This window comes from Rhodococcus sp. ACPA1, assembly GCF_002300195.1.
Lineage (GTDB): Bacteria > Actinomycetota > Actinomycetes > Mycobacteriales > Mycobacteriaceae > Rhodococcus_F > Rhodococcus_F opacus.
Map to the genome: position 1 here is coordinate 460,259 of NZ_NSDX01000008.1, position 57,310 is coordinate 517,568.

Annotated in this window: 52 protein-coding genes and 1 pseudogene (2 of these 53 cut by a window edge); 15 read left to right on the plus strand and 38 right to left on the minus strand. The window is 66.3% G+C overall.

What is annotated here, in order from left to right:
* The 5 genes and pseudogenes from CJ177_RS35150 to CJ177_RS35170 all read right to left on the minus strand — a co-directional run.
* Nucleotides 1-138: pseudogene (locus tag CJ177_RS35150) on the minus strand (MBL fold metallo-hydrolase) (it extends 494 nt beyond the left edge of the window).
* Nucleotides 135-1,415 (minus strand): NAD(P)/FAD-dependent oxidoreductase, encoded by a 1,281-nt coding sequence (locus CJ177_RS35155; protein WP_095869869.1) that lies wholly within the window; start codon nt 1,413-1,415, stop codon nt 135-137. Before CJ177_RS35155 ends, CJ177_RS35150 begins: the two are co-directional and overlap by 4 nt.
* Entirely contained in the window at nt 1,412-1,735 is a 324-nt protein-coding gene (locus CJ177_RS35160; RefSeq protein WP_095869870.1) for a 2Fe-2S iron-sulfur cluster-binding protein, read from the minus strand. The genes CJ177_RS35155 and CJ177_RS35160 overlap by 4 nt, the downstream gene beginning before the upstream one ends.
* 82 nt (nt 1,736-1,817) lie before the next feature.
* Complete coding sequence (locus CJ177_RS35165) at nt 1,818-2,129, minus strand: EthD family reductase (protein ID WP_095869871.1); 312 nt, start codon at nt 2,127-2,129, stop codon at nt 1,818-1,820.
* Nucleotides 2,130-2,153: 24 nt separating this feature from the next.
* The gene (locus CJ177_RS35170; RefSeq protein ID WP_095869872.1) at nt 2,154-3,467 is read right to left on the minus strand and encodes a cytochrome P450; all 1,314 of its coding nucleotides are present in this window, start codon (nt 3,465-3,467) and stop codon (nt 2,154-2,156) included.
* 162 nt (nt 3,468-3,629) lie between these two features.
* Between CJ177_RS35170 and CJ177_RS35175 the strand changes: the two genes are divergently transcribed.
* A complete protein-coding gene (locus tag CJ177_RS35175; RefSeq protein ID WP_206016346.1) occupies nt 3,630-4,628 on the plus strand; it encodes an AraC family transcriptional regulator in 999 nt (332 codons plus the stop codon).
* A gap of 112 nt (nt 4,629-4,740) precedes the next feature.
* On the opposite strand, the gene CJ177_RS35180 is transcribed toward CJ177_RS35175, so the two are convergent.
* The 4 genes from CJ177_RS35180 to CJ177_RS35195 form a co-directional block, all read right to left on the minus strand.
* The gene (locus tag CJ177_RS35180; RefSeq protein ID WP_095869873.1) at nt 4,741-5,778 is read right to left on the minus strand and encodes an NADH:ubiquinone reductase (Na(+)-transporting) subunit F; all 1,038 of its coding nucleotides are present in this window, start codon (nt 5,776-5,778) and stop codon (nt 4,741-4,743) included.
* A gap of 96 nt (nt 5,779-5,874) precedes the next feature.
* Nucleotides 5,875-7,089: a cytochrome P450 gene (locus CJ177_RS35185; RefSeq protein WP_095869874.1), complete on the minus strand. Its 1,215-nt coding sequence runs from the start codon at nt 7,087-7,089 to the stop codon at nt 5,875-5,877.
* Nucleotides 7,090-7,343: 254 nt separating this feature from the next.
* Nucleotides 7,344-8,429 carry a VOC family protein gene (locus CJ177_RS35190; RefSeq protein ID WP_095869875.1) on the minus strand — a complete coding sequence of 362 codons (1,086 nt, stop codon included), beginning with the start codon at nt 8,427-8,429 and terminating at the stop codon, nt 7,344-7,346.
* 524 nt (nt 8,430-8,953) lie between these two features.
* Complete coding sequence (locus tag CJ177_RS35195) at nt 8,954-10,135, minus strand: thiolase family protein (protein ID WP_095869876.1); 1,182 nt, start codon at nt 10,133-10,135, stop codon at nt 8,954-8,956.
* A gap of 731 nt (nt 10,136-10,866) precedes the next feature.
* Between CJ177_RS35195 and CJ177_RS35205 the strand changes: the two genes are divergently transcribed.
* A complete protein-coding gene (locus CJ177_RS35205; protein ID WP_241031734.1) occupies nt 10,867-11,901 on the plus strand; it encodes a porin PorA family protein in 1,035 nt (344 codons plus the stop codon).
* A 225-nt stretch (nt 11,902-12,126) separates the two neighbouring features.
* On the opposite strand, the gene CJ177_RS35210 is transcribed toward CJ177_RS35205, so the two are convergent.
* The 5 genes from CJ177_RS35210 to CJ177_RS35230 form a co-directional block, all read right to left on the minus strand.
* Nucleotides 12,127-12,555 (minus strand): tautomerase family protein, encoded by a 429-nt coding sequence (locus CJ177_RS35210; RefSeq protein ID WP_095869879.1) that lies wholly within the window; start codon nt 12,553-12,555, stop codon nt 12,127-12,129.
* Nucleotides 12,556-12,584: 29 nt separating this feature from the next.
* Entirely contained in the window at nt 12,585-13,337 is a 753-nt protein-coding gene (locus CJ177_RS35215; protein ID WP_095869880.1) for an SDR family NAD(P)-dependent oxidoreductase, read from the minus strand.
* A 77-nt stretch (nt 13,338-13,414) separates the two neighbouring features.
* A complete protein-coding gene (locus tag CJ177_RS35220; RefSeq protein ID WP_095869881.1) occupies nt 13,415-14,884 on the minus strand; it encodes an aldehyde dehydrogenase in 1,470 nt (489 codons plus the stop codon).
* A gap of 129 nt (nt 14,885-15,013) precedes the next feature.
* Entirely contained in the window at nt 15,014-16,045 is a 1,032-nt protein-coding gene (gene dmpG / locus CJ177_RS35225; RefSeq protein WP_095869882.1) for a 4-hydroxy-2-oxovalerate aldolase, read from the minus strand.
* Nucleotides 16,042-16,920, minus strand: a complete 879-nt coding sequence (locus CJ177_RS35230; RefSeq protein ID WP_095869883.1) for an acetaldehyde dehydrogenase (acetylating) — start codon at nt 16,918-16,920, stop codon at nt 16,042-16,044. Before CJ177_RS35230 ends, dmpG begins: the two co-directional genes overlap by 4 nt.
* 341 nt (nt 16,921-17,261) lie before the next feature.
* On the opposite strand from CJ177_RS35230, the gene CJ177_RS35235 reads away from it, so the two are divergent.
* Nucleotides 17,262-18,065, plus strand: a complete 804-nt coding sequence (locus CJ177_RS35235; RefSeq protein ID WP_241031733.1) for an alpha/beta hydrolase — start codon at nt 17,262-17,264, stop codon at nt 18,063-18,065.
* 218 nt (nt 18,066-18,283) lie between these two features.
* On the opposite strand, the gene CJ177_RS35240 is transcribed toward CJ177_RS35235, so the two are convergent.
* The 4 genes from CJ177_RS35240 to CJ177_RS35255 form a co-directional block, all read right to left on the minus strand.
* Nucleotides 18,284-19,546, minus strand: a complete 1,263-nt coding sequence (locus CJ177_RS35240; RefSeq protein WP_095869885.1) for an acyl-CoA dehydrogenase family protein — start codon at nt 19,544-19,546, stop codon at nt 18,284-18,286.
* Between the two features lie 126 nt (nt 19,547-19,672).
* Entirely contained in the window at nt 19,673-19,870 is a 198-nt protein-coding gene (locus CJ177_RS35245; RefSeq protein ID WP_095869886.1) for a tautomerase family protein, read from the minus strand.
* A gap of 4 nt (nt 19,871-19,874) precedes the next feature.
* Nucleotides 19,875-20,681, minus strand: a complete 807-nt coding sequence (locus CJ177_RS35250) for a 2-keto-4-pentenoate hydratase (RefSeq protein WP_095869887.1) — start codon at nt 20,679-20,681, stop codon at nt 19,875-19,877.
* On the minus strand, nt 20,678-21,475 hold the full coding sequence (locus CJ177_RS35255; RefSeq protein WP_095869888.1) for a 2-keto-4-pentenoate hydratase: 798 nt from the start codon (nt 21,473-21,475) through the stop codon (nt 20,678-20,680). Before CJ177_RS35255 ends, CJ177_RS35250 begins: the two co-directional genes overlap by 4 nt.
* Nucleotides 21,476-21,581: 106 nt before the next feature.
* On the opposite strand from CJ177_RS35255, the gene CJ177_RS35260 reads away from it, so the two are divergent.
* Nucleotides 21,582-22,376, plus strand: a complete 795-nt coding sequence (locus CJ177_RS35260; RefSeq protein WP_095869889.1) for an IclR family transcriptional regulator — start codon at nt 21,582-21,584, stop codon at nt 22,374-22,376.
* Nucleotides 22,377-22,382: 6 nt separating this feature from the next.
* Here the strand turns inward: CJ177_RS35260 and CJ177_RS35265 are convergent, their stop codons facing one another.
* Complete coding sequence (locus tag CJ177_RS35265; protein ID WP_095869890.1) at nt 22,383-23,189, minus strand: IclR family transcriptional regulator; 807 nt, start codon at nt 23,187-23,189, stop codon at nt 22,383-22,385.
* A 154-nt stretch (nt 23,190-23,343) separates the two neighbouring features.
* Nucleotides 23,344-24,336 carry a hypothetical protein gene (locus CJ177_RS35270; RefSeq protein ID WP_143548765.1) on the minus strand — a complete coding sequence of 331 codons (993 nt, stop codon included), beginning with the start codon at nt 24,334-24,336 and terminating at the stop codon, nt 23,344-23,346.
* 175 nt (nt 24,337-24,511) lie between these two features.
* Between CJ177_RS35270 and CJ177_RS35275 the strand changes: the two genes are divergently transcribed.
* Together CJ177_RS35275 and CJ177_RS35280 are read left to right on the plus strand one after the other, a co-directional pair.
* Complete coding sequence (locus tag CJ177_RS35275) at nt 24,512-24,940, plus strand: hypothetical protein (RefSeq protein ID WP_143548766.1); 429 nt, start codon at nt 24,512-24,514, stop codon at nt 24,938-24,940.
* Nucleotides 24,941-25,039: 99 nt separating this feature from the next.
* On the plus strand, nt 25,040-28,513 hold the full coding sequence (locus CJ177_RS35280; protein ID WP_095869893.1) for a serine/threonine-protein kinase: 3,474 nt from the start codon (nt 25,040-25,042) through the stop codon (nt 28,511-28,513).
* A gap of 12 nt (nt 28,514-28,525) precedes the next feature.
* Here the strand turns inward: CJ177_RS35280 and CJ177_RS35285 are convergent, their stop codons facing one another.
* The 5 genes from CJ177_RS35285 to gnd form a co-directional block, all read right to left on the minus strand.
* Nucleotides 28,526-29,140, minus strand: coding sequence for an ATP/GTP-binding protein (locus tag CJ177_RS35285; protein WP_095869894.1), 615 nt, complete (start codon nt 29,138-29,140; stop codon nt 28,526-28,528).
* The gene (locus CJ177_RS35290; protein WP_095869895.1) at nt 29,137-29,556 is read right to left on the minus strand and encodes a roadblock/LC7 domain-containing protein; all 420 of its coding nucleotides are present in this window, start codon (nt 29,554-29,556) and stop codon (nt 29,137-29,139) included. Before CJ177_RS35290 ends, CJ177_RS35285 begins: the two co-directional genes overlap by 4 nt.
* Nucleotides 29,553-32,183 (minus strand): ATP-binding protein, encoded by a 2,631-nt coding sequence (locus CJ177_RS35295; protein WP_095869896.1) that lies wholly within the window; start codon nt 32,181-32,183, stop codon nt 29,553-29,555. The genes CJ177_RS35290 and CJ177_RS35295 overlap by 4 nt, the downstream gene beginning before the upstream one ends.
* Before the next feature lie 330 nt (nt 32,184-32,513).
* A complete protein-coding gene (gene pgi / locus CJ177_RS35300; protein ID WP_095869897.1) occupies nt 32,514-34,181 on the minus strand; it encodes a glucose-6-phosphate isomerase in 1,668 nt (555 codons plus the stop codon).
* A gap of 3 nt (nt 34,182-34,184) precedes the next feature.
* Entirely contained in the window at nt 34,185-35,084 is a 900-nt protein-coding gene (gene gnd / locus CJ177_RS35305) for a phosphogluconate dehydrogenase (NAD(+)-dependent, decarboxylating) (RefSeq protein WP_095869898.1), read from the minus strand.
* A 162-nt stretch (nt 35,085-35,246) separates the two neighbouring features.
* On the opposite strand from gnd, the gene zwf reads away from it, so the two are divergent.
* Complete coding sequence (gene zwf / locus CJ177_RS35310; RefSeq protein WP_095869899.1) at nt 35,247-36,827, plus strand: glucose-6-phosphate dehydrogenase; 1,581 nt, start codon at nt 35,247-35,249, stop codon at nt 36,825-36,827.
* 301 nt (nt 36,828-37,128) lie between these two features.
* Here the strand turns inward: zwf and hxlA are convergent, their stop codons facing one another.
* Nucleotides 37,129-37,758: a 3-hexulose-6-phosphate synthase gene (gene hxlA, locus CJ177_RS35315; protein WP_095869900.1), complete on the minus strand. Its 630-nt coding sequence runs from the start codon at nt 37,756-37,758 to the stop codon at nt 37,129-37,131.
* A 47-nt stretch (nt 37,759-37,805) separates the two neighbouring features.
* Entirely contained in the window at nt 37,806-38,387 is a 582-nt protein-coding gene (gene hxlB, locus CJ177_RS35320; RefSeq protein ID WP_095869901.1) for a 6-phospho-3-hexuloisomerase, read from the minus strand.
* A gap of 148 nt (nt 38,388-38,535) precedes the next feature.
* Between hxlB and CJ177_RS35325 the strand changes: the two genes are divergently transcribed.
* Complete coding sequence (locus tag CJ177_RS35325; protein ID WP_095869902.1) at nt 38,536-39,828, plus strand: LuxR C-terminal-related transcriptional regulator; 1,293 nt, start codon at nt 38,536-38,538, stop codon at nt 39,826-39,828.
* 796 nt (nt 39,829-40,624) lie between these two features.
* Nucleotides 40,625-40,972 (plus strand): hypothetical protein, encoded by a 348-nt coding sequence (locus CJ177_RS35330; protein WP_095870006.1) that lies wholly within the window; start codon nt 40,625-40,627, stop codon nt 40,970-40,972.
* Nucleotides 40,973-41,672: 700 nt separating this feature from the next.
* Here CJ177_RS35330 and CJ177_RS47645 read toward each other — a convergent pair.
* On the minus strand, nt 41,673-41,963 hold the full coding sequence (locus CJ177_RS47645) for a hypothetical protein (RefSeq protein WP_218835160.1): 291 nt from the start codon (nt 41,961-41,963) through the stop codon (nt 41,673-41,675).
* A gap of 461 nt (nt 41,964-42,424) precedes the next feature.
* Between CJ177_RS47645 and CJ177_RS35345 the strand changes: the two genes are divergently transcribed.
* The 4 genes from CJ177_RS35345 (at nt 42,425) to CJ177_RS35360 (ending at nt 46,885) form a co-directional block, all read left to right on the plus strand.
* On the plus strand, nt 42,425-43,036 hold the full coding sequence (locus CJ177_RS35345; protein WP_095870007.1) for a dihydrofolate reductase family protein: 612 nt from the start codon (nt 42,425-42,427) through the stop codon (nt 43,034-43,036).
* A 104-nt stretch (nt 43,037-43,140) separates the two neighbouring features.
* Nucleotides 43,141-44,073, plus strand: coding sequence for a barstar family protein (locus tag CJ177_RS35350; protein ID WP_257014832.1), 933 nt, complete (start codon nt 43,141-43,143; stop codon nt 44,071-44,073).
* 407 nt (nt 44,074-44,480) lie between these two features.
* A complete protein-coding gene (locus tag CJ177_RS35355; RefSeq protein WP_257014833.1) occupies nt 44,481-45,776 on the plus strand; it encodes a histone-like nucleoid-structuring protein Lsr2 in 1,296 nt (431 codons plus the stop codon).
* Between the two features lie 407 nt (nt 45,777-46,183).
* The gene (locus CJ177_RS35360; RefSeq protein WP_095869905.1) at nt 46,184-46,885 is read left to right on the plus strand and encodes a hypothetical protein; all 702 of its coding nucleotides are present in this window, start codon (nt 46,184-46,186) and stop codon (nt 46,883-46,885) included.
* Between the two features lie 115 nt (nt 46,886-47,000).
* Here the strand turns inward: CJ177_RS35360 and CJ177_RS35365 are convergent, their stop codons facing one another.
* From CJ177_RS35365 to CJ177_RS35375, 3 genes are all read right to left on the minus strand, one after another.
* The gene (locus CJ177_RS35365) at nt 47,001-47,408 is read right to left on the minus strand and encodes a YciI family protein (RefSeq protein ID WP_095869906.1); all 408 of its coding nucleotides are present in this window, start codon (nt 47,406-47,408) and stop codon (nt 47,001-47,003) included.
* 317 nt (nt 47,409-47,725) lie between these two features.
* Complete coding sequence (locus tag CJ177_RS35370) at nt 47,726-48,430, minus strand: RES family NAD+ phosphorylase (RefSeq protein ID WP_095869907.1); 705 nt, start codon at nt 48,428-48,430, stop codon at nt 47,726-47,728.
* Nucleotides 48,424-49,167, minus strand: coding sequence for a helix-turn-helix domain-containing protein (locus CJ177_RS35375; protein ID WP_095869908.1), 744 nt, complete (start codon nt 49,165-49,167; stop codon nt 48,424-48,426). Before CJ177_RS35375 ends, CJ177_RS35370 begins: the two co-directional genes overlap by 7 nt.
* Nucleotides 49,168-49,472: 305 nt before the next feature.
* Here CJ177_RS35375 and CJ177_RS47650 point away from each other — a divergent pair, with 305 nt between their 5' ends.
* The gene (locus CJ177_RS47650) at nt 49,473-49,637 is read left to right on the plus strand and encodes a hypothetical protein (protein WP_166680744.1); all 165 of its coding nucleotides are present in this window, start codon (nt 49,473-49,475) and stop codon (nt 49,635-49,637) included.
* Between the two features lie 66 nt (nt 49,638-49,703).
* Nucleotides 49,704-49,862 carry a hypothetical protein gene (locus CJ177_RS47655; protein ID WP_166680743.1) on the plus strand — a complete coding sequence of 53 codons (159 nt, stop codon included), beginning with the start codon at nt 49,704-49,706 and terminating at the stop codon, nt 49,860-49,862.
* 1,130 nt (nt 49,863-50,992) lie between these two features.
* On the opposite strand, the gene CJ177_RS35380 is transcribed toward CJ177_RS47655, so the two are convergent.
* From CJ177_RS35380 to CJ177_RS35410, 7 genes are all read right to left on the minus strand, one after another.
* Complete coding sequence (locus CJ177_RS35380; RefSeq protein ID WP_005568784.1) at nt 50,993-51,250, minus strand: hypothetical protein; 258 nt, start codon at nt 51,248-51,250, stop codon at nt 50,993-50,995.
* Nucleotides 51,251-51,402: 152 nt separating this feature from the next.
* A complete protein-coding gene (locus CJ177_RS35385) occupies nt 51,403-51,591 on the minus strand; it encodes a hypothetical protein (protein WP_005263719.1) in 189 nt (62 codons plus the stop codon).
* A gap of 257 nt (nt 51,592-51,848) precedes the next feature.
* Nucleotides 51,849-52,271 (minus strand): DUF5313 family protein, encoded by a 423-nt coding sequence (locus CJ177_RS35390; protein WP_095869909.1) that lies wholly within the window; start codon nt 52,269-52,271, stop codon nt 51,849-51,851.
* Entirely contained in the window at nt 52,268-54,004 is a 1,737-nt protein-coding gene (locus tag CJ177_RS35395) for a SulP family inorganic anion transporter (RefSeq protein WP_095869910.1), read from the minus strand. The genes CJ177_RS35390 and CJ177_RS35395 overlap by 4 nt, the downstream gene beginning before the upstream one ends.
* 261 nt (nt 54,005-54,265) lie before the next feature.
* A complete protein-coding gene (locus CJ177_RS35400; RefSeq protein ID WP_095869911.1) occupies nt 54,266-56,161 on the minus strand; it encodes a phosphoenolpyruvate carboxykinase (GTP) in 1,896 nt (631 codons plus the stop codon).
* A 59-nt stretch (nt 56,162-56,220) separates the two neighbouring features.
* Nucleotides 56,221-57,102 (minus strand): hypothetical protein, encoded by an 882-nt coding sequence (locus CJ177_RS35405; RefSeq protein WP_095869912.1) that lies wholly within the window; start codon nt 57,100-57,102, stop codon nt 56,221-56,223.
* A 120-nt stretch (nt 57,103-57,222) separates the two neighbouring features.
* Nucleotides 57,223-57,310: the 3' end of a helix-turn-helix transcriptional regulator gene (locus CJ177_RS35410; RefSeq protein ID WP_005263702.1), read on the minus strand. Its footprint extends 278 nt past the window's final position; only the last 88 of its 366 coding nucleotides appear in the window; its start codon lies beyond the right edge, outside the window; it ends in the stop codon at nt 57,223-57,225.

The window sequence follows — 57,310 nt, forward strand, 5'->3', positions numbered from 1 at the left end:
GGCGTGGGCGGCGTCGACGATCACGACGTCGGGGTCGTCACCGATCAGCCAGATGTTGTTGTCGACGTTCCACTCTCCGCCGTCGAGGGCGAATGTTCCCTCGGTGACGACCCGCTGTATCCGAAACCTTCCGCTCATGAGGCCACCACCTGACGCTCGCCGACTTCGGCCGAAGCAACCTCGTCCTTGTGTCGGGCGATCGCCAGTTTGAGATCGAAGTCCGTGTCGGCTGCCTGTTCCAGGGTGAGCGGCATACCGCTGGAAAGGATCTTTCGTGCCGTCATGTGGTCGCGGGGCTTGTTGACCGACTCGACTCCGAGCAACCGGGTGCCGAGGAAGCAGAAGATGGAAAACGCCCCGCTGTCGACGGAACCGCGAACCACGTGGGTGTCCGCGCCCGCGGTCAGCCCAGCCATCTGCAGTTTCGATTCGTACTGCTCGGACCAGAACCACGGCACACTCCGGTAGTTGATGCTGGTTCCGGTGAGCTGAGCGGCGAGGCAGCGGGCCTGATCGACCGCATTCTGTACGGATTCGAGTCGCACCAAACGGGCTGTTCCCGGAATCGGGTAGGCGGCGCAGTCACCGATCGCAGAGATGTTCTCGTCGGGTGTGCGAAGGTACTCGTCGACGACGATGCCGTTGTTGACGGGCAGGCCCGCCAGGACGGCGAGCTCGATGTTGGGTACGACACCGATACCCACGACGACTGCGTCGGCGGGTATGACGTCGCCGGACGTAGTGGTGACCCCCGCTGCTCGGGCGTCGGCTTCGACGACCGTCTTCGCGCCTGTCGACAGCCGCATGTGCACACCGTGTTCGGTGTGCGCCGCGGAGAAGTAGTCCGACATCACCGGCGACAGTGCGCGGGCCATCGGCCGATCCATCGCCTCGACGACGGTCACGTCGAGGCCCTTCTTACGGGCCGCTGCGGCAACCTCGAGACCGATGAAGCCGGCCCCGATCACGACCAGCGACGAGCACGAGGCCATGCTCGAGGTGAGGGACTCTGCTTCGCCGGCGGTACGCAGGTAGTGCACACCGGGAAGGTCGGCACCGGGGACCGGCAGGAGCCGGTTGCGGGCACCGGTCGCCAGGATCAGATGGTCGTACTCGATGACGGTGGCATCGATCAGCTCCACCAGTTGCGCATCCCGATCGACGCGGACGACGGGCTTACCGCACGCGAGCGTGATCCGGTGGTCCTCGAAGTACTGGGCCGGACGCAGCGCAAGGGAATCCCGATCAGGGTCACAGTGCAGGTACGCCTTCGACAACGGTGGCCTCTGATAGGGCACACCCGGCTCGTCACCGACCAGGGTGATCGATCCGGCAAATCCGTGACTGCGCAGACTGACGGCTGCCTCGAATCCGGCCTGCCCGGAACCGATGATGACGATGCGGTCGACACTCATACCTGCTCCTCCGGAAGCCGGACGATCAGGCCGTCGACGTCGTCGCCGACCACGAGCTGGCAGGACAGGCGACTGGCATCGGTGCGGGGGCTGACGGTGTCGTCGAGCATCTCGTCTTCTTCCTCGGAGATCGAGGGAAACTTGTCCGCCCAGGGGCTCTCCACGTAGACGTGACACGTCGCGCACATGGCCTGGCCGCCGCATTCGGCGACGATGCCGTCGATTCCGGCGCCGATGGCGCCGTGCATGACCCTTTTGCCGGTAGCAACCTCGACCTCATGCTTGGTTCCATCAGGGTGAACGTAGGTGACGGTAGGCACGTCTATCTCTCTTTCACGGATAGTGCAGTAATGACGAACTCAGGTGGGGTGCCGGCAGTCGAGCCGGCACCCCACCGCCGACTCACGGCAGAACAGTCTCTTCGTCGCTGAACAGCATCGTCACTCCGCCGGAGGCGAAGTTCGCGACGTCGGCGGCGGCATTCTGTCCCTCAGGGGAGGCGAATGCCTGCCCGGCCTCTTCTTTGCTCTCGAAGTACAGCTGCGCGAGCGCATACGCCGAGGGGGGATTGCCGTCGAGAGATTCACACTTGCCTGCGGCGAACCGCTTGACGCTCGGGATCTGCTGCACCAGAGGCAAATGCTTGGAGCTGTAGTGCTCGTCGAAGGCGGCCGGGTCGGCGGGCTGGTTGTAGACGATGGTGACGCGGTACATGGAGTCTCGTTTCGTTGGGGTCGGTCAGGGCCGGTCGACGGGCACAGGATTCTGCTGGGGATCCCACTCGACCAACACGTGCTCGGGCCCCCGGAACGAGGTGTTGGGAAGATAGGAGAACTCCTGTCCAGCAACGAGTGACATGTGCGGCAGGCGTCGCGAGACCTCTTCGAGGAAGACCTTCATCTCCAACCGAGCCAGCGTCGCGCCCAGGCAGGTGTGGCTGCCGATGCCGAACGTCAAGTGGCGCCGTGCGTTTCCTCGATGGATGTCGAAGTCGTCGGGCTCGGGGAACATCGAGTCGTCGCGGTTCGCCGACGCCATGACGATCAGCAGTCGACCGCCGGCCGGGATATCGACTCCGCCGACAGTGGTGTCCACCACGGCCTTGCGGCGCCAGGCAACGACGGATCCGCTGTAGCGGAGGCATTCCTCGATAGCCTTGGGGATCAGCGTGGGGTCGGCGCAGATTTCTTCCCAGGAGCTGCGGTTCTCGAGCAGGGTGCGGAACGCGTTACCGGTGGCGTTGGTGGTGGTTTCGTGCGCGGCCACCACACCACTCATCATGATGTTCTGCAGGTAGTTGTCGTCGAAGAGGTCGGGGTGCTGCCGCTGCATCTCGATCGCATGGGGGATCCACCCCTTCGCATTCGGGTCGGCCTTGAGTTTGTCGACCAGGCCGCCGGCGAATTCCCAGAACTTCCCCATCCCGGTAGCGACTCGAGTTTGTTCGTCTCCGGTGGGGTGTCCCCAGGTGAACAGGGTCTGCTGCATCCCGAAGTGGCGGCAGGTCTCGATGTCCTCGTCGGGCACGCCGAGGAAGATGAGCGCGACGATGCAGGGAACTTCGTAGAGCAGATCGCCGATCAGGTCGGCCCGGCCATCCTTGATGACCCGGTCCAGGTAGGTGTTGACGACCTCGCGGATCTTCGGTTCGAGGGTGGCGACGTTTTCGGCTTCGAACGGCTGCAGCAGCAGTCGGCGACGTTCGGTGTGGATCGGCTCGTCCTCGTTCACGATGGTCGGGCCGGGAGCGAACTGATAGCTGCCGAGGATCTGCAGCGCCTCGTCACTGATCGGGGTGATCTGGTCGAGAGTGATCGACGGGGAGAACACCGACGGTGTCTTGAAGATCTGCTTGATGTCCTCATAGCGCGTGACCACCCAGTAGTCGAGCAGTGGACTGTAGAACACCGGCTCTTCTTTGCGGGCGTCCCGCAGCGACGAGGATGGATCGACCTGGTAGGCGCCCTGGAACGGATCGAAGCCTGCCGCCATACCTGAAACGGGGCATCCGGTCGGGCTTTTCACGCCTTCCGGCGCGTGATCGACGGTCATTCGTCTCCTCCAAATTTGGATATAGGAGCTGTTGAGTGATTCCTCATGAGCGTATGATTCAGGTCACATGACGCGCTATCCTGTGAGCGCAACAATATAGCCAATTGGCGCAATAACTGAATCGTTCTCGATTTAGTCAGACCAGAGAGACCGACAAAGTAGATGAGCGAAGACCCGGATCGCGGAAACGGCACAAAGACGTTTCTTTCCGACGATATCGACGAGGCGCGGGCCATCGGCAGCGATCTCTACTATCCCCATGAGGTTCGCGTCCTCGGGGACGAGCATATTTTTCAGATGCGAATGACTGCAGCCTCGTTCGGTCCCGTCACGCTCGGCCGGCTGGATTATTCGACCGAGGTGGAAATCTTCACCAACGAGTTGCGCGACTCCTATCAGGTGAACATCCCGATGCGGGGGGAGTTGGTCACCGGGTCGGGTCGTGCCCGGACCGTGGCGACCCCCCACCGCGCCGCGGTCTACCGGTGCGACCAACGGACCCTGCTGCGTGGGTGGGCCTCGCCCTATCCGACCCCGGTGCTGGCCCTGAAGATCGATCGCCGGGCACTCGAGGATCAACTCGCGGCACGGTTGGGGACGGAGATCGTCGACCCGATCGTCTTCGGCATGGACCTCGATCTGGACACCGTCGTCGGCCGTCAATGGCTCTCACTGGTCGAAGGTCTGTCTCATCAACTCGACAGTCCCGAGGCGTTGGCGCTGCATCCCATCGTCTCGACGCCGATGGCCGAGTGCTTGATGAGCGGGCTTCTCGTCGCGGCCGAACACGACTACAGGGCAAGGCTGTACGAACCCAAGCCCGCCCTGCCAGGAATTGTCCGGCTCGCCGTCGACTACCTCGAGGCGCACGCGCAGCAGCCCCTAACGGTGGCGCAGGTCGCCAAGAACGTCGGGGTGAGTGTGCGGTCCCTGCAGGTCGGGTTCCAGAACTCGTTGGGTACGACGCCGATGCGGCAGCTGAAGATCATCCGCATGCAGAAGGCGCGCAAAGACCTGCTCAAGGCGGACCCGGCGAACGAAGGTGTCACCGAGATCGCACAGCGGTGGGGGTTCCTGCACGTCGGCCGATTCGCCGGAGAGTATAAGGAGACCTTCGGAGTGAGTCCGTCGGAGGACCTGCGCACGGTGCCGTTCCGGTAGCAGAGACGACGATCCCGCGGAAGTGATCGTGTCCATTCACTTCCGCGGGATCGGTGCCGTCCGGATCCGTCAGCGCCAACGTCTTGATCCGGAGGGGTAGGGCGCGTCGTGGCTACTGCCCCACGGCGGCCAGGTTCGGTGCGGCGATCGTGAACTCTTCACGGAAGATCAGCCGGGGCGCCATCCGACGTCGCTTGAGGGCCTTGACCGCAGCCTCGACCATTGCCGGCGGTCCGCACAGGTAGGCGCTCATGCCCTTGCACGACGAGAAGTCGTCAAGCACCACATCGGTCACCATGCCCATGGCCCCGTCCCACTGTTCCTCGCTCAGCGCGGGGCGGTAGTGAAAGTGCTCATGCTCCTGTGCGAGGCCACGGAAGAAGTCGACGTCGTACAGATCCTCCTGGCGGCGTCCGCCGTGGTAGAGATACAACTCCGGAACCAGGCGCTCGGCCAGCGCATGCTGGACGATCGACTTCAACGGCGCCAATCCGGTCCCACCGCCGATCAAGATCGCGGCCTCGTCCTGCTGTTTGACCAGGTTGAACTGGCCCAACGGCCCACGCAGAGAGATGCGGTCACCGACCTGCATCGGCCCGAAAATCCACCCATCCGTGGCCAGACCCCCGGTCGTGAGTTTGACGTGGAATTCCAGGTTCCGCGTCTCCGTCGGCGGATTGGCCAGCGAGTACTGCCGGCCGACGTTGTGCCCGGGGACGATCAACTCGACGTACTGACCGGCATTGAACAGCATCGGCGTATCCACCTCGACCACCAGCCGCCGGGTATTCGCAGCGATGTCCTCGAGTACCGACACCGTCCCCTCGTAATCACGCAGTGGGAAGTGCGGGATTCCGTCGTCCCCGGCTCCGCCGATCGGTTCGACCGTCAGATCGGAGCAGGGGGTCGCCATACAGCCGAGAGCCAAACCTTCGGCGCGCTCGTCCTTGGTCAGGGTGTACTCGGGGGATTCGTTGTGGCGTACCTCCCCGCACAGCACCTTGAGCTTGCAGGTGCCGCAGGTGCCCTGGGTGCACGAGTGCGGAAGCCATTCGTTCGCCCGCAGCGCCGCATCGAGGATGGATTGGTCTTCGGCAACGGTGATGTCCGAATTCTTACCCTGGATACGGACCGTGTAGTTATTAGCCATTTCCGACAGTGCTCCAATCCAATAAAAATGCTCCCGAAGTGCCCGATCCATTAATCTCCGGACCGGACACTTCGGACCTCGGGAAATATGATTCCGTTACACTTCCCATTTAACGAACAACTGCTTCGGTCCACGGAAACCCCAACCCCAGAAATCGACCTCGTGAGCCTCGTCGCGTTCCAGGTTCGGAATGGACTCGAGCAGTTCCTCCAGGCCGATCCGGATAACCGAGTTAGCGAAATAGGTACCCGCGCAGGCGTGCTTTCCGCCACCGAATGTCATGTTCGGAAGCAGGGCCCGATCGATATCGAATTCAGTCGGGGCGTTGTAGGCGTTCTCGTCCTGGTTGGCCGAGCCATAGGAGAGCATCACGATCGACCCCTCCGGCAGTGTCACGCCACCGACCTCGACCTCGTGCGCGGCGCGCTTGACCACGGCAGACCAGATCGGCGCCACCCAGCGCATGCCTTCCGAGACCGCCCGGGGGATCAACGCCGGGTCGTCGACGACACGTTCGAGCTGTTCGGGCTTGGTGAACAGTCCTGCCAGCGTGGTCGCCATCGCGTGCCCCGGCTCCTGCATCGCTCCGAGGAGGAAGACGTACAGGTTGGGGTAGATGACATCGCGGCTGCGGGTCTGCCCTTCGGGCATACCGTCGTGCAGCCAGTGGGAGATCGCGGTGTGATCGGGTTCCTTGATCCACTTGTCGATCTTCGGATCGACGTGGGCGATGATCTCGGCCTTGGCCTCGTCGCCGGGGATGAACCCGTCCGGGTTGGCGAATTCGCCGTTCTCGTCGACCGCGGCGTTGGTGAAGGACACGCTCAGCTTGTGGAACCATTCGCGAAGCTTGTCGGTGCTGACGTCATCGAGTCCGAGGAGATCGCCGAGAGCACGAACACTGACCGGCTCACAGTACGCAGCCACGATGTCGGCGCTTCCGTCGTTCTCGATCTCGGCGAGTCGCTGACGTGCGAAGGGGCGCACCAGATTATCGATGTACTTGTCGACCGCTGAGGGCTGCAGGTGCGGTTCGACCATGTCCCGCAGCTTGCGGTGTTCGTCGCCGTTCGTGTTGAGCAGTGCGCCGGGTCCGAAGGTGCGGCCTCCGGCCGCAGAGATGACGGCCGGCCAGTTCTCGGCGTCCTTGGCGATGTCGGCGCACAGTTCCTTCGTCGACACGATGTACATGCCCAGCGCCGGGACGAAGGCTACAGGGGCCTCTTTCCTCAGACGCTCGTAGAACGGATAGGGGTCGGTCTCGAGCTCTTCGATCGTGATCTCGTCGATAAAACTCTGGGTGGAAGTCATGGTGCTCCTTCTGCTTCGGGCCCGCGTGCAGTGGGGACTCGCGCTGATTCACTCGTGTGAACCGACGACCGAGCGAAAGTGGATGGGTTCAGGTGTGAGGTGCGGTGGCGTCGATCGACGATCCCGACCTGCACAGCCCCGCCGAACAGTGTGTGATCCAGCCCTCGCGAGTCCAAAGAAGTTGTGCCGCTTATCGGCACACCGAGGTGGATCACGTGGGTGTGACCAGAACTCCGGTCACACCCACGTGCGTATCAGGACGCCGGAGCGCCGGCGACGGCGCGGGACTGGTCGATCTCGTCCGGGACCGCCTGCTCAGCTGCCGCCGCGTCGGGGCCGGGGCCGCCGGGGCCGAAGTGCGCATACTTCTCGATGTGCTGATCGAGCGAGAGCGGGCTCGGGGTGCCGTAGGTGAAGTAGGTCTCCCACGGAAGCTTCGTCCCGCCGATCGCCAGCCCGGTGCCGATGTCGGACATCTGCCAGGTCTTGGTCTCACCGTCGGGATCGAGATGCAGGTACCCGACCTCACCGAACAGCTCGATGCGGTTGCCGCCGGGTTCGAAGACGTAGAGGAACTGCGCCTGGGTGATGCCATGCTTGTCGGGGCCGGCTTCGATCCGAATGTCGTAGTCGCGGAACATCTCCACCGCATCGATGTTGTGCTGGCCGGTGCCGTAATAGAACGCGAGGTGGTGCATCTTGCCCCGTTCACCCTGCGCGTCCCGCAAACATGCCACCTCATGGCCGAGGATGTTCGAACTCATCCACGCACCGATTTCGGTGTCACCGTCGACGACGCGTTCGGTGGTCCGGAACCCGAGGTGGCGCTCGAAGGAGTTCTTCACCGCGCTGACGTCGCTGGCGAGCAAGTTCAGGTGGTCGATGCGCTTGACGGGGATGCCCTGCAGCGGTCTCTTCGACGGGCGGGTAAGGATCTTGGACTGCAGCTCCGGCGGGGCCTGGTACTTCTCGACCTCCCACAGCAATTCCAGGTTGTGCCCGTCCGGGGACTGGTAGGTGAAGGTCTTGCCGTACCCGAAGTCGCTCTCGCGCCACGCTCCGTCGACGTTGGCGTCCTTGAGCGAGGCTGCCCGGCGTTCGAGCGCTTCCGGGGAGCTGGTGCGCAGCGCGGCGTGGCCGAGTCCGGCCTGGGTGGATTCGGTGACCTTCAGGCTCCACTGATAGGGGTCTTCATAGGCGCGCAGGTAGACCGACTGCCCCTCGGTGTGGGTGATGTACATCCCGAGGAACTTGGTGAAGAAGTCCACCGTCTCCTGCGGCTTGGGGCTCAGCAGTTCGGCACGGGCGAGATGGGAAATCTCGAACCGAGGGTCACTCATAGGTCGTCTCCTTTGTTGCCTGCCTGAGATCGGCAGTGTCCGCTGACCGCCCGCGCCGTGAGGTGGGGTGCCCCACCGGCGACCGGGACCAGTGCGGAGTGGCGTTGTCTGGCGCTTCGGGTGCTTGCCGATTAGGTATCAGCTTGTGTCCGATGTCACGAGCATGATCCGAATCACCCGCTGTCCGCTACACAATCCAGAATTGCCGAACAAGCGACGAAAATCACCCCGTCATAGTTCGGAGATTGGGCAACTCTGCGTAGCGCGGATGTCCGCGGCGCTAGATTGCGTTTTCTGGCCTCCCGGGCCCGGTAGCACAGATGACCCCACTCGCAACAGCAGTCCGCGCGTACAGCCGAGCCTGGTTCCGGTTGTCCACCGAGTTCGCTACGCGGGCGAGGAAGGGCTGAGGCGCTCGCGCGCCTCGCCGAGGTTTCTCCGCCCATCGCCCATCGCGGATTGAAGTCCGTGGCCCGTATCCTCGCGCTCAGGAGTTCGGGGGCGTATGCCCTCCCGCACTGGTTCTAGATGCGCCGGAAGAGTGCGGCGAGGGCCTGGCCGCCGCCGATGCACATGGTGACGATGCCGAGTTCGAGGTCGCGGCGCACGAGGTCCTTCGCGAGGCGCAGGCTCAGGATGGCTCCGGTCGCGCCGACCGGGTGACCCAGCGCGATCGCGCCGCCGTACGGGTTGGTCTTCTCCGGGTTCAGCTTCGCGTCCCGGATCACCGCGACCGCCTGCGACGCGAACGCCTCGTTCAGCTCGATCACGTCGATGTCGCCGGGGGTGGTGCCGGTCTGCTCGAACAGGTTCGCCAGCGCCAAAACGGGGGCGTACCCCATCAGGCTCGGGTCCATCGCCGCGGTCGCGACGGCCTCCAGCGTGACCAGCCCGGTCAGACCCTTCTCCTGCGCGGCGGACTGCGTCGCCAGAACCAGGGCCGCGGCGCCGTCGTTGATCCCGGACGCGTTGCCCGCGGTCACCGAGCCGCCCTCCTCGAACGCCGGCCGCAGCTTCGCCAGGGTCTCGAGGGTGGTGTCGGGCTTGGGGTGCTCGTCGACGTCGATCGTCTTCGGGCGGCGGCCCCCGATCTCGACCGGGGTGATTTCCTCGGCGAACGCGGCCTTCGCGGCCTCGGAGGCGGCGCGGCGCTGGGATTCGACGGCGAACTCGTCCTGCTGCCGGCGGCTCACGTCGTACTTGCGGGCGACGGCCTCCGCGGTGCGGCCCATGTGCACCCCACCGAACGGGTCGGTCAGAATCGCGACCGTGCCGTCGACGAGCGTGCGGTCGCCGAGCTTGTAGCCGGAGCGGGCGGAGAAGTCGTAGAACGGCATCCGCGACATGCTCTCGTCGCCGCCGGCGAGGGCGAAGTCCACCCCACCCCAGCGCATCTGCTGCGCCGCCGACCACACGGCCTGCAGACCGGACCCGCACAGCCGGTTGACGGTATATGCGGGGGTCTTCTCGGGAAGTCCGGCGGCGAGGGCGACGCGGCGGGCGTTGTAGGCGTCCGGTCCGACCTGACCGATGCAGCCCATCACCACCTCGTCGATATCGCCGCCCGGCACGCCGGCACGCTCCAGCGCGGCCTTGACGGCGGTGGCACCGAGTTCGTGGGCGGGCACGTCCTTGAACGCGCCACCGAAGCTGCCGATCGGGGTCCTCGCGCCGTCGACAACGACGATCGGTTCAACAGAATTCATGGAAAACCTGTTCTTTCAAATGGATTGGATGAGGGATTCGTCGGGGGATCGGGGCCCCTGCCGCTATGGGTATTGTCGGGTTTCGGCCAACTGCAGCCAGAGTCGTCGTCTGTCTTCGACAGGCAACTGGAATGGATAGTCGTCGAGGATCCGCGCGAGCTGTTGTTCGTACCTCCCAGTCGTCATTCCGAACCGGGTGATGAGCTCGTCGGATGGTGGGGTGCCATACGGCAACCACTGGCACGCGAACTCGATGATCGCTGTATCGAACCTGTCCACGAACGGCCTCCCCTCACTGGCGAACTCAGGATTACCTAGCTACCGGTCGCTCAGTGTGCGGCGCGAACCGGGCGGGAAGTGCCTGAGTCGGGATATCGGAACAACAGCATCGGTAAGGGCCCCGGTTGTTCGCACCGTGGAAACGATCGGGCATGTACGCCTGACCGCTGTTCGCTCGATCACAAACATCGAGTTGTTGTGTCCGGCATCACAGCAATGGCTGTCGCGCTGTGCCGATTTGATCGGAATATGCGAACGACCCTGGACGACATCGGCCGATCCTCGGCAGTGTTCCGCGGTGACCATCACGGGTGAGGTATCCCGGCGTACCGACAGAACGCGGTCCGCAGCTGCAACACGATCGAATGGGGTCGCACGTGTTTGCCGCGTCCGTCCAACGCCTTCTTGAATACGCCCCTCATCTACCGAACGAGTACACGAAGGAACGGTCGATGCTTGTCAGACGATCTTCGAAAATTCTTGTGGCACTAGGAGTAGCGTTCATCGCCCTAGCAGCCCTTCTACGGTTCGTGCTGGTGCCCTCACTCTCGAAGCTGCCCGGTGACCTCGACGTCAACCCGGTGTACGAAGGCACCGGCACATTGCTCAATGCTCAAGCGCTACAAGCCGGGGACATCCCCAACGTCATTGCCTCGGGTGTTCCCGTGACCATCAACCGTCACATCTACGTATCCAGCACCGATGGTGACACCGCAGTGGCACACGACGACGTCACCCTCGAGGTGGCCGGCCAGGCGGTCCCGTCCAACCACACCTACGCCGTCGATCGAAAGACGATGGACGCGGCGACCGGGCAACCGCAAGACGGTGTGGAACCACACAGCGGAATGACCATCGCCCTGCCACTGCACCCCGACCCGTCGGCGAGTTACCGCTACTACGATTCAGCCACGAAGACGACAGTCCCCATGACGTACGTCGACTCGGGCACAGTGTCCGGGCGTGACGTTCTCAACTACACGGTCGAGGTAAAGGGGGCGCTGAGCGATCCCGCCATAGCGGGCACGCTACCGCCAGCACTGCCCAAGGCGCTGGTCAGCTCTCTTACGCCACTGCTGCCGCCGGACGTGCAGCAAAGCCTCGGTGGCGCACTCGAGCAGCTTCCCGATCCCGTCCCGTTCAGCTACACCGCGGTCAACCGGATCAACCTCGCCGCGGACCAAACCCTGGGCACGCCGATCGACGCGAACCTCAGCCAGCAGATCATCGCCAACATCGACGTCAACGGCCGGTTGCTTCCCCTCACGCCGGTCATGTCGATCGACACCGCGCTCACCGACCAGTCGATCGCGGATGCCGCGGCGGCAGCGGAGAAAACAAGTACTCAGCTCAATCTGATCAGCGTGATCGCACCCCTCGTCCTGCTGGTGCTGGGAGTGCTGGCGCTCGCAGCCGGCTTCCTCCGCCGCGGTCCACGTCCGGCCGCCCTGGCGCCCGTCTCACACGAGGAGACGCCAGTCCGCTAGCCACCCGAGATGGGGCCATGCAGAGGGCCGGAAGATCCGACCGACCTGGTAATTCGGCCCGCAACGGTCAGTCTCCTGAGCCATGCGGAGCGCCTGGGTACAGCACTGCCGTACCCAGGCGCTCCATTCGCAGGCGGTGCAGGCGGTGGAGGCGACCCGCGAAATCGATCACCTCGTGTTCGGCGCCGATGACCGTCTCGCCGCTCGGGCAGGGTGGGAGATCGGCTAGTTCGGAGTCTGCGCCCCGCCGGCGCGCCTAGCGATCTCCCCGGCGCGGATCGTAGCGGCAGGGTTACCCGCGATCGTCCAGTTCGCCGGGTCCACCTCGATGACCTGCCCCCGCACGAGCGAGCGCTGGGCGCCGAGAACATCGACGATCAGATCGGTGAACCGCACGGCAAGTTCCTGTCGCTGACGGGCGGGGCGGCCGGCGAGCACGATCGCCGTGAAGTACGGCGCTGCAGGGGCACCCTCTGCAACGGTGGTCCCCGCGACCGCGACATCGTCGGGACGGTAGCGGACGATGAAGACGCGGACCCGTTCAATCGGGGAGTCGAGGGCCTCGGAATAGCACCGACTCGCCGCGGTGAGCAGTTCTCGGTGCTGCTCGGCGGGGTAGGCGCCGTCGGCGAGATGAAAGTGTGCGACAGGCATGGGTTGCGGGTCCTTTCAGTGGGTGGTGGTCAGGCGATTCCGTGGCGGGTTCCGGCGTCGACATTGATCACCGAGCCGTGCAGGACCGCGGCCTCGGGAGCGAGCAGCGTTTCGACGACCCAGCCGATCTCTTCCAGGGTGGGCAACCGTCCGAGGGTGGTCTTGGCGCGGTACCGCTCCCAGATCTGTTCCGGATCCCGTCCGGTTTCCGTGGCCTCGGTGTCGATGAAGGCACGGAGCCGTGGCGTGTCCACCGGTCCGGGCGCGATCGTATGTGTGGTGACGCCTCTGGGCCCGTACAGTGCACTGAGTTGGCGCATCAGGTTGAGGACGGCCGCGTTCGCCGTACCGGGCACGGCATCGAGCGGACCGGGTTCGAGACCCAGGGAGCCGGCGATGGTGACGAAGCGGGAACCGTCCACGAGATGGCCGCGGACCGCGTGCAACAGACGGACGAGACCGCCCACCTTGATGTTCGTCGCCATGGCCAGGTCGCCGGGTTGGATGGTGTCGGCGGATCCTCGCACCGGCAGGCCGGCGGCGAACAGCGCCATACGCACAGGCGAATCTACCTGCGCGGAGATCGATTCGATCGCGCTGTCGTCGGCGATGTCAGCAATGCAGGGAATGATGCGCTCGTCGGCTGCGGTAAGTTTCTCGAGGTCGTCGCCGCTGCGGGCGACCGCGAGGACGCGCAGCCCGCGGCGGGCCAAGCGCAGGGTGATATCGGTGCCCATCGCACCGGTCGCGCCGACGACGACGCACAGATCGGGTGTAGTCACGGCAGGGCTCTCCTCGGGGAAAGACGTGCGGCCGGAGCGGTGGGATTCCGCTCCGGCCGCACGTGGTCGACAGGTGATCAGCTTCGCAGGCGGATGGTGACGGCCCGTGGCTCGGTGAAGAATTCGCGGGAGTACTGGCCGCCCTCACGGCCGAGACCGCTGCTGCCTTCACCACCGAACGGCAACCGAAGGTCACGTTCGAAGAACGTGTTGATCCACACCGTGCCGGCCTTCCACCGTGCCGCCATGCGGTGCGCGCGGTTGAGGTTATCGGTGAACAGAATTCCTGCCAGACCGTACGGCGAGTCGTTGGCGATGCGCAGTGCCTCGTCTTCGGTGTCGAATCCGAGCACGGTCTCGACGGGACCGAAGATTTCCTCGCGCGCGGTGCGCGAGTCGTTGGTGAGCCCGGTGATCACCGTCGGCGGGTAGTAGAATCCTTTCGCCCGCGCATCGTCGGTGAGCCGCGACCCACCGGTGACGACCTTGCCGCCCTCCTCCTGCGCCAGTTCGACGTAGCCGTGCACCTTCTCGAGGTGCTTCTGCTCGATCAGCGGGCCGAGGAAGTTGGCCGGGTCTTTCGGGTCTCCGACAGTGAGTTTCTTCGCCTCCTCGGTGAACCGGTCGAGGAACTCGCCCATGATCGAATTCTGTACCAGCAGACGCGACCCGGACAGGCACACCTGCCCGTTGCCGCCGAAGATCGCCCGGATCGACATCGGCACAGCCACGTCGAGGTCGGCGTCGGCGAAGACGATGTTCGCGGACTTGCCGCCCATTTCCGCGGACACGGGGGTGTGGTTGGGTGCGGCTGCTTGCAGAATCCTCACCCCGGTGGCGCTCGAACCGGTGAAGGTGATCCGATCGACACGTGGATCCGAGGTGAGCGGGCCTGCGACGGCCTCGCCGCCGAATCCGTGCACCACATTGAGCACGCCCTCGGGCAGGCCGGCTTCGAGGGCGAGTTGCGCGAACCGGTTGGCGGTCAGTGGTGTCTGGGGTGCGGGTTTGAGGACCGTGGTGTTGCCGAACGCCAACGCGGGTGCAATCTTCCACGTCGCGAGCATCAAGGGTGCATTCCAGGGGCTGATCGCGGAGACGACACCGGCCGGTGGATACAGGGTGTAGGACAGTAGGTCGCCGTCCGGGTACGCCTCGTTGGCGGCCATCGCCACGTAGTCGGCGAAGAACCGAAGGTTGTGCGCGACTCGGGGGATCTCGGCGTGTTGTGCCTGGTTGATTCCCTTGCCGCCGTCCCGCGTTTCGAGCAGGGACAGTTCCTCACGATGTTCGTCGACCTTGTCGGCGACGGCGTGCAGGATCTTCGCCCGTTCTTTCGGCGACATCCGCGGCCAGGGACCTTCGTCGAACGCCTTGCGCGCCGCGGTGATGGCGTCGGCGCCGTCGGCGGCAGTTCCTCGGGCAACGTTGCCGAGAAGCGAGTCGTCGTGCGGGTCGCGGGTTTCGAACGTCGCACCGTCCGAGGCGGGACGCCAGTCACCACCGATGAGGTGTTTGACGTCGCTTATTCCGGGTACTGCAGTCATGTCTTCTCCTGTGGGATCAGGTCGGGACGGCGTTGATTTCTCGACCTGCCGTCGGCGCAGCGATGTGCGGTGTCCTATTCCGGCTCCTGTGACCTACGAGCCTACGACCGGTGTTTGCCATGGGCCATGTCATAAACGAGCCAGTGCCGGGGTCTCGTAGGTGCGGCCGGCGAGTTCGGAGGCGACGTCGATGATCATGTCTTCCTGACCGCCGATGACCCCGCGACGTCCGAGTTCCATGAGGATGTCGCGGGCGGGGACTCCGAACTTCTTGGCGGCCCGCTTGGTGGGGTGGAAGAACGTGGAGTACACACCGGCGTATCCGAGGATCAGGGCGGTCTCGTCGACGATCTGCGGTTCTTTCATCAGCGGTGCGACGACGTGTTCGGCGGTGTCGATCAGCGTGAACAGGTCGACCCCGGTGTCCCAGCCCGCCCGTTCGAAGGCGGCGGCGAGGACCTCGGTCTGCGCGTTGCCGGCACTCGCGCCGAGCCCGCGCAGGGACCCGTCGATGAAGGTAGCCCCGTTTTCGGCGGCGGTGAGCGCATTCGCGATGCCGACGCCGAGGTTGTTGTGGGCGTGGAACCCGATGTCCGCGGTGATCGCCTGCCGCAGGGCGGCAACCCGGTCTCCGGCGTGCCGGGGCACCATAGCGCCGGCGGAGTCGACGACGTAGACGACGTCGGCGCCGTAGGAGTCGAGTTTGGCGGCCTGCTCGGCCAGCGGCTCGGCTTCGAGTTTGTGGCTCATCATCAGGAACGTCATCACGTTCAGGCCCTGTTCTTTGGCCCACTCGACGGGTTGCTGCCCGCAGTCGGCCTCGGTGCAGTGCACCGCGATGCGGACGGTCTTGATGCCGGCGTCGATGGCTTTCTGCAGTTCGGCGAGGGTCGCGATGCCGGGGACGTACAGGGCGGCGATGTCGGCGTTCTCGACGGCGTCGACGGCGGCGCGGACGTAGTCCGGGTCGGTGGCGGCGGCGAACCCGTACTGGATGGACGAGGCGCCGAGACCGATCCCGTGCGCGACTTCGATGGTCGACACTCCGGCCTTGTCGAGCCCGCGGGCGATGTCGGCCACGTTCTGCGGGGTGAACTGGTGCGAGACGGAGGACATGCCGTCCCGCAAGGTGGTGTCGACGATCGTGACTTTCTTACTCACTGTGCTGCTCCCTGGACGAGGTTCTGCTGGGCCATGACGTCGGCGACCTGGACGGCGGCGGCGGTGATGATGTCGAGGTTGCCGGCGTAGGTGGGCAGGTAGTCGCCGGCGCCGACGACCTCGAGCATGACGGTGACCAGGTCGCCGTCGACGTCGACCAGACGTAGCGAGTAGCCGGGGACGTACTGCTGGACCTTGGCGACCATGTCGATGACGGCACGCTCGATGGCGGCCGGGTCGGGGTTGCGGACCTTGGCGTAGACGGTGTCGCGCATGTTCATCGGCGGCTCGGCCGGGTTGATCACCGAGATCGCCTTGGCATGGTCGGCGCCGGCCACCTGGGCGAGGGCCTTCCCGGTCTTTTCGCTGAATTCGCTGAGGTTCTGGCGGGTGCCGGGACCGGCGCTGTGGGAGGCGATGGCGGCGACGATCTCGCCGTAGGAGGCGTCGGCGACCTCGTTGATGGCGTAGAGGATGGGGATGGTGGCCTGGCCGGCGCAGCTGACCATGTTCACGTTGGGGGCGCTCAGGTGCGCGTCGAGGTTGACCGCGGGGACCACATACGGGCCGACGGAGGCCGGGGTGAGGTCGATCGCGGTGATCCCGGCCTCGGCGTAGCGGGGCGCCGCGGCGGCGTGGATCTTCGCCGAGGTCGCTTCGAAGACGAAGTCCGGCAGTTCCGGCTGAGCGAGCAGCCAGTCGAGTCCGCCGGCGGAGGCTTCGAGGCCTTCCTGTCGGGCCCGGGCCAATCCTTCGCTGTCCGGGTCGATACCGATCATGTATCGGGGTTCGATCGTCTGCGACCGCAGCAGCTTGTACATCAAGTCTGTACCGATGTTGCCGGAGCCGATAATCGCGGCGCTCTTGCGACTCATTGTGTGCCTCTCGCTCATATCTGCCTATAGGGACAGAACTTGGTGCGTTGTCAACGCGGTGGCATACCGCGCGTGGCGTTCTGCGCGCGTACTTCACCGAAGTCCTCCTCGAGGTAACCACTGAAACCCGGGTGCGGGCGTGCATGGTCGGAATAACCGAACAGCACCCCTTCTCGAGCGGCGGTCGAGTCGGTTAAACGAGAGACCTGGCGAGAGCGAGCGGCGGCGGGCGTGAAATAGAGACCCAGCAGGCAGACATCGAGTATCCGATCGCGTTGTGAGGGACTCGGTGTGCGAGTTGCCGACCTGACCCTGGAAGGGCCTTCATGAACGATGTGCGAGTGCGATCCAATCTGCGAGTCGCCGAAGTGGACGGTTTCGAGATCGCCGTCGATGTGTACCGGCCCGAGATCGACAATCCGCCGGCAGTGATCTACCTGCACGGCGGAGGGTGGCAGCTCGGTGACAAAAAGGACGGTGCCGACGAGCGTCTGTCCCGGCTGGCTTCGTACGGTATCGCCGTCGTCTCCGCGAACTATCGGCTTGCGCCCCACGGCTCGTACCCGAATCCCATTCACGACGTCAAGGCGGTCGTGCGGTGGTTACGTGCGCACGGAACGGAGCTGGGGCTGTCCACCGAGCGAATCGGGGCGTGGGGAGCGTCAGCGGGTGCCTATCTGGCCACGATGGTCGGTCTGACCCACGGAGATGTGGAACTTGAAGGAGTTGTCGGCGACGATCTGGATCAGTCCAGCCGCGTCGACGCTGTCGTCCACTGGTTCGGCCCGTCCGATCTCGCCGCCAACGCCGGACGAAGTTGGATCGAAAGTCACCTTCTGCCACCCCCATTCGAGAGCGCCCTGCTGGGGGAAGCCGAGGTCTCGTCACCGTCGGATGCCTCCTGGAACGCCAGCCCGCTCAGCCGGGTGACGGCGCTTGCGCCGCCCTTCCTGATCGCGCACGGAGACCGCGACCGGATCACGCTGTCCGCACAGAGTCACGCGCTGCATGATGCGCTCGTCAGTACCGGCGCACGCTCGACCCTTCTCGTCCTTGGCGGTGCCGGTCACGAGGGCCCTGAGTTCGACCAGGCGGACCACCTCGGCATCACCGCGGCGTTTCTGAACGCCCACCTCCGCAGTTGAAGGCTCGCTCGCACACCGTGAGGTGAGGAAGCCCGCGACCGGGTACCGACTACACCGAGATGTGACCTCACCCGGCCGACGCCGTGGCGACTACACCAGCACCCTCGTTCCCGGTGGAGGGGCGTCGGGTTCACTCGGCACCGATTGTCGGAGTCGCCCAGGCATGTTCGGATGCGACCTCGACGATGCCGACCGGGGTCGGCACCGTCGGGTCGTGGTCAGCCGGTGATCTCGCGTCCGAAGATCTGCCGGGCGAGCACCCACTTCTGGACCTCGTTCGCGCCCTCGTAGATCTCGCCGATCTTGCTGTCACGGTAGAACGCCTCTACCGGTCCGTCGGTGTCGTCCGCGCCGAGGGACTGGGTGAATCCGAGCCCGCCGAAGGCCTGCACGGCGTCGCGGGCCATGTCGACGGAGATCTCGGTCCCGCGCAGTTTGGCCATCGCGGCCTCCGGTTCGGGAAAGGCAATCCCGGAGTCGAGCCGCAGCGCCGCCTTGAGGTACAGGTCGCGGGCGGCTTCGATGGCCGTTGCCCGGTCCGCCATCAGGAACTGCCAGTGCTGTTTGCTCGCTAGTGGTCCGCCGAATGCGTGTCGCCGAGCGAGGTGCTGAGCGGTGTGGTCGAACGCCGCCTGGGCCATTCCGACCCCGGCCGCGGCGATACCGATCCGGCCGTAGGTGAGGGTCTGCAACGCGATCTTGAGTCCGCAGCCCTCCTCGCCGAGCAGCGCCTCGGCGTCGAGGTGCACCTGGTCGAGGATGACGTCCGCGGTGATTTGTCCCTTGTTGCCGAGCTTGCGGTCCGGGGTGCCGATGGTGACGCCCGGAGTATCGGTGGGCACGATGAAGGTGCTGAGCCGATTGCCGGTGCGGGCGAGTACCACCACGAACGAGGCGACGGCGGAGTTGGTGATCCACCGCTTGCGGCCGTGCAGCACCCAGCCGGTGGCCGTCGGGGTGGCCTCGGTGGTGACGGCGGCCGGGGACAGGTCGCTCGAGGCACCGGGCTCACTGGTGGCGAACGATCCGACGATCTCACCGGCGACCACTGGGGCGAGCCAACGTTGCCGCTGCGCGGCGGTGCCCTGATTGACGGCGTTGCCGGCGAGGATGCAGTGCACGTCGAAGATCGCGGCGACGCTGTTGGAGTAGTACGCGAGTTCCTCGACCGCGACGGCGGTCGCGGTGGCGCGGTGGGTGAGGTCGTCGCCGCCGACGTCGCCGTCGAAGGGGATCCGGAACACTCCGGCCGAGGCGAGCGAGTCGAAGGCGTCGCGGGGGAAGCCGTCGATCCGTTCGTCGCCGCGGGCAATGCGGCTCGCGATCGGGGCGATGGTGTCCGCGGCGATCCGTCGTACCCGCCGCCGAACCTGCTGGACTTCGGGTGGGGAGAGCAGGTCGTGGTAAAGCCGGTCGGCGATGCGCGGAGGATCGAAGATGTCGAGGTCGGTGTCAGCGTCGACGGCATGAATTGTGGTCACGGGGGCTCCCAGAGGAAAGACGGTGGTGTCTCTACTGGTCTACGGTTCCCGGCCGCCGCGGACAACGCAGTGTCGGCAATGCTGATCGACGCCCGTCCGGCGATCAGCATTGTCCAGCCACTCCGATCAGGGTGCCGCGCGCCGTTCGGCGATGGTCACATCACCGGCGGCCCAGTGCGTCTCCGGGACTTCGCGGACCACGACCCGAATGTTCTCCTTCGGCGCCTCGATCGCCCGGTGCGCGGCCTCTGTCAATTCGTGGATCAGTGACCGGATCTGCTCCGGGGAACGGCCCAGTCCGATGGTCACGTCGATGAACGGCATGCGGTTATCCTCCCGAAATGGTGATCGAACCGAGCGAGGTGAAGTGGGCGGCGACGCGAGCGCCCGGTTCGACCGCGACGGCGTCCGTCATTCCGCCTGTCAGCACGACCCATCCGGCTTCGATGGCGTGCCCCCGCTCGGCCAGCGTGTTGGCCGCGAACGCGAGTGCTTCGGCCGGGTGACCCTGCACGGCGGCGCCGGTCGCGGTGTCGACGATCTGTCCGTCGATCTCGAGCAAGCACGCCTCGAGGGCGAGGTCGAGATCCTCAGGTCGCCGCAGCACCGGTCCGGTGACGTACACGCCGGACGAGTTATTGTCTGCGACAGCGTCTTCGAGGGTGAACTTGAACCCGGCGTAGCGGCTGTCGATGATCTCGATCGCCCCGAATACATGATCGACCGCCGTCAACGCCTGGGCTGCGGTGACTCCGGGTCCGGCCAGCCGACGGCCCATCACGAACGCGATTTCCGGCTCCGCGCGCGGGTGGATCAGGCGGTTGCGGGGGACCGGGTCACCGGCGGGTAACGCCATGACATCGGTCAGCCAGGCCACGGAGGGAGCGTCGACCCCCATCTGCCGCTGTTTCGCCCGGGAGGTCAGCCCCAGCTTGATCCCGGTGACGAGCTCGCCGCGGGCCTTGCGGGCGGCGAGGGCGATGTCCTGCGCCTGGTAGGCCACGGGCAATGTGAGGCCGGGCCACTCGGCGGACAGCGAGGTCCGTGAGGTGGTGGTGGCCTCGGCGTCGAGAAGGATGTCGGCGATGCGGCCGGCGCTCCAGCGCTGTTCGCTGGTCTGCTGGTTGCTGGTCACAGTTCTGCTCGCTCTCCGAGGATGGCGGACACGCTGCCGAGTCCGCTCATGTTGGCCACGATGGAATCGCCCGGCGAAATGGGGAAGGCCTTGGTCATCGACCCCGGCAGCACCACGTGGCCGGGTTCGAGGGTCACCCCGAGCGGGCCGACTGTGTTGGCCAGCCACACCAGCGAATTCAGCGGGGAGCCGAGCACCGCGCCACCGGCGCCGGTCGCCACCAGCTCGCCATTGATGTGCAGTGTGCAGCCGGTCAGGCGCAGATCGACGTCCCGCAGCAGCACCGGACGACTCCCGAGGACGACCCCACCGGAGGAGGCGTTGTCGGCGATGGTGTCGAAGATGCCGATCTTCCAGTCCCGGATCCGGGAGTCGACGATCTCGAGGGCGGGAAGGACGAACTCCACGGCCCGGACAGCGTCCGCGATAGTGACTCCCGGCCCGGTCAGCGGCCGGCCGAGGACGAACGCGGTCTCCGGCTCGATCCGCGGCTGGATGTAGGTCGCGGCCGGAATAGGCTGGTGCTCGAGGTGGAACATGCTCGCCGTCAGGTGGCCGAAGTCAGGCTGATCCACCCCCATCTGCCGTTGGATCGCGGCGGACGCGAGCCCGACCTTGTGCCCCTTGACGGTGTCCCCGTCCTTCTCCCACTGCTCGACCTGTGCCTGCGCAATGCGATAGGCGGTAGACAATTCCGCCGGCGCGAACTCGGGTGTCAGCGGATCGATCGGCGTACCGCTGCGGTACGCCTCCAGCAGCCGCTGCGCGGCGCCTTGTACCTGGTCGGAAGACATGAAGACCTCGGGCTTTCCTCGGAAGCGCCCCGCGTCGCTTGTCGCAGCTCCGCGGGGGATGTGACCTGTTGCACTGAACTCCCACCCTCGGGCACTATGGGCCGTTATGCAAGACGATTGTGCCGATGAACGGCACAGAACCTCCGGGAGGATCCCCGCCGGCGACGCCGGTTCCATCGTCCGTGCGGTCGCGGTGCTCGACACCCTCGGCGCCGCCGACACCGCCCTCGGTGTCTCGGAGATCGCCCGCCGCTGCGGCCTGCCCAAGTCCAGCGTGCAGCGAATGCTCAAGGCGCTGCATGCGGTGAAACTGCTCGAGCGCGAGGGCACCCGCTACCGGCTCGGGCTCAAACTGTTCGAACTCGGTCAGCACGTTCCCCGCCAACGCGACCTCCGCGAGGCGGCCCGCCCGTTCATGGCCGACCTGCAGGAGGCGACGGGCCACTCCGTCCACTTCGCGGTGCTCGACGATGACTGCGTGGTGTACCTCGAGGTGCTGCACAGCCCGAACTCCCCACCCCTGCCGACCCGGATGGGTGGCCGGTGGCCCGCACACGGCACCGGAATCGGCAAGGCCATCCTCGCCTTCTCCGACCAGACCGTCGTCGAGCACATCCTTGACACGGGCCTGCCCCGGCTCAGCGAACGGACCATCATCACCCCAGGGCTGTTCACCGCCGAACTGGCCCGAATCCGCGAGCGCGGAGTGGCCTACGACCTGGAGGAATCGCGGGCCGGGGTCGCGTGTGTGGCCAGCCCGGTCTTCGGGCTCAGAGGCCAGGTCGTAGCCGGAATCTCGGTGTCCGGGTGGCACACTCGCATCAACCTCGACCATTCGGCCGCCGCCGTGCGGACCGCCGCCCTGAGTTTGTCGCGGTACCTGTCGATGCGGTCGGGCTGAGATAGGTCAGCTCGCCGCCGCGACCGTCGGATCGTCGCGCTCGGTGCGCACCACGGGGTCCGTGGAGTTCGCGATCGCCCGGGAGATCTCGGCGCCGGCAGCGATAACCGCACTCTTGAACTCGGCCTGAGCCGGCACGAACCGGCTGGCCGGCACGCTCATGCTCACCGCCGCGACCACCAGTCCCATCTCGTCCCGGACAGGGGCCGCGACACAGTGAACTTCCTGGACCGCCTCGCCGGCGTCGAAGGCGCACCCGGACCGCAGCACCGACCGCAACTCCTGTGCCAGGGAGGCCGGGTTGATGATCGTTGACGGGGTCAGTCGCCGCAGTGGCTTGTTGGTGATGTTGCGTTCGACTTCACCGGGGTCGCACTGAGCGAGAAGAACTTTGCCGACTGCGCTGCAGTGCGGTTCGAGGTGGGCACCGACCCGGGCGCCGGCGACGTTGATGACATGGTTGCCGAGCACCTTGTCGACGTAGAGCACCCGATACCGCTCCATGACAGCCAGGTGGGTGGTCTCGCCGTACTTGTGCGCCAGATCCTGCAGAATCGGGGAGGCGCAGGAGCGGACGTCGACGGTGCCCTTGAGTGTCTGACTCAGCTCCACCACCCGCCAGCCGATGCGGTAGCGGCCGCGGTTACGGCACTGCAACAGACCGGTCTCGACCAGAGAAGACAGCAGTGCGTGTGCGCTCGAGCGTGGCACGTTGATGGCCTCGGCGACTTCGGACGCACCCCATTCAGGACGGGACACGGTGAACAAATCCAGCACGGGACCGATCTTCTGAACCGTTTGGAGAGGCGCCACAACATTTCCTTTCACTGTCACGACCGCATGGGGTGCCGTCGCATCCCGAGTATGTGTGGCAGCTCACACGCAGGTCCAACCGAATGTGCCGGTGACCGGCACATGCCGAGGGTTTTGCGTAAATCGGACTTGCTGGCGTCGCAATCTGGCCAGTTCAGCTCGCGAGTGCGGAATGCCGTCGCGTGGGTGCAGCGATCTTCCCTGCACCATGCCGGAACTCGAGCCACTCGAACGGGTCGACCGCGGACCAGGGGCCGCGGCAGTCGCCGAGTCGCTCGGCGACCGTGCGTGCCAGCATCCTCGGGGTCACCGCGTCTGCGCCGCCTGACACCCCCGGATGCTGCAACGGTCCGAGAACGAATTCGTGCCAGGTCGCCGAGACACAACCCGCTTCGTTCGCGATGAGTCCGGAGGAGTTCACTCGCAGCCCCGCCAGCACCGCTGGAAGCTCGCCGGTCGCATTGACCACCAGCTGAGCCGGACGACGTCGTGTGGCCCCGTCGAGGGCGCCGGCAAGTACCTCCTCCACGCGGTCGCGTCCTCGGATACCCAGCAACTGGTCGTGGCTGCGTACGGTGATCGAGACTCCGTCCAAACGAGTAGGCACGTCGTCGACCACGGTCCGGTGGTTACGCGAGGCACCGCCGAGTACGAGGATGTCGCGGGCAGCGCCGCGCTCCGCTGCCCGGGCGAGACCTCGGACTGCGGCGCACGCCCGCTCACCCGAGCCGACCACCACCGCCTGCTCCCACACCATCAGCTGCGCAGCATCATTGGCGATATCACCGGCCCACACACTGCCGGGCAACTCGGCGCCGGAAATCGGCAACACACGCTCACGGAACGACTCGAACGCATACACCACGGCGTCATATCGGGCGATCAGATCACCCCGACTGATCGACCTCACATCCGGAACGACGAGGGTGCGAACATCCGCGCGCGGCACGCCGTGGCACCGCAGGTCGGACTCGGCGAGGTTCGACACCACAACGTCGACCGTCAACCCGCCCCCGCACCGATCGGCGAGGCTTTCGACGAAGTCCCGTCCCCCATAACCACCGAGCACCGCCACGCGGCGGTACTCCGAGGGCGCTCGCCGCTGCGAACCGCAGCCGCTCATCAGAACTACCGAAGAGTGTTGCATGCCACACACTCTGTGTCGTTGCTCCGACATCTCGGGCCTGGATTCGGCTATCCAGGACAACTGCGCCCAATCACACCGAAAAAGCCGGCAAAGCCACTCGGGCGTGCCGATCACCGGACCACCTTCGTAGCGTGACCAGACCTACGACCTCTATCGCGCCGGGAGGGACCAGACAGTGGAAGCACACGACGTTCCGGATCGACTGATTCCTCCAACCTGGTCGCCGGCCCAGGTGATCTGCACGGCATTTGCATCCGCCGCGGCAGCGGCGGGACTGCTCGGCACGGTCACGACCGGCCGACTGATCAGCCTCGGTCTGGTGGTGTTCAGCCTGCTCACCTTCGTAGTAGTGTCCGCCCGAATCCCCCCGCGACGGATTATGGGGCCATACCTGGTGCTCAGCGGAACCACACTGCTCCAGCTCAGCCTTCTGTGCAGGTCGGATGTGTCCGCGTCGTTGTCGCACGACGGTCTTCGTTCTCCGGACTGTGCCTACGGCGTCACCGGAACCGCCGCGGTTGTCCTCGGGTGCGCATACTGCCGCATCGCTATCTCTCGGCATCACCAGGCGTTTTTCGGCGCCAACGAGGTCGGCGGTATCTAGAATGGGGTAGTCGCATCGCGAGGAGACCCCATGGGCAGGAGCTGGTCAGCCGGGGCGCGGCGCATCGACGAACCGGTCACGGCGCGCTGAGGGCCAGCCATGCCGGACGACCCCACCGACAACACCCAACGCCAGGTCGATGCGGACATCGTCGCGGAGCTGGCGGCCGAAGGCTTCGAGGACGCCAGCATCGCCGGCCGCGGCGGGTTCGGCATCGTGTACCGATGCCGCCAACCAGCGCTCGACCGGTTGGTTGCCGTCAAGGTGCTCAGCCCCGATCCGGACCACATGGATCGCGCACGTTTTCTGCGCGAGCAGCAGGCCATGGGGAGACTGTCCGGGCACCCGAACATCGTCCACGTCCTGCAAGCCGGCATCACCTACACCGGACGCCCCTACATCGTGATGCCGTTCCACCGCCGCGACTCCCTGGACTCCTGGATCACCCACCACGGTGCCTTGACGACCGCCGAGACACTGGCCGTCGGCGTCAAACTCGCCGGCGCCCTCGAAACCGCGCACCGCGGGGGAGTGCTGCATCGCGACGTCAAACCGGCCAACATCCTGCTGACCGAATACGCTGAACCGCAATTGACCGACTTCGGCATCGCCCGCATCACCGGAGGTGAGGAGACCACGCAGGGCCTGGTCGCCGGATCCCCCGCCTACACCGCTCCGGAACTGCTCAGCGGCGCCGACGCGTCCACCGTCACCGACGTCTACGGACTCGGTGCGACACTGTTCACCGCACTCGCCGGCCGGCCGGCCTATGCCCGACGCCGCGGGGAACAGGTCTTCGCCCAACTCCTGCGCATCGGCACCGAGCCGTTGCCCGATCTGCGCGAGCAGGGAGTTCCCGAGGCCGTGTGCGAGGTGATCGAGTCGGCCATGGCCCGGGACCCAGCTGAACGCCCCAGGACCGCTGCGAACCTGGGCGGGGCGCTGCGGGAGGCGGGCGAACACATCGGCCTCGCCATGGCGGACATTCCGCTTCCACTCGTCGGTGACGACGACCGTCCCTTCCGACCCACGGACGAGATCAAGGTCGGTGTGTCGGACTATCTTCGATACCGCCGCAGTAACGGGACGCGTCGAGATCTCCCCCCACCACCGAGCGCTTCCACCAAGTACCGCCCGCCGGTTACACCGGGGGCAGCGGTGGCGCGTACGCACCTGCTCGAGCGACTGCGCGGCAGCGGTCGCCGGCGCCTGGTGCTGATTCATGCACCCGCGGGATTCGGCAAGAGCACACTGGCCGCCCAACGCCTGGAGGCATTGCGGAGTGACGGTGTGGCGACCGCCTGGCTGACGATCGACAATGACGACAACACGCTCATCTGGTTCCTCACCCACCTGATCGAGTCCATCGCCGTCGCACAACCGGCCTTCGGTCGGGAACTGGTACGCGAACTCGAAGTCCACGGCGCCGGCCGCGAGCGGTACGTGCTCACCTCGTTGATCGACAAGCTGCACTCGGCCGACCAACACGTGGCCCTCGTCATCGACGACTGGCACCGCGTGAGCAACGACGACACGCGGTCGGCACTGGAGTTCTTACTCGAACACGGTTGCCACCACCTGCACCTGATCGTCACCAGCCGCACCCGGCTCGGCCTTCCTCTCAGCACGATGAGTGTGCACAACGAGCTCGTCGAAATAGATTCCGCAGCACTGCGGTTCGATGTCCGCGAGTCGACACAGCTGCTTGTCGACCGGACCGGTCTCGATCTGGGCGAACCCGATATCGTCGAACTCGAACAGTCGACGGATGGGTGGGCGGCGGCTCTGCAACTGGTCTCGCTGGCACTGCGCGATCACCCGCACCCCCGCGAGCTGATCGACCACCTGTCCGGGGGGAACCGGGCCATCGGCGAGTACCTCGCCGAGAATGTCCTCGGCAGTCTCGATCGACACACGCTCGACTTCGTGCTCACGACCTCGATCACCGAGAAGACCTGCGGCGGACTGGCGCGGGCACTCACCGGCGACCAGGACGGGCAAGCCGCCCTCGAGGACGTCGAGGCACGTGATCTGTTCCTGCGCCGACTCGACGACGAGGGGGAGTGGTTCCGTTATCACCACCTGTTCGCCGAGTTTCTCCAACGCCGCCTCGCGCGCGACGACCCCGATCGTGTGGTCGAACTCCATCGGAAAGCAGGCGGATGGTTTGCGGGCCGGGATCTTCTCAGCCAGGCAGTCGACCACTACCTCCTCGCCGGTGACGAGCACGACGCCATCGGACTCGTCGAGAACGCGGCGATGGACCTGCTCGAGCGGTCGCAAATGGGAACACTACTCGGTCTCGCCGCGAAACTGCCGACGAAGAAGACCACCGATCACCCCCGACTGCAGATCGCACTCGCCTGGGCGCATGCGCTGCTGCATCACCCCCGCGACGCCGAGCAATTTCTCTCCGTCGCGGAGGCCGCACTGACCAGCGGAGGCGACGACAGCGCGGTAGCGGATATGTGCGTCGAGGCCGCCTTCATCCGAGCCACCGTCACCGTCTTCGACGACGAGATCGACGGGCTCGACGAGGCAGTCGAGGGATGCATTGCACGCGCGAGCACACTGCGACCCTGGGTGTTGTGCGGAGCCGCCGACGTCGCATCCTTCCACGCGATCTACCGATTCGACTTCGACGAAGCTCGGCGATGGCAGAAATGGGCGCTGCCCTACCATCGGCGCTCCAACGGTCCGTTCAGCGTCATCTACGGATACTGCATGGCCGGCGTCGCCGCCCGAGAACAACTCGATCTACCGGCCGCGGAGGCCAGCTTCCGGCACGCCATGGATCTGGCAGCCGAAGAGGGTCTCGGCTACGGCACCCGGCTCACCGCAGCCCTACTCGGTGACCTGCTGTACGAACAGGGACACCTCGCGGAGGCGGACCGTCTCCTCGACCGCAGTCACACCTTGGGTGCCGAGGGCGGCACCGTCGACTTCATGCTGGCCACCTATGGCACGGGTGCACGACTGAAGTACCTGCTCGGACAGAACGACGCGGCAAAGTCGCGTCTCGACGAGGGCGCCCGACTGGCACAACAACTGCGCCTTCCCCGACTAGCCGCGCGGATCGACAACGAACGCGTCCGAGCCGGGATCGGAAAGTCTGCGTCCCGTACCCCGGACCTCGACCGCGAGAGTCGACACCACCGCAGCCGGGACAACGGCATCGCCGTCCTCACCTCGGAAATGGCGGAGGACTCGGCGATCCGGGAGGCACTGGCCTCACACCCCCACGTGCAGGACCTCGGGCCCGTATACGACAGGGCGCACGCCCTCGTCGAGTCGATCGACCGACGAGCCCGCCCGAGGGCATTCCTCAACGCCGCCCTGTTGCAAGTGGAAACCTTGGCCGCCGCGGGACGAGAGGACACCGCGCGGGCGGAACTGCTGCCGCTCGCCGAGCAGTGCGCTCGACTCGGGCTGATCCGGCCTCTGCTCGATGCCGGACCGGCGGTGAGCCGGTTGGCACGACGTCTCCGGACACATCTCCAGGACAGCGCGGGCACCGTCGTGTCACCCGAGTTGGATGAGTATCTCGCCGACCTGGGGAAACAGCCGACCTGACCGAACGAGTGGTCAGAAGGACACGGGATTGGTCAACGCCTGCAGGGCATATGCCGAAATCGAGAGAAGGGCGTTCCGGACCGAAGCGCGGCTTCGTGCGTCAACGTAGATGATCGGCACGTCGGCCGTGACCGCCAACGCGGCCCGGATGTCGTCCAGGGGGTATCGCGGGGCCTCGTCGAACTCGTTGACCGCCACCAGAAAGGGAAGTCCACGCGATTCGAAATAGTCGACAGTGGCGAAACTGTCGTCGAGTCGACGGGTGTCGATCAGAACGATCGCTCCGATCGCTCCGCGCACCAGATCGTCCCACATGAACCAAAACCGGTGCTGGCCCGGCGTTCCGAACAGATAGAGGATCAAATCCTCTGCCAGCGTGAGGCGCCCGAAATCCATCGCGACGGTGGTGGTGACCTTCTGCGGGGTTGCCGTGACGCTGTCGATCCCGGTACTCGTGTCGGTGACCATCGCCTCGGTCCGCAAGGGAACGATCTCGGACACCGATCCGACCAGCGTGGTCTTCCCGACACCGAATCCGCCGGTGATGACGATCTTGGCCGAGGTGACACGCGCAGGTAAGGGATTCGGCCCACGAGTACCGGCCGGCGGTAGTGCCGCTGGGATCATGACCGCGCTGCCGAACGGGGCCTGGCCTCGACCTCGGACCCGACGCGTTCGACCAGGACCGCCATCTCGTAACCGACCTGTCCGATGTCGCACTCCGCTGTGGTCAGGGCCGCCAGCTGCGAGCCGTCCCCGACACTCATCAACAACAGATACCCGTGCTGCATCTCGACGACCGACTGCAAGACACCACCGCCCTCGAAAAGGGTCGACACGCCGGCCGAGAGACTGGCCAACCCTGACGTGACCGCCGCGAGCTGTTCGGCTCGGTCGAGTGGCAGGTGCTCGCTTGCGGCCATCAGCAGACCGTCGGCCGAGACCAGCACGGCGTGCGTCACGCGGGGGACGTCGCGGGCGAAGTTCGATACCAACCAGCCCAGCGTGCCAGGACTTGTCACGAAGGTTCCTCCTGTTGTCATCGGTCCCGCGGACCGGGACGGGGCGAGTTGCCCGTCCTGCCTGCGCGGACACCGCTTTGGTGTTGCGTGAGCGTGGCGCGGATGGTTTCGGGTGTGCGGACTCGCCTGGACGTGGCGTCCGGCTCGTCGATACCGCCGGGGACCAGGCGTTGGCCAGGGACACGTTGTGGCAGCCCGTGGCGGGTGACCCGCTCAGGGGTCTGCTGCGCGGCCCGGCGGGCAGCAGACCACCCGGTATCCGCTCGCGTGATCCACTGTTGCGGAACATCGCTGTCGGTCTTGGTGGGGGCGGTCAACCATGGGGGAGCGATACTGGCGAAGATCGGGGTCTGCGCGGTCCCGTCGTCGCGGGTCTCCTCGGCAACCACCCGAGGCTGGAAGAAGGATGCCGTCCGAGTGGAGTCCAGACGATGTCGCGGCGCGGGCCCTTCGGAAGTCTTACTGTTCTCCGGGGTTGCCACGGATGGGGGTCGGGCGGCGGTAGTGATCCCGGTCGCCCCGGGTCGGCGTTGGGGAAGAGTACCTGTTACGGGACCCGCTGGTGCGCCGACACCCTCGACTCCGAGAGGTACCGGTTCTTGGCGTGCTCGCTGTCGCTGGACGGGGACTGGTTCGACCGTCGCAGGGAGGGCGCGGGTCTCCGGTGACGTGTGTGCGGGCTGCTGACCGGAACCCGGGGGACGTCCGCCGTAGCTGTCCTGGACCTCGGCGGTCGGTGCCGAGGTGAGCACATCACCGGAGATGTGGACCGACACGGTGATTCCCGCGTTGCGTGACCGGTCGAGTGTGCGGCGAAAGGTGATGGTGATGTTGTGCCTCTTGCTGAGTTCGCTGACGACGAAGAGTCCCATGCGACGTGCAGTGTCCGGGGTGACCTCGGCCGCCGCGGCGACGCGGTCGTTGACCTCGTGCAGGTCGGTCGCGGACATGCCGATTCCGCGGTCCACGATCTCGATCACGACACCGCCGTCGATGGTGCGCGCGCAGGTCGTCATCACCGCAGTGTCCGGCGGCGAGAAGTGCAGCGAATTGTCGAACAATTCGGCCAGGATATGCACGAGATCCCTTCCCGCCGTGCCGGTCAACGTCACCGGTGGTACCGGGCCGACCTGAACGCGCTGGTAGTCCTCCACCTCGGAAATCGACGCCCGCACGGCATCGCCCAGCGGGATGGGTGCCGGGCGGCTACGCCGGTTGTCGCTGCCCGCCAGGATCAGCAGGTTGTCGCCGTTGCGGCGCATCCGGGTGGCGAGGTGGTCGAGCCGGAACAGGTTGTCGAGGCGCTTGGGGTCGCGCTCTTCGAACTCGAGTTGCTCGATCATCTCGAGTTGCAGATCGATCAGTGACCTGCTGCGCCGTGCAAGCGTTTCGAAGACGTTGTTCATCTGCAGCCGCAGTTGCGCCTGCTCGCCGGCGAGCAACAGGGCCTGGCTGTGAATGTCATCGATGGCGCGAGCAAGCTGGCCGATCTCTTCCTGGGTGTGCACGTCGATGGGATCGACTGCCAACGTGGACGCGGCGGCACCGGCCTTGACTCGTCCGACCGCCTCCGGCAGGTCTGTGTGCGCCACCTGCAGGGCACCGCGGCGAAGTCTGCGTAGTGGCTCGAGCAGGGATCGTGCCACCATAACGGCGAGCAGAATCGCGGCGAGCAATAACGTCGTGACCACCGCCATGTCTCGCCACGCGCTGGCCCGCAACGCGTCCGACTTGGCCCCGACCACCTCCCGCAAACCTGCGGACGCCGAGGCGACTGCGCTGGAGTAGTCATCGACGCTGGCGAACAGCGAATACTTGAGACCGGTCAGTGCCTGCTCGGCGCTCTCACGGCGAGTAGCGTTCTGTAACAATGCGATTCGGTCGCTCACGCCTTTTCGGAGAGTCTCGATGGTCGGGTCACCGGGAGGATAGCGTTGCGCGACCTGGTCGAGCAGTGCGGACTCGGTGCGGAGGTCGGCCAGAAGATTGACGCTCTCGGATTCGAGAGTGGCATCGGATTCGCCGGTGAGAATTGCTGTCGATGCGACGACCGACAGGCCCTCGGCGGAGATCTGCTTCTGGGCTGCCCACAGATCCTCGAGACGCCCGGTCTCGACGACCAATTCGGGGTCGGCGATCGGCACGGTAATCGCGGTCACCGCGCTCGACAGACCGGAGCGGATGGACGCGAGTTGTTCGGTGAGTGCCGCCGTCGACGTGGGTCCCTGCTTGGCCTGTGCACTCAACGCTCGCGCACCGGCGAGGGCGGTCGCAAGGTGCGAAGCCGTGGTGTCGTCGAGCCGGGCCGACGTATTCGCTCGTTCCACTTCCCCGATGGATGCGTCGAGGTTGTCGATCATCGACACTGTGATCGCGCGTTGCGCGAGTGTTCCCATCACAACGGCCGCGTCCCCGTCCAATTCGACGAGCAGGGGAAGCATCTGGACCCGGTCGGCGACCGTCGTGAAGTCCGCGGCCGCCTCGAGTCCTTCCTGTACGCGGAGAGCACCGAGTCCCGCCGCAACCAGGAGAGGAACGGTCAACACGATCGCCATCTTCCATCGCAGCGACCAGCCTGCGATACCTGATGTCGGCCGCTGCTCGCGGGTCCGACGGAAGCCGACAACCGCGGCGGTTGTGCGACTCATCGTGTGCCTCTCGGGTCATGCGCCCCCGGAGAGGGCGCGGCGGAGCGCCGAGGTGGTGGCCGAAGCAATGGGCGGACCGTCCTCGTCACGTGCCCGGGAGGCTATGACAGAGACGGAGAAGCGCAGGAGAGATGCCGGGATGTCCGCATTCCACCGACACATAGGCTGAAGCTGTTCGGGAAAACCGAAAGAAGTAGACCGAACAACCGGTGTTTCGCCGAAACTGTCGCGCAGCGCCACGTCGAGGCCGGGTTACGTCGCGTATGGCTACCCGAGAGGGGTCAGTGTATCCACCGGACCACAACAACCACCCCCGGACCGCAACCGCATTCACCGTCGGTCGCCACGCGCCGTGCTGAACCACCGGGCAAGCGACTCCGTCGAGCTGTCCAGATCGGCGAAGTCCGGCGACTTTTCCTTCGCACTCACGATGGTCTGCAGTTCCACCGCCTGAGTCTTGCCGAGTTCGACACCCCACTGGTCGAACGAGTTGATGCCGCACAGTGCGCCTTCGACGAAGGTCTGATGTTCGTACAGTGCGATCAGTTGCCCGAGGATCGAGGGGGTGAGCTTGCGCGCCAGGATCGTCGTGGACGGACGGTTCCCGGGCATCACCTTGTGCGGAATCAAAGAGTCGGGGACACCATCAGCGGTGATCTCGTCGGTGGTGCGGCCGAACGCGAGGACCCGCCGCTGCGCGAGAAGGTTGCTGACGAGGATGTCGTGCATGCTGCCCCGGCCGTCGATCGTGGGCAGGTCCTCGGTGGGATCGGCGAAGCCGAGAAAATCGACCGGTATGAGCCGGGTGCCTTGGTGAAGCAACTGGTAGAACGCATGTTGCCCCTTGGTGCCAGGCTCGCCCCACCAGATGGAACCGGTCGCGGTAGCAACCGGAGCCCCGTTCAGCTGCACCGCTTTACCGTTGGATTCCATGGTCAGTTGCTGCAGATAGGCCGGAAACCGGTCGAGGTCGTTCGAATACGGCAGCACCGCACGGGTTTCGGCGCCGAAGAAGTTCGAGTACCAAAATCCGAGGAGCCCGAGCAGCACCGGGGCGTTCGCCTCCAAGGGCGCCTCGGCGAAATGCCGGTCCACGGTGTGCATCCCGGCAAGGAACTGACCGAATGCGTCCCTGCCGATCGCGGCCATCACCGCCAGCCCGATCGCGGACCCGACGGAGTAGCGTCCGCCGACCCAGTCCCAGAACTCGAACATGTTGCCGGGGTCGATCCCGAACTCGGCTACTTTCGCGGCATTGGTGGACACGGCGACGAAGTGCCGGGCGACCGCATCCTCACCGAGCGCGGTGGTCAGCCACCGCCGGGCGGCGGTGGCGTTGGTGAGGGTTTCGATGGTGGTGAACGTTTTCGACGCCACGACGAACAACGTGGTCGCCGGGTCGAGATCGCCGAGCACCGCAACCAGGTCGGTGGGGTCGACATTCGAGACGAACCGGACCGTAATGCCGGCCTCGGAGTAGTGGCGCAGCGCGCCGCACACCATGCGCGGCCCCAGATCGGAGCCGCCGATGCCGATGTTGACCACCGTGGTGATGCGCTCACCGGTGACCCCGCGCCACTGTCCGCTGCGGATGCGGTCGGTGAACTCGCCCATTCGGTCGAGCACTTCGTGCACGTCGGCGACCACGTCGCGGCCATCCGCCCGTAGTTCCGAGGGCCGGGGCAGACGCAGCGCGGTGTGCAGGACCGCCCGGTCCTCGGTGGTGTTGACGCGTTCTCCGCGCAGCATACGGTCGCGGTGTTCTTCCAGGCCCACTGCGCGGGCGAGGTCGGTCAGCAACCCGAGGGTTCTCCGGTCGATCCGGTGCAGGCTGTAGTCGATGAACAGGTCACCGGCGGTAACGGTGAGGTCGCGACCGCGATCGGGGTCGGTGTCGAACAACTCCCGCAGGTGCAGGTCGGCCACGTCGGCGTGATGGGCCTGTAGCTTCTGCCATTCGGGGGAGCGGGTGACGTCAGATTGGGTCGAGATCGTCACGGTTCAGGCGATCCCGGCGGGTTCTGCGGACCGGACGGCGTGCCCACCGAACTGGTTGCGCAATGCCGCCACCGCCTTCATCGCGGGGGAGTCGTCCTGGCGGGACGCGAAGCGGGCGAACAGTGCGGCGGAGATCACCGGTGCGGGGACCGCGTGGGCGATGGCTTCTTCGACGGTCCAGCGGCCTTCGCCGGAATCCTCGGTGTACCCGGAGATCGCGGCCAGGTCGGGATCGTCGGACAGGGCTTGCACCAGGAGGTCGAGCAGCCAGGAGCGGACCACGGTGCCCTTGGACCACGCGCGCAGGACGGCAGGTACGTCGACGATGGATTCTTCCGCCGCCAGCAGTTCGTACCCCTCGGCGTAGGCCTGCATCAGCCCGTATTCGATGCCGTTGTGCACCATCTTCGCGTAGTGGCCGGCGCCGACCGGGCCGGCGTGGACGAAGGAGTCCTCCCGGTCCCCGTCCGGTCGCAGCGCGTCGAAGACCGGCATCAGCCGGTCGATGTCGGCGGCGTCACCGCCGGCCATCAGTGCGTATCCGTTCCGTCGCCCCCACACTCCGCCGGAGACGCCGCAGTCGAGGTAGCGGATGCCGTGTTCGGCGAGGATGTCCGCGTTGAGCTTGTCGTCGGTGAACCGGGAGTTGCCGCCGTCGACGACGAGGTCACCGGGCGCGAGCAGCCGCGAAAGCTGCCCGATCACCTGGCGGGTCGGCGCACCGGCGGGCACCATCACCCACACCGCACGCGGCGCCGGAAGCGATTCGACCAACGCTTCGAGGCTGTCCACATCGCTGTCGGCGGCGTTCGGGTCGTATCCGATCGCCTCGAGTCCGCGTTCACGCAACCGCTCACGCATGTTCAGCCCCATTTTGCCCAGACCGACCAGTCCCAGTTTCATCGTCACCGTTCCACTTTCAATTTTCGAGTGCCTTGCCGAGGTCTATGTCTACGGGGGTTTCGGGGCCGCCTCACCTGACCGGACGGGCAGCTGACACTGGCCGCTCGGCCAAGTGCATTACCTCGCCGCGCCTTCGACACTGGTAGTCGACGCATTGTCCGAATGCGCGTGTGGTGGAGCGAAAGACGGAGTGCAACAGAAGTGACCGTGTCTGAAGTGCAGGAGTGGGACCCGCTGGCAGCGGGCTCGGACGGCCGGTTGGGTGAGGCGTTGATCGGCGATATCGGTCAGGTCACCGAACCGGCGTCGATGGTGATCTTCGGGATCACCGGGGATCTCTCGCGCAAGAAACTGATTCCGGCCATCTACGACCTCGCGCACGGTGGCCAGCTACCACCGGACTTCGATCTGATCGGATTCGCCCGCGACAGCACCGACGCCGAAACCCGGCTGCGCGAGGCGGTGATCGCGCACGCGCGCACACCCTTCGACCCTGCGGTGTGGAACGAGCTGGCCGAGCGGATCCACCTCGTGCAGGGGTCGTTCGACGACACCGCCGCGTTCGCCCGGCTCGCCGCCCGGCTGGCCGAGCTCGATGCCCGCCGCGGCAAGCCCGGCAACTACGTCTTCTACCTGTCCATCCCGCCGTCGACGTTCGCCACGGTCTGCGATCAGCTCGCGATCACCGGCCTGAACCGGGATGCCCACGGATGGCGCCGGGTGGTGGTGGAAAAACCTTTCGGGCACGACCTCGCCAGCTCGCAGACCCTCGGTGTCGCACTGGAACGAGTGTTTCCACCATCCTCGATCTACCGCATCGACCACTACCTGGGCAAGGAAACCGTGCAGAACATCCTCGCGCTGCGCTTCGCGAACGGAATGTTCGAGCCACTGTGGAACAACCGGCACATCGACCACGTGCAGATCACCATGGCCGAGAACGTCGGCGTGACCGGGCGCGCCGGGTACTACGACGGCGTCGGCGCCGCCCGCGACGTCATCCAGAACCACCTGCTGCAACTGTTGGCGCTGATCGCGATGGAAGAACCCGTCGCGTTCGACGCCGACAGCATCGCCGCAGAGAAGATCAAGATCCTCTCCGCCACCGAACTCCTCGGACCGCTCGCGGAGACAACGGCCCGCGGCCAATACGGTGCCGGAGTGGAGAACGGCGTTCCCGTACCAGGATTGGCTGACGAGGCAGGCTTCCCCGCCGACTCGACGACCGAGACCTTCGCGGCCCTGACAGTGGGCATCGCGACCCGCCGGTGGGCCGGCGTGCCGTTCTTCATCCGCACCGGCAAACGCCTGGCACGGCGCACCACCGAGATCGCGGTGACCTTCACACCCCCCGCCCACGGCTCACCCGCGGCCCGGGCCGCGGCGGTCTCGAACGTGCTCGTGTTCCGGGTCCAGCCGGACGACGGCATCGAGTTGCACATCGGCGCCAAACGTCCGGGCGGCGGCATGCACATTCAGCCGGTCAGCCTCGGGATGGACTTCCGGTCGGTGTTCGACCCGGCACCGGAGGCCTACGAGCGGCTGATCAGTGACGTGCTCCGCGGGGACGCCACCCTCTTTCCCCGCCGTGAGGAGGTCGAATGGTCCTGGCGGATCATCGATCCGCTCCTCGAACACTGGGCCGCCACGGGTCGCCCAGAGGACTATCCGTCTGGTGCGTCCGGCCCGGAGTCCGCGGAACGGATCCTCAGCCGGACCGGCCGGTCGTGGCGCCAGCTCTGACCCCTCCGGGCAGGTAGATGCGCGAGGTGGGACCGACGGAGGGGTTCAAGTCCCACCCACGCGGACGGCAGCTCAACCGGACTTCGACGATCTCGATGCCGCCGGTGCTCGTTGCGGATGCTCCTCGGCCCCACCGGACCCAGCTGGGGACCTGCTCTGCGTGTTGAGAGCGAACTCCGTTGACGCGATGGCTGCGGAACGGTCCTCGAACACCGCTCCACGCTCACTCAGTGACAGCACCACACCATACGGCGAAAGGCCCCGAACACGAACATGTTCGGGGCCTTTCGTGCACGCAGGACTACTTGGTAAGGGCGTCCTTGAGGGCCTTCGCCGCCGCGGCGGGGTCCTCGGCGCTGTAGATGGCACCACCGGCGACGGCGACGGCGGCACCGGCGTCACGGACGGCGGCGATGGTGTCGACCTTCACGCCACCGGCGACGGAGAACGGGACACCGGCGATCTTGCCGTCGTCGAGGAGGGTCTGGATCGAGTACCCGGGCTGGGCCTGCTCGTCGAGGCCGGCGTGGATCTCGACGAACGCGACACCGAGCTTGGCGATCTCGCGGGCTCGCTCGACACGGTTCTCGACGCCGATCAGATCGGCGACGACCTTCTTGCCGTGCTTCTGCCCTGCCTCGACGGCACCCTTGATGGTGGCATCACCGGCGGCGCCGAGGACGGTGACCAGGTCTGCGCCGGCGGAGAAGGCCAGGTCGGCCTCGAGGAAGCCGGCGTCGGCGGTCTTGAGGTCGGCGAAGACCTCCTTGTCCGGGTGCGCCGCCTTGATCGCGCTGATGGCGCTGAGGCCGGCGCTCTTGATCAGCGGGGTTCCGAGTTCGATGATGTCGACGTACGGGGCGACCTTGTTGGTCAGGGCCAGCGCGTCGGCGGTGGTGAGCAGATCGACTGCAACCTGCAGCTTCGTCATGTGTTTCTCCTGGTTATCTTCTGTTGGGGATTTGGGGTAGGGGTCGCTCAGCCGATGTTGGCGTGGCGTTCCCACAGCCGCTCGGCGGTCTGATCGACGTTGTGCCACAGCGCCTGGAACAGGGCGTCGAAGGCGAGGAGCACGGACTGCTCGAACAGGCTGCCCGCGTACTGGGCGGTGATGGCGGCGCTGTGGTCCTGCTTGTCGGCCGCGGGCAGGAGCAGGACCTCGTCGGCGCGCCGGGCGAGCGGCGAGTCCGGAGCGGTGGTGACGGCCAGCACCGAGGCACCCACCGTCTTCGCGGTATCGGCGGCGCCGACCACCGAGGCGGTGGTGCCCGACCCGGAGACAGCGATCAGCACATCGCCGCCGCCGACGGCGGGGGCGGTGACCTCCCCGGCCACGTGGACGCGCAGGCCAAGGTGCATCAGCCGCATCGCGGCCATCTGGACGGCCAGGCCGCTGCGCCCGTTGCCGATCACGAACACTGCGCGCGCGGACGTGATGAGCGAACCGGCGCGGTCCCACTGTTCTGCGGCAACGGAATTGAGCAGGCGCACGTTCTCGTCGAGCACAATGCGGCGCCCGTCACTGAACCGTGTGCGTGTCTGCTCGACGGTGACGGTCATGGTCCTCCTCGGTATAGCCGTTCTGGGTGTGAGAACAAGGCTGCCGACCCCGAGGCGATCGGGCACCCGGCCGGCCGGCCGGTTCGGGCTGGCCGGTTGGCCAGTGCCTTCTCGCGGCTACCGGCCATACTGTGGACGGGTGGTAAGCGTGGAGGACTCGGTTCGGTTGCAGGGCGATGCCTGGGTGGAGATGCGGAAGGTGATCACGGGACCGCTCCCGGACATCGCGGCCCGCTTCTCCCGGTTCCTTGGCCGATGGTGGCCGCACGACGCCCTGGTGATCTTCACCCGTGAATGCACCGGACGTCCCCGCAAAGTCGCCGGAAACCGCGAGATCGTCGACCGGGTGACCATCGACGAACTCGACGAGATCAAACAATCCATCGAACCCGGTGGTCTCTTTGCCGGAATCCGTTCGCTGGGAGGTGGACGCCGCCGAGTCTGGGCGGCCCGCGACTCCGGCGACACCCTGCTCGTCCTGGTCCCGCGGCCCTCTCAGGCAGGCGCACCCGACCCCGATGAGGTCGCAGCCGTGTTCGGGATCGTCGCGACCTCCATCCAGCACCAGGTGGCACAGGCCAGCCCCGACTATCTCGCCGAGTCACGGGCAGCGTCGAGTGAACGCGCCCGCACCATCGCCGAACTGACCGAGGTCCACGAGGCGACCCTGTCGTCGATCCTCGGAACCCTTCGCTCGAACGACCTCGACGACCGGAGATCCCGCATCACCGCGAGTGAGACCGCATCGGCCGCACTGATCGCGCTGCGGTCCGCGGGTGCCGCCGACCGCGCCCACTCCGAGGAGGCGGTCACCACCGCGTTCGCCAGACTGCAAGGCGAACTACGCCCCCTGCTACGTCACCGCGACGTCGACGTCGACTACGTCGACCCACCCGCCGACGGCCGCCCCCTCCCCGGTGAGGTGGCGCACGCGGCGCGGGCGATGGTCCGCGCCATCGTCCTGGCCTTCACCGCCCAACCGGTGCTGACCCGAATGCGGATCGCGTGGGACTGCGACGGCGACAATGTCCTCATCGAGGTCCGCGACCAGGGACCCGGCGAAATCGACCGAACAGCCCTCACACGCCAGCTGGCCGGACGGCTGCACACCTTGCGTGGTGGGATCGACATCGAATCCATTGCCGGATGGGGGAGCCGGGTCACCCTGACCATCCCCCTGGATCCCCCGGCCGTGCGCCCGGACGAGCACCTGCTGTCCACACTGAACCCCCGCGAACTCGAAGTCCTCGCCCACCTCGCAATGGGAAAACGCAACCGCGCCATCGCCGAAGAACTCGGAATCAGCCAGAGCACCATCAAGTTCCACGTCGCCAGCGTGCTCAAGAAACTCGACGTCGCCAACCGTGGGGAAGCCAGCGCGATCGGGATCCGGGCGGGGATTGTCTCCGGCGAGGCACATCCAGCGCCCGGCCCAGGCTAGAGACCACAACCCATCTAGGCGGCGTACGCCCAGGTCAACCGTGCCGCGGTTGCGTCGACGCAACATTGACCGGCATTATGTCAGTGCCTGAGGCAGTAGCCGAGGGAAGTGGTTCGTGTAGGAGGTCTCCGGGGCGTAAGTACCCCTGTAGGCAGCCCCACCAAGCGGTTTCCAGCCTTGCGCGCCCACCTCGCACGAGGGCCTCTCCGATCCGGAGGGGCTTTCTTCGTCTCTTCAGAGCCTCACCACGGTGATGCGGTGCGCGATCTTCGCCCGCATGCTGCCACTTCGCCCCCAGGCCCACGCATGCACGTTTCAACAACGGGTTGGTGGTTCGGTGGGAGTGTCAGGTTTCGGTGGACAAAGCTCTGGCCAATCAGTTTTGTTCTTACACGGTCTGATTCGTCCTTCGAACGTGCGTGTATACGCATTGAGAGCCGGTTCCGGGGCCGTGCCCGGCACGGTGCTGTCCGCCGGCCCGGGCGACGAACTGCAAGGTGCGCGGCGGCTCGGTCCACGGCTCGTCGCCTGCACAGTCAACTTCTCGTTGGCTTCAGGCACGGTATCGCTGAATGTCATCCGCAGACAGAGGATTACGTGATCGACACGGATTGGGCTCCGGGCGGGATCGTCATGAATGCCGGTCTCACCGCACGGCACCTTTCGGGGCATGTCAAGTCGTAACGTGTCCGGCGGCTGCCCTATCGCGCACCGTGGGGTCCGTGTCGCTTGGATGAGACGGTTTGAACTGACGTTTCTGGCTTACCGTGGCGGTATGAGAGGTGATGAGGCTCGCGTGGCCCGGGACTTCGCGGGGTGGTTGTCGTCTCAGGGGTGGACGGTGCGTACCGATGCGGATTTCGTCGACATTGTTGCAGAGAAGGACGGGCGCCGGCTCTACGTCGAGGTCAAGGGTGCGACGACCGCGCCGGGTTTGGACGTCGATACCGCTATCGGGCAGCTGGTGCGGCGGATGCCGAGCGAACCGGATCAGTCGGTGTCGTTTGCGTTGGTCGTTCGTGACGAGCCGCGATCGGTGGAGGCGGCGGTGCGGGCACCTCAGCGGATTCTGGATCTGTGGGGGATGGCGCTGTATGCGGTCGATGAGGACGGTGGGGTGCGGCAGCTCTTCGGCCGCGCATGAAGACTGTCTTTTGCACGGGACGGGGCCACGGCCAGCCGGGTAGCCGGTAGCATCAGTGAGCCGATCCGTCGGGTAGGGCGGGCGCGCGGGCCTGGGTTTGGGCAGGACCTTTGGGCAACCGGGTCAGACTGGGTGTGTAGCGCATGGCCGTCCGAAAGGGTTGTGAGACAGAACTCCTCGACACACCGGTGCCACTTCTGATGCCGCGGGAGGATCGGGCAGCGGCAGACCGGCCGGGGCTGTGATCGGTTCGGCACCACGGCCACAGTGCGTGTCGGTGCGGTGATGCCTTGGCTCGACATCGGTGGGACCGGGAGCAACCCCGGATGTTCTACCCGTGCCCTCTCGAAAGAGGCGGTAGGGCGTGCACATGATCGTAGCGACACGGCGGACGTTGCTGAAGGAAATCGCTCGAAAGTAACTGGCATCACATCCTCCGTCTCGTTCGCCATCGTCGCCGACGATGGGCAGGTGCCGGATCCACCTCTTCCGCGAAGTTGACGCGTACGGGTTCCGAGGGCGGTTCGACCACATCGCACCCCGGTATTTCGGTCGGGTACGGCGCGGGCTCGGAAACGTAGGCGTACGCGCCGTTGGCAGTGGGCTCACCGGTCCCAGGGTCGTTCAACAGGCCGGCAACCACAGTTCCGACTACAACCGTCGCGATGACGACAACGTCGAACCATCTGCTCTCGCGTCATCACACGTCGACCAGCAGCGTGTCTCTTCCGCCGTCGGCGAGCGCACGGTAGTAACGCAGCGCGACCACCTCCGCGACGGCCAGGACCATGAGCTCGAGCCTCAAGCCCATCAGCCGACGCAGCTGCAGTGCCGGCCGATCGTCGGGACGCCGCCGGATCGCAGCAGCTCCGCCAGCATCCGCGCCTGGTTGTTCCTCGGCGACGAACAGTCGCAGGGCGGTTGCGTAGTCGGGGTCACCCGCGGCGTCTGCCTTGACGACTAGGTGGGCACCGTCGCCGCTCTCTCCCACCTGGAACTTCCGCAGACTCCGTGCCACCGCCGAATGCAGCTGGCAACTGAGGGACCAGTCCGGCTCGGGCTCCGTTGCCCGCCGCGCGGCCTGGGCCGCGAAGTCAGCGCACCTGGTCTCCGACGTGCTCATACAGAAAGGGAGCGAAGAAATCTGATCAATGACCGGTCAGCGATCTCGTTCCGGGCGAGCGTCGCCGACGGTCGGACATGTGATCGGTGGTTCCCCTTGCGGTGCAGCGGGCACAGCACGCCTGCCGTTGATCCTGCGGCGATTCATCCGATCGCGCTGAACGAGAAGTGACCAGCGGTCGCCGATCACCTCGACGGCGGCGTTGATCGCGCACCCCGGGCGCGGCTGTCCAGCTTTCGGTCTCACCGTCCCGTGTATGGCACTTGCGACCCGCCACCACTTGTTACGGTGACGCCTACCACACGCGAACTGCTTCCTGGGAGATGCTGATGTCCGACACCACCTGCCACATGTCGATCTCGCTCGACGGCTTCGTCGCCGGACCCGAGCAGAGTCGGGACAATCCGCTGGGCAAGCGCGGCGGCGAGCTGCACGGCTGGCATATCGGTGACCCGCGCGCGACCGAAGCCGACAGGACAGCCAATGGATGGCTCATGCGCCCTCGCGGCGCCTACGTCATGGGTCGCAACATGTTCGGGCCGATCCGCGGTGAGTGGAACGAGGCGTGGGACGGATGGTGGGGATCCGAGCCGCCCTACCACGCCCCGGTCTTCGTGCTCACTCACCACGCACGCGAACCGATCGAGATGGAGGGCGGGACCACCTTCCACTTCGTCACCGAGGGGTTCGACGCCGCCTACCCGCGGGCGCTCGAAGCGGCCGACGGCAAGGGTGTGGACATCGCCGGTGGCGCTTCGACAGTCCGACAGGCACTCAATGCCGGCGTGATCGATGAACTCACCCTCGACATCGCACCCGTCCTACTCGGCGGCGGCGAGCGCATGTTCGATGGCGTTGAGACGTTCGGCTTCGAGCCCGTCGAGGTGCTCCACTCACCGCTAGCCACCCATATCCGTTATCGCAGAGGCAGCGCCGGTTGAGCAGCAACTGCCCTTCGTGCGTCTCAATCGGGATCGCTGACCGGTCACCGAATCGATCGGTTGCAGTCGGATACGCATACGCTCGATAGATGGTGCGCACCGTGGTGTTCGATCCGACTGAGCGGGAACTGTTCGATGACCAGCGGCAACGGTTCGACTGGACGCTCCTGCAGACAGGGTTCGTGTTCCGGTACGCCGCTCGGTTCCAGCTCGATAGCGCGTGCACGCGACTCACAGACCTCGGCTACCTGGTGCATGAGGTCGACGCTCAGGAATGGGCCTGCGTTGAGGACATGCACACCGCGTTCGCGGCATCGATGTCGTTCCCGGACTACTACGGAAAGAACCTCGATGCGTTCGGCGACGTCCTCAGCGATGTCGCGACCTTCAGCTACGGCAGCGACCCTGCGACGGCGGGCACCGTCCTCGCGATCGCGGACTTCGACGTGCTGCTGCAGATCGACCATCGCACAGGCCGGAAGATCCTGGAGATCTGCGCACGGCAGGCACGCCTGGCGGCTCTCTATGGGCACCCCATGCTGTGCTTGGTCGAGACAACTGCGTCGGATCTCGGGACCGTAGGAGGCACCGACGTCTACGCAGGCACGGTGTGGGACACACCTCCGGACCCGCCGGATCCCTTCGACGAAGCCGACGTTCTCGAATTCGGATTCCAGATTTATGCCACGGAGGGTGAGGCCGCCGACTATGTGTCCGCACTCGACCAAGTGATCGCACCCGTTCTCGGCGAGATAGGCCGGTGGCAGATCCTCGACCCCACACTCGCATCGGAGAATGCAGTCCGCTTTCACCAAGAACATCCCAGCCCACGACAACAGCCCGGCCAGCAACTCTGGGACGTCTTCGTCGGTGTCCGCGGCGTGGGAGACGCCATGATGCTCGGTGAAGAAGTCTTTCACGCCGTGGAGCGGGCGGGCATGCTCTTCGAGCAGATGTCGCAGATCTTGTACAACAACGGCTACCAGGAAGCGGCCTTCGAGAAGTATCGGGAGTTGGCCGACTTCCCGAACGGCTGATTGGCCACCGCGAATTTGGCTCGCAATTGGATGGCTATCCGTCAGGCTCGTCCCCGAGACCCACACATTTACGCGTTTCTCCCTGATCGATACGGCTCGACATTACTCGGATCAAAGTGACTCGGTCCACCACCGGCTACAGTCGGTTCTGAGGCGGAAATCTCGAAGTCGCCCATCGTCACTGTGTCCCGCCAACGGCACTGACCGCCAGGATGATTCGCTCTAGTTCTGCGTGAAACTCGATGCGGAATGAGTTGGGAACTCCGGGAGGAATCGTGTCGGCCTGCCGAGATCGGTGATGGGTTGGGCACGTGAATTGGCGGTACGGGTGAGCCTTTTGATTACCGGGAGTGCTCGCCTGCCGTTACTGTGTGCGTTCGACGATTGCCCGGCGACGAAGGAGACACATGACGGTATCACCGAAGGGTTCTGACGGTTCGGCGAAGAACACGACCAAGCAGATTCGTAAGTGGGCGGTCGGGGAGGGTTTGGAGGTGTCCTCCCGTGGCCGGATTTCGGCCGAGATCGAGCAAGCCTTCCACGACGCTCACGCGAAGAAGGCTCAGACGGAGACCGCTTCGGTGAAGAAGGCGGCCGCGACGAAGTCGCCAGTGGCGAGGACGGTCGTGAGTAAGGCGTCGGCGAAGAAGTCGTCCGGGGAAATTCGTGAGTGGGCGATCGGGGAGGGTTTGGAGGTGTCCTCCCGTGGCCGGATTTCGGCCGAGATCGAACGAGCCTTCTATGCCGCTCACGCAAAGAAGGCTCAGGTCGAACCGGCTTCCGTGAAGAAGACGGCCGCGACGAAGACGGCCGTAAAGAAGACCGTCGTAAAGAAGCCGCCGGTCACGGCGAAGGCGGCCGCGGAGAAGCAGATCACTGCGAAGGCTCCGGCGAAGGGTGCGGCGAGCAAGGTTCCGGCGAAGCGGTCGTCCTGGGAGATTCGTGAGTGGGCGGTCGGGGAGGATTTGGAGGTGTCCCTGCGTGGCCGGATTTCGGCCGAGATCGAGCGGGCCTTCCACGACGCTCACGCGAAGAAGGCTCAGGTCGAACCAGCGCCGGTAAAGAAGACGGCCGCAGAAAAGACAGCTACGAAGAAGGCGGCGGCTCCGGTCAAGCAGGCGGCGACCACCGCTCCGGCGGAGCAGAAGCGCAAGAAGAAGGCGCCTGAACAGAAGACGCCGGTAAGGAAGGAATCCGCGACGAAGACGGCCGCGAACAAGACATCCGCGTCGACGGCTCGAGTGAAGAGTGCGCCGGTGAGTACGGCTCCAGCGAAGACGACGACCACGGAGATACGTCAGTGGGCGATCCGAGAGGGTCACGTTGTGTCCTTCCGCGGCAGGATTCCCGCTGAGATCGAGCGGGCCTTCCACGACTCTCAGGCAGCGAAGGTTCGGACAAAAACTGCGAAGGCCAGGAAAGCTTCCGCGACGAAAGCGGTCAGCAAGACGTCCGCGTCGACGGGTCCGGTGAAGAAGACGGTGGCGAGCAAGGCCCCTGCGACGAAGGCGTCCGCGAAGTCGCCTGCGGAGAAGGCTTCGGTGCAGAGTGCTTCGGTGAGTAAGACTTCGGCGAGGAGGACGTCCAGGGAGATTCGCCGGTGGGCGATCGGGGAGGGTTTGGAGGTGTCCTTACGTGGCCGGATTCCGGCTGAACTCGAGCGGGCCTTCCATGACGCTCAGGAACAGGTTCCGGTCGCGTGAGTTGTGACATGCACTGATGGCCATCCTGGCGCGAAGGGCTATGAGCCTGTGGGAATCCCGATCATCGGGGTCCTGCGCTGAGTGGTTGTTCGACACCGCTGTGGCGGCTCTGGGTTGAGGTTATCCCGGCGGCACCTGACGTGACCGGCGCGGGAGTTGATGGGGCACAGGTGTTCCGGTCCAGGGCACCCCTGATCGTGATGTGCATGGTTCTTCGGGTGCGGCGGGAGACTTGTATGCCGCGGTGGGTGTGACCGGGTGCCGGCACATAGAGGACTTCGCGCACGATGACGGGTCGCCGGGTCGTCTCGGACAACTGACGAGGTGATCGTCGATCCCCGCTCTGGGGAACTACCGGTGGCCGCGGTTGCCGCCATTTGAGCATCTGTCGGTGACACGATGTGTGGGTGGGGAGACAGAGCGGGATCTTCGGGGTTGTGGGTGTGGTCGTCGGGCTGGTGGCGGTGATGGTGTTCGCGTCGATTCCCGCGCGGCCGTACACGGTGGCGTCGTCGTTCCAGCCGGGGTGGACCGATCCGTCGATTGTGGTGGCGATCGTGCTCGTCGGCGCCGCGGTGGCCGGGGCCGGTTGCGGGATGGTGCTGTGGCTGTCCGGGTGGCGGGTGGTGCGGGATACGGCGAGTGAGGAGGAACGCCGCGGTCGGCGCACGTTCCTGCTGGGCCGGACCGTCGCCGCGGCCCTGGTTGGTGTCACCGTGGGGTTGTCGCCGATGCTGGTGTTGCTGTATGTCGTGTTCACGGCCACTGTGGGCATCGCGGTGGAGTGGGCATCGGTGTTGGTGGTCTATGCCGGCAGCGGAGTGCTGGCGTACGGGTGCGCGCTGCTGGGTGTGTGGTGGGTGTTGGCATCGGCGGGTGATGATCGGCGCGCGGGGACCGTGCGGATGCTGGCGGTGTTGCTGCCGGTCGGTGCGCTGGCGGCGACTACCGCGGGTGTGGGCGCGGCTGGGCTGTTCGGGTATTCCACCGTCCCTGCGACGTTCGTGTGCGTCGTCGAGGTGGTGGCCGCCGTGCTGACGGCCACCGTGGCGTTGGCTCGGTTGCTGACCCGGGTCCCGGCCCCGGCCGCAGGTACCGGCACCGGGTGACCGCGGCCCGACTCATCGGCTTCCTCGACCGCCCGCCGAGGTCGTCTCCGCGCCGGCCGAGGAACGGTGAGCCCCTTGTCGTGGCGGGCCGGGGTGCGTCGTTCGCCTTTAGGGGTTATTCGGTGATGGTGGGCGGTTCGGTCAGGAACGGGCGTACCTCGAGCCATTCGTGGATGGGTTTCCCGCCGGCTCCGGGGGCGGCCGACAGCTCGCCGGCCAGCTCGAGCGCCCGCCGGTGGGTGTGGACGTCGATGATCATCCAGCCGGCGATGAGGTCCTTGGTTTCGGGGAAGGGGCCGTCGGTGACCGGTGGGCGGCCTTCGCCGTCGTAGCGGACGAACAGTCCGTCGGGGGAGAGCGCTTGCCCGTCGACGAACTCGCCGGTGCATTCGAGGCGGTCGGCGAAGTCCTGCATGTACTGGATGTGGGCGGAAATTTCCTCCGGGCTCCACTGGTCCATCGGAACGTCGTTGACCGGAGTTGGGGCGCCGCGGTAGTGCTTGAGCAGCAGGTACTTGGCCATGGTGTCTCCTCGGTGGTGCGGACCATTGTGGTCGCGTTCAGTGCAGGGACGGAGCCGGTGCCAGGTTCTCGACATCGCCGCCAAGGAATTTCTCGGGGGTCTCCTATGCGACGCCGCCCAACACCCGGAGCAACCCCTCAACCCACCGATGTCATCGAGATCGGCACCCTGGGGGGCACGACATCGCGCCGACGCGGGCAGCTGCGACGACCTCGGTCTCGCGCCGCAATCGCGGTGGTCACGGAACTCACCGAACCTGGCGTCCTGCGTGCGCCATCGTGGCGATGCGATGCTGCCGGTGCCGTCGTCGCCCGTGGTTAGGGTGCGGCTGCGCGTTGGCAGTTGGGGCAGTGGGTTTCGTCGGTGTGGGTGACGGTGATGTGCCGGGGGATCAGGGCGGCGAGGAGCCGCGGGTGGATGCGGGGGTGGGTCAGGGGGAGGTCCAACGGTTGCCCGGTGCGGTCGTGGGCGACGGTGATGGCATTGTCGCAGTCCCAGAGCGCGAGGGCGTGGTCGTCGTTGTAGGCGGTGCGGTAGCGGATGCCGTCGACTTTCGTTGCGGCAGGTTGGTCTTCGAAGATCGCCCTCGCCCATTGTTGGGTGAGGCCGCGGTGTTCGTTGCCGGCGGCGAGGGCGGGCAGCGCCCCGATCGCCAGGGCTGCTCCGGGGGTGGTGAGGTCATAGGTGACGATGTCGCGGACCGGGCGGACCTGGGTGATCCGCCAGTGCGGGCACAGGGCGGCGACCCCGGCCTCACCGAACACCTCGCAGGCGCTGGTGGCGAGGTCCACAGCCAGGTACAGCACCGCCCGCCCGTTCGGGTCCATGGCGGGTGGGGTGGGGGTGTGGTGGTCGAAGCGGGCCAGTGGCCCGAATCGGCGGAAGGTGATCCCGTTCGGGGTGAACCGATCCCGGTGGTAGATCCGGAACCACGGCGCGTTGGTGGGGTCGGTGGGTGTCCAGGTCCAGCGGTGATCCGCCGAGGGCAGTGGCCGGACCGGGGCGGGGAGGGGCTTTACCATCCGGCGGCGGTCAGGCCGGTCGCGACGGTGATGACGTGGTCGCTGTCGCGGGCCATTTCCTGGGCGGGGGTGCGGCCGGCGAAGGTGGTGTTGGGGCGGGTCATCCACCGCGAGAGGCTGACTTCACCGCCGGGGAATGCGCGGGTGAGGCGGTCGAGGTCGGGCAGGACGGGATCGGCCCGGTCGGGGGTGAACTGCCAGGTCGGGAACCGCCATTCCCGCCCGTCCTTGAGTCCGATGAGCCGTCCGTCGGCGGCCATGTCGGACACCGTCTGCCGGGAGACGCCGAGGATGTCCGCGACCTGGGTGCGGGTGAAGGAGGCGGCGAGTTGCGCGCGCCGTTGATCGACCTGCAACTGCAGGTTCTCCTCCTCCAGCGTGACGGTCTGCGCGGGGGTCGGTGCCGGCCCCCATTCGTCGTCGGGGACGCTCGCGAGGTGACCGGCAGGCGCGGACACCGGCAAGGAATCAGCGGGGGTGTTCGGGGCGGACTGCTCTTCCCGCAGGATCTGCGCGGCGATCTCGAGTGCCTCCACCTTGGTCTGAACGACCCGTGCCGGTGACCGCGGTGCCGGGGTGGTGATGGTGAGTTCGGTGACCCGCGACCACGCGAGGGCGCCGCCGTCCTCGGCGACGGTCACCTTCCAGCCACCGGCGCGGTGGCGGCGACCGGCGAGGTGGCGTGGTGCCCGCACATAGGGGGTGGTGTGCGGTGTGTGTCGTCGTGTCCCGGGCATGGTGCACCTCCTCCGGCCTTATTGTACGGGTAATGCGGGATACGCGGGAAGTGCGGACATGTTGGAGGACGGGGGACCCAGTGAACGCCGGGGTACCGGCTGGACGTTGCCGGCGCCGCAGCCGTGCAGGAAGGACAGCCTGGCAGCTGTCCATGGGAAGGCTTGGCAGCTGTCCATGGGGAGGTCACTTCACCGGCACATGTCTTGTATTCGATCCGATGAGATCGGCAGAGTGCGTGTCATCCCTGCTGGACACGTCGCGCACGGATGAGCGCGGTGGTGCGGGTGTACAGCAGACTTGGCACATGACGGATCCGCTGTATGTCGACCTCATCGAACGTCTCGGTTGGGCTGTCGCCCGTGCCGCCATGGAGGGTGATCCCCTGTTCGGCACCGTGGAGGTCACCATCGAAGCGGAGTTGCTCGAACGCCACATCCCTCCCCGTGACCAGGATGCTGCGCCGCACTGACGGTGCCTCTGGTGTGTGTCGAGCGGCTCGCGCTGATGTCCGCCCACTTCAGGGCAGGATGAGACGGTGGGTGATCGAACCGCAGCAGACCTCGAGCGTGAACTCGCCATGCTCGCCCACGTACGCGACTGTCTCCGCGTGTCGCAGGGTGAAGACTTCCGCATCCCGACGACCGCGGTTGATGAGGTTCTCGATGAGCTGAACAGTGTCGAACGATCACCGTGAGATCGGACGTGGCTGAGGCGATGGAGCACCAGATCTGTGGCGGTCGCGATGCAGTTCACTTGTGGGCCGGGGACGGCGGTGGGTGGTATGGGTTAGCTCGGATTTCGGCCGGAAAGGCGTTGGCCGTGTTGGCAGTTCACAGGTACGCGAACATGGGGAACGGGCGATCGCGGAGACGATGATCCCCATCGGCGCCGCAACAACACCCAGCATGCCCCGCATGGATTGGGTGCAGCCTGAGGCGGAGGCTGCTGGTGCTGTGCCGCGATGGCGGGTGGGTGCGGCCTGCTTGGGTCTGTCGTAGGTGGGTGTCAGAATGGGCGGTATGAGTTCTTGTGGATGGCGACGCCCGCTTCGGCGGGCGAGGGATGCGGTGCTCCTATCGCCGCCCCGGTCCGTCCTCATTCGGGGGTAGCGGGCCGGGGCGCATGAGCGCTGGAAGGCACCGCTTTGTCCCGTACCGATGCACATTCTCCTGTTTGGGTTCGTCTTCGTAGTGGCAAACTTTCTGTTGAACCGTGGCACGTTGACTGCCATGACGTCTGCGACCTCCCTGAGCGGTTTCAGGGAGGTCGGGCCTGGTTGCTGGCGACGAAGTGCTTCTGGGTTTTCGCGTACACGGGCACCGGGATTTGCTCGTGTTCGCTGTGCCACGACGGTGAGGGTCATGCTCGTGATCTGCGTCGTGAGCGTCGCCGTACCGCGCGCATCCTCGCGGAGGGCCGTCGCCGGTGGGAAGCCGACGACACTACGGCTTTCGACGACATCGTTGTCCCGCATCGCAGGCGGGATTGGTGGAGGTGACCAGTAGGCGCCGTCACCTCAGTAGCGGGTATTGATGCAGGAACAGACGCGGCGCGGCGGGTCTCGTATCGGTGCAACCGTGCTGGACCCGGTCGGCTCTCGCCGGCGATGGTGCCCTATCTCGCGGGCTGTAACCACCAACGGGGTATTTGTATTGGCTCGCAGCGCTTTCGGGGAATGGCCGACACGAGTTCGCACCCCAGACGGTGTGCGACGGTGCGGCGCGCCAATGACGTCGAGTGTGCTGACTGGGTTGCCGCTCACAGGGTCGCCTCGACGGGGCACGCTGGGAGGGCCGGTCTGTTCGCCCCTGGGTTAAGCGCGGGTTAGCCGCGGGCGAGGCGGCGTACGGCGCCGCGGAGGGTGTGTTCGATCTGGGGCAGGTCGACGTCCTCGGGGGCGGTGGCGGTGTTCTGGGTGGGGTTCCAGCTGATTCGGCGGTCGATCCCAGTGGCAGCGGCGGCGAGTTCGGTGCTCCACTCGCTCAGGGTCGGTTCGGGGTTGTCGACGTCTTCCCACTCGAGGATCCAGAGGGCGAGTGTGTGCCACTGCAGGTCGGTGGCGTGGATGGTGCGGGTTGTCATCGGGTCCTGGCTTCTGTGGGGTTGGTGGCTGGTTTCTGCGGTCGGCGATGTCGGCGAGAAATGGGTGGGTTCCGACGTCGACGCGCCGGGAGCACGGGGGTCGGGCACGGGAATGCGCGGAAGCCATCGGCTCGAGGGGCATGTGTGCGGACTTATTCGCGTTCGGGCGCTCCCACGGTTCGGCGGCTCAACCGTTGCGTGATCTGGTCCGGTTCCACCAGCTCGAAGTAGCGCGGGTCGGGATTGGTTCGGGCCGCGACGATGTCGCCGTAGTTGATCATCCGGGTCGCGGCGCCGAGATGGATTCTTTCGTGGGTGCCGACGTATCGGAAATGTGGCATGACGATCCTTCCTCGCGGGCGTGGCCGGTGATCGGGCACATTGCCGGACGGATGGGGCGCCACCACCGTATGCGCGCCGGCCCAGCCTGGGTGGTTTCGCCGAGCCCCGGTTCCCCGTTGCTCGATCCGGGAGGCGCATGACCCCATCCCAGTTCACCGTCACTTCCAGTTTCTCTACTTACGAATATTAGCAATTAATTGGTTGGTAGTGAACGGGTGTCACCCCGGGTTCTGGGCTGCACCGGGGTGTTGCAGGATCAGGGGGCGGATCGGTAGCGGGATTCGTAGGAGGCCTGCTCCTGGTCGAGTCGGCGTTGTTTGGTGGCGTTGAGGCGGCGGGGGTCGAGGCCGTGGCTGACCAGGCGGTGGCGGAGGTAGATGTTCTTCAGGGCGAGAAGGAAGTACACGAACGGCAGGAACAGCAGCAGCACCATGCCGGTGCGGATGATCCAGGGGCCGGGGATGAGTAGGAGCCCGGCGAGGATAGGGATCAGCGGGATGAGGCAGCGGGTGGCGTAGCGGCGGGTGGCGCCGGGGCCGGTGGTGTCCGCGATGACCCAGGGGTGCAGCTGGGTGGGCAGGGTTCTGCCCAGGACGTAGCCGAGGCGTTGCCGCGCAGTGGGTTCGGGTGTTGTGGCGGTGGGTGTGCGGGTGGTGTTGTGTGCGGTGTTCTCGGTCATGGTCGGTCCTCGTTCGTGGTGGAGGTGAAGTGGTGTTCGGGTAGGACGAGCATGCGGGCGTAGGCGATGGCGCGCGGGGTGGTGTCGAAGAGGTGGCGGTCTTCGCTGTCGGTGGTGGTGAACACCCCGAGGGCCTCGAGCGGCCGGAGATGTTCGGGTTTGGCTCCGGAGATCAGGACGGTGATGTGCCGGTGCTCGAGTTTGGTGATGACGTCCTTGAGGACGATCGCACCGGTGGCGTCGATCGTGGTGATCCGCGACATCCGCAGGATCACCACCTTCACGTCGGAGACGTCGGCGAGTTCGAGCAGGAACCGGTGCGCGGCGGCGAAGAACAGGGCGCCGTCGATCCGGTACGCGACGATGTGCTCGCCGAGCAGGTCGTGTTCCTCTGCGAGGTGGTCGTCGGTGTCGAGCGGGACCTGTTCGATGCGGGCGGACTTGGCGACCGCGCGGAGCGCGAGGATGGCGGCGAACCCGACCCCGACGGCGACCGCGGTGACCAGGTCGAAGACGACGGTCACCAGGAAGGTGGCCACCATCACGACCGCATCGGCGCGGGTGGCCCGGGTGATGGCCAGGATCGACGCGGTCTCGACCATCCGCACCGTGGTCGCCAGCAGCACCCCCGCCAGGGCGGCGAGCGGAATCTGCGCGACGAGCCCCGCCGCCAGATACACGATCGCCGCCAGGATCACCGCGTGGGTGAGGGCGGCGAGCCGGGTGCGGGCACCGGAGCGGACGCCCACGGCGGTGCGGGCGATCGCCCCGGTGGCCGGCACCCCACCGAACAGGGGGGCGGCGATGTTCGCCAGCCCCTGCCCGAACAGTTCCCGGTCCGGGTTGTGGCGGGCTCCCACCGCCATCGAGTCAGCGGCGGTCGCCGACAGCAGCGACTCGAGTGCCGCCAGCGCGGCGACCGCGAGTGCCGGGGCGATCAGCGAGGTCAGCTCACCAACGTGCAGAAAACTCAGGGTCGGCGCGGCGAACCCGGCCGGAATGGCGCCGATCCGGGCGATGTCGAGGTGAAAGAGTTGCGCGATCAGGGTGGCGGCGGCGACCGCGATCAGGGAGAACGGGACCCTCGGGAGGTAGCGGCCGCCGACGAGAATGACCACGGCCACCGCCAGCGCGGTCGCCGGGGTCAGCAGGGAGGGCTCTTGCACGAACTGGTGGACGGCGTCGGCGGCGCTCTGCCACACCTTCTCCCCCTCGGCGCCGGTGATGCCCAGCGCGGCGGGAAACTGTTGCAGGGCGATCACCACGGCGATCCCGGCGGTGAACCCCTCGATCACCGGCGCCGGCATATAGCGCACGGCCCGGCCCACACCGGCGAACGCCAGAACGACCAGCACCAGTCCGGCGATCAGCCCGACCGCGAGGACCCCGGTCGGGCCGTACTGGCCGACGATCGGCACCAGCACGACGGTCATCGCACCGGTCGGGCCCGACACCTGGAACCGGGACCCGCCGAACACGGCCGCCACCGCCCCGGCGATGACGGCGGTGGTCAGCCCGGCGGCGGCGCCGAGGCCGGAACTGATGCCGAACCCCAACGCCAGCGGCAGGGCCACCAGCGCGACGATCAGCCCGGCGAGCAGGTCCGCGCCCGGGGCACCGGCCGCGGGTTTCCACTCACCCCAGCGCGGCAGCAGCGCGGCCACCGACCGCACCGCCCGCACGACGGTGCTCTCGGCCGCGTCGGCCGGGCCGGTGCGGGTTGGTTCGGTCATCGACGTTCCTCGGTAGTGACGGCCAGCGGACCATCTGTTCTATAATTGCTAATGTTAGCAAGTAGTCATCATGGAAAGTTGAGTGAGGCGGGTAACCTCGATCACTGCCCTGCGGTGCCGTGATCAGCGCTGCCCGGTATGTGAGCGCGGCGGCCTGGTCGTCGCCGGCACAGGACAACGGTTTGCGCCCGTACCCGGCCCGCGTTCGGGCCGACCCCGCTCGCCCGACGACCGTGACGCGCTCCACCGTTGCGGCGGCCGTCAGAAGCGGGGCTGCGCCCACCGGGATTCCCCGCCCCTGAGCACGGGGTCGCGCCGGGGATCGATGGTGGCGGCGTAGCCGGACGCGGCCGCGGCGAGGCGCTGCCGGAGGGCGGCGAGTTCCTCGCGCAGGACGTCGGGCAGTCTGTTGCCGCCGATGGTGGCGAACCACTCGTCGATCAGCCGAAGTTCGGTGATCCAATCCGTGGGGTCTACCCGTAGCGCGGCGGCGATCTTGGCGTGGTCGAACTTCAAGCCCGTCAGGTCGAGGTCGCCCGGGGTGGGCACCAGGCCGATCGGGGTCTCGTCGGCTTCGGCGGTGCCCTCGATCCGCCGCAGCGCCCACTCGAGGATCCGGGAATTCTCCCCGAAGCCCGGCCAGAGAAATTCGTCGTCATCGCCGCGGCGGAACCAGTTGACGTAGAAGATCTTCGGCAACAACCCGGCGTGCGTCCGGGTGCCGATGTCGAGCCAGTGCTGGAAGTAGTCCCCGACGTGGTAGCCGAGGAATGGCAGCATCGCCATCGGGTCGCGGCGCACGACGCCGACCCGCCCGGCCGCGGCGGCCGTGGTTTCCGACGACAGGGTCGAGGCCAGGAACACCCCGTGCTGCCAGCTGCGCGATTCGGTGACCAGTGGGATGGTGGTGGCGCGGCGGCCGCCGAAGAAGATCGCCGAGATCGGCACCCCGGCCGGATCGTTCCATTCGGGGGCGACGGTCGGGCACTGGGCGATCGGGGTGCAGTACCGGGAGTTCGGGTGCGCGGCAGGCTCCCCGGAGGTCGGGGTCCAGTCCCGTCGTTTCCAGTCCGTCAGGTGCGGCGGCGGCGTGTCGGTCAGCCCTTCCCACCAGATATCGCCGTCGTCGGTGCGGGCGACGTTGGTGAAGATCGAGTTGCCCCGCGCGATGGTGGCCATGGCGTGCGGGTTGGTGTGGACGCCGGTGCCGGGGGCGACGCCGAAGAACCCGGCCTCCGGGTTGACCGCATAGAGCCGGCCGTCGTCACCGAACCGCAGCCAGGCGATGTCGTCGCCGATCGTTTCGGCCGTCCATCCGTCGAGGGTGGGGTCGAGCATCGCGAGGTTGGTCTTGCCGCAGGCCGACGGGAACGCCGCGGCGACGTAGTGCACTCGCTGCTCGGGTGAGGTGAGTTTGAGGATCAGCATGTGCTCGGCAAGCCAGCCCTCGTCCTTCGCCATCTTCGACGCGATCCGCAGCGAGTAGCACTTCTTGCCGAGCAGGGCGTTGCCGCCGTAACCCGAGCCGTAACTCCAGATGGTGCGCTCCTCCGGAAAGTGGGAAATATATTTGGTGTGATCGCACGGCCACGGCACGTCGGCCTGCCCCGGGTACAGCGGGGCGCCGACCGAATGCAGGCATCGGACGAACTCGGTGCCCGCGATGAGCCTGTCCCAGACCGGGGCGCCGGAGCGGGTCATGATCTGCATCGATACCGCCACGTATTCCGAGTCGGTGATCTGGACCCCGAACTTCGGCTCGGCCGCATCGAGGGGGCCCATACAGAACGCGATGACGTACATCGTCCGCCCGGCCATCGCCCCGCGGAAGTGCTCGGTCATCACCGTCTTCATATCGACCGGGTCCATCCAGTTGTTCGTCGGACCCGCGTCGGCCTGGAACCGGGAACAGATGAAGGTGCGGTCCTCGACCCGGGCGACGTCGTCGGGGTCGGAGACGCACCAGAAGGAGTTCGGTTTGCGATCCAGTCGCACGAAGGTGCCCTTGTCCACCAATTGTGTGGTCAGCCGGTCCCACTCGCCGGCGCTGCCATCGCACCACACCACCTCATCCGGTGCGGTGAGGTCGGCGACGTCTTCGACCCAGGACACGACCGCGGGATGTGAAGTCGGGGCGGCGGCGGTGGGGGTGCTCACGGGTGTTCTCCTCACAAGAACTCGATAGAATGTGCTGCTTGCTGGCGCCGTGCGTTCGATCACCGATGGTGATCGCGATACGGGACGGGATGGCCCAGGGCCCGGCTCACGTGGCGGGCGATGGCGGACACCAGCAGCCGGTCATCGACGGACGGCAGCATCTGGTCGGCGGGGGTGATCAGCGCCAGCGCCCGCACGCATGCGGACATCACCTCGACAGACAAGGTCCGCACCTCGTGCCCACACAGTGCGGCGAGCAGCCCGGGCAGCACCAGCGCGCCGTAGGCGAAGCCGTCGGCGGGGACCGTCACCGTGCGCCCGGGCGCCGCACCATCCGGGGCGCAGCCGGCGAGATCGATCAGGACATCGTTGTGTTCCATCAATCGGCGCAGCGGGAACGCCTCGGCATCACGCTCGTGCCAGCTGCTCAGATCCCCGACCCCCGAGGCGATCAACACCGGTGCCAGCAGCGGCGCCCACGACGCGCCGGTGATGACGACCCGGCCGGCGCGTGGGGGGACGCTGCGTCGGCGCAGGGTGGTGATCGTCGCGGCCGCCGCCGCCGCTGTCAGCACGTCCAGTTCGGTGAGGATCACGGGCCCGCCGCGCTCGGTCACCTCACGTTGCACCGCCGCGGACTCCCGGTGCCCCATACCGACCACGAACACCGCGGACACCCCTTTCGGGAGACCCAGGATGCGCTCGGTCAGCACGTGCGGGTCGCCCGTGGTCACCGGAACGCAGAGCGCGCGCATCGGAGTCTGCTCCCGGATGAGGGCCGCGTAATCCTCCATCGCGGCCCACGGGGTCCGCGTCCGCATCGCCCCCGTGCTGGGTGAGCGCGTGGCGGACACGGCGAGCACCGCGACAGCGATTCCCGTCAACGCCATCCCGGGCCCGTCGGGCGGCCCGCTGACGCCACCGTCGTGATTGTTCGTCACCGCCCACTTCTCTTTCCGGATCCGAGAGACGAATTCCGCCGCTCATGACACCAATGTATGTACTTTAGAAAATTTGCAACTAGTGCTTGCGGTGTGGGGTTCTGCCGTGGTGGGCCCCCGTCAGCCCCCGGTCTCGCCCACCAAGGCGGGAGGTTCGGACACATCCTCGAGTACCTCGGCCTGCCCCGCGACCACCCCGGTCAAGATC

Excerpts from the sequence above, each read along its gene's own strand:
- CJ177_RS35345 (WP_095870007.1), top strand. The coding sequence starts at position 42,425 with ATGTCCGACACCACCTGCCACATGTCGATCTCGCTCGACGGCTTCGTC.
- CJ177_RS35205 (WP_241031734.1), top strand. The coding sequence starts at position 10,867 with ATGCTTGTCAGACGATCTTCGAAAATTCTTGTGGCACTAGGAGTAGCG.
- CJ177_RS47650 (WP_166680744.1), top strand. The coding sequence starts at position 49,473 with ATGACGGATCCGCTGTATGTCGACCTCATCGAACGTCTCGGTTGGGCT.
- CJ177_RS35255 (WP_095869888.1), bottom strand. The coding sequence starts at position 21,475 with ATGTCTTCCGACCAGGTACAAGGCGCCGCGCAGCGGCTGCTGGAGGCG.
- hxlA (WP_095869900.1), bottom strand. The coding sequence starts at position 37,758 with ATGACGAAGCTGCAGGTTGCAGTCGATCTGCTCACCACCGCCGACGCG.
- hxlB (WP_095869901.1), bottom strand. The coding sequence starts at position 38,387 with ATGACCGTCACCGTCGAGCAGACACGCACACGGTTCAGTGACGGGCGC.
- CJ177_RS35245 (WP_095869886.1), bottom strand. The coding sequence starts at position 19,870 with ATGCCGTTCATCGACGTGACCATCGGACTGGGCCGTTCCCCGGAGCAG.
- CJ177_RS35190 (WP_095869875.1), bottom strand. The coding sequence starts at position 8,429 with ATGAGTGACCCTCGGTTCGAGATTTCCCATCTCGCCCGTGCCGAACTG.
- CJ177_RS35180 (WP_095869873.1), bottom strand. The coding sequence starts at position 5,778 with ATGGCTAATAACTACACGGTCCGTATCCAGGGTAAGAATTCGGACATC.
- CJ177_RS35175 (WP_206016346.1), top strand. The coding sequence starts at position 3,630 with ATGAGCGAAGACCCGGATCGCGGAAACGGCACAAAGACGTTTCTTTCC.
- CJ177_RS35280 (WP_095869893.1), top strand. The coding sequence starts at position 25,040 with ATGCCGGACGACCCCACCGACAACACCCAACGCCAGGTCGATGCGGAC.
- CJ177_RS35355 (WP_257014833.1), top strand. The coding sequence starts at position 44,481 with ATGACGGTATCACCGAAGGGTTCTGACGGTTCGGCGAAGAACACGACC.
- CJ177_RS35290 (WP_095869895.1), bottom strand. The coding sequence starts at position 29,556 with ATGACAACAGGAGGAACCTTCGTGACAAGTCCTGGCACGCTGGGCTGG.
- gnd (WP_095869898.1), bottom strand. The coding sequence starts at position 35,084 with ATGAAACTGGGACTGGTCGGTCTGGGCAAAATGGGGCTGAACATGCGT.
- CJ177_RS35195 (WP_095869876.1), bottom strand. The coding sequence starts at position 10,135 with ATGAATTCTGTTGAACCGATCGTCGTTGTCGACGGCGCGAGGACCCCG.
- CJ177_RS35385 (WP_005263719.1), bottom strand. The coding sequence starts at position 51,591 with ATGCCACATTTCCGATACGTCGGCACCCACGAAAGAATCCATCTCGGC.
- CJ177_RS35210 (WP_095869879.1), bottom strand. The coding sequence starts at position 12,555 with ATGCCTGTCGCACACTTTCATCTCGCCGACGGCGCCTACCCCGCCGAG.
- CJ177_RS35155 (WP_095869869.1), bottom strand. The coding sequence starts at position 1,415 with ATGAGTGTCGACCGCATCGTCATCATCGGTTCCGGGCAGGCCGGATTC.
- CJ177_RS35285 (WP_095869894.1), bottom strand. The coding sequence starts at position 29,140 with ATGATCCCAGCGGCACTACCGCCGGCCGGTACTCGTGGGCCGAATCCC.
- CJ177_RS35230 (WP_095869883.1), bottom strand. The coding sequence starts at position 16,920 with ATGAGTCGCAAGAGCGCCGCGATTATCGGCTCCGGCAACATCGGTACA.
- CJ177_RS35260 (WP_095869889.1), top strand. The coding sequence starts at position 21,582 with ATGCAAGACGATTGTGCCGATGAACGGCACAGAACCTCCGGGAGGATC.
- zwf (WP_095869899.1), top strand. The coding sequence starts at position 35,247 with ATGCGCGTGTGGTGGAGCGAAAGACGGAGTGCAACAGAAGTGACCGTG.
- CJ177_RS35395 (WP_095869910.1), bottom strand. The coding sequence starts at position 54,004 with ATGACCGAACCAACCCGCACCGGCCCGGCCGACGCGGCCGAGAGCACC.
- CJ177_RS35370 (WP_095869907.1), bottom strand. The coding sequence starts at position 48,430 with ATGGTAAAGCCCCTCCCCGCCCCGGTCCGGCCACTGCCCTCGGCGGAT.
- CJ177_RS35270 (WP_143548765.1), bottom strand. The coding sequence starts at position 24,336 with ATGCAACACTCTTCGGTAGTTCTGATGAGCGGCTGCGGTTCGCAGCGG.
- CJ177_RS35375 (WP_095869908.1), bottom strand. The coding sequence starts at position 49,167 with ATGCCCGGGACACGACGACACACACCGCACACCACCCCCTATGTGCGG.
- CJ177_RS35220 (WP_095869881.1), bottom strand. The coding sequence starts at position 14,884 with ATGACTGCAGTACCCGGAATAAGCGACGTCAAACACCTCATCGGTGGT.
- CJ177_RS35170 (WP_095869872.1), bottom strand. The coding sequence starts at position 3,467 with ATGACCGTCGATCACGCGCCGGAAGGCGTGAAAAGCCCGACCGGATGC.
- CJ177_RS35365 (WP_095869906.1), bottom strand. The coding sequence starts at position 47,408 with ATGGCCAAGTACCTGCTGCTCAAGCACTACCGCGGCGCCCCAACTCCG.
- CJ177_RS35185 (WP_095869874.1), bottom strand. The coding sequence starts at position 7,089 with ATGACTTCCACCCAGAGTTTTATCGACGAGATCACGATCGAAGAGCTC.
- CJ177_RS35165 (WP_095869871.1), bottom strand. The coding sequence starts at position 2,129 with ATGTACCGCGTCACCATCGTCTACAACCAGCCCGCCGACCCGGCCGCC.
- CJ177_RS35380 (WP_005568784.1), bottom strand. The coding sequence starts at position 51,250 with ATGACAACCCGCACCATCCACGCCACCGACCTGCAGTGGCACACACTC.
- CJ177_RS35390 (WP_095869909.1), bottom strand. The coding sequence starts at position 52,271 with ATGACCGAGAACACCGCACACAACACCACCCGCACACCCACCGCCACA.
- CJ177_RS35295 (WP_095869896.1), bottom strand. The coding sequence starts at position 32,183 with ATGAGTCGCACAACCGCCGCGGTTGTCGGCTTCCGTCGGACCCGCGAG.